The sequence below is a fragment of the Allochromatium vinosum DSM 180 genome (genome assembly GCF_000025485.1).
Taxonomy (GTDB): Bacteria; Pseudomonadota; Gammaproteobacteria; order Chromatiales; family Chromatiaceae; genus Thermochromatium; species Thermochromatium vinosum.
The window spans coordinates 1,541,034-1,598,704 of the sequence record NC_013851.1; the positions used below are offsets into that span (position 1 = coordinate 1,541,034).

The 57,671-nt window shown below is 64.7% G+C and carries 39 protein-coding genes (2 of these 39 cut by a window edge); 12 read left to right on the forward strand and 27 right to left on the reverse strand.

Annotation, left to right across the window (positions count from 1 at the left end; genetic code table 11):
• The 13 genes from ALVIN_RS06640 to ALVIN_RS06695 form a co-directional block, all read right to left on the reverse strand.
• On the reverse strand, positions 1-147 hold the 5' end (the start) of the coding sequence (locus tag ALVIN_RS06640; RefSeq protein ID WP_012970556.1) for a YkgJ family cysteine cluster protein. It extends 216 nt beyond the left edge of the window; the window shows 147 of its 363 coding nt (coding positions 1-147); the start codon lies at positions 145-147; the stop codon falls past the left edge of the window.
• Positions 147-1,526 carry a V-type ATP synthase subunit B gene (locus ALVIN_RS06645; RefSeq protein ID WP_012970557.1) on the reverse strand — a complete coding sequence of 460 codons (1,380 nt, stop codon included), beginning with the start codon at positions 1,524-1,526 and terminating at the stop codon, positions 147-149. Before ALVIN_RS06645 ends, ALVIN_RS06640 begins: the two co-directional genes overlap by 1 nt.
• A 499-nt stretch (positions 1,527-2,025) precedes the next feature.
• On the reverse strand, positions 2,026-2,292 hold the full coding sequence (locus ALVIN_RS06650; RefSeq protein ID WP_012970558.1) for a DUF4160 domain-containing protein: 267 nt from the start codon (positions 2,290-2,292) through the stop codon (positions 2,026-2,028).
• A gap of 459 nt (positions 2,293-2,751) precedes the next feature.
• Positions 2,752-3,465 (reverse strand): transglycosylase domain-containing protein, encoded by a 714-nt coding sequence (locus ALVIN_RS18290; protein WP_012970559.1) that lies wholly within the window; start codon positions 3,463-3,465, stop codon positions 2,752-2,754.
• Positions 3,444-3,938: a hypothetical protein gene (locus ALVIN_RS06655; RefSeq protein ID WP_043795551.1), complete on the reverse strand. Its 495-nt coding sequence runs from the start codon at positions 3,936-3,938 to the stop codon at positions 3,444-3,446. The genes ALVIN_RS18290 and ALVIN_RS06655 overlap by 22 nt, the downstream gene beginning before the upstream one ends.
• Before the next feature lie 124 nt (positions 3,939-4,062).
• Positions 4,063-5,859: a V-type ATP synthase subunit A gene (locus ALVIN_RS06660; protein ID WP_012970560.1), complete on the reverse strand. Its 1,797-nt coding sequence runs from the start codon at positions 5,857-5,859 to the stop codon at positions 4,063-4,065.
• An 8-nt stretch (positions 5,860-5,867) separates the two neighbouring features.
• Positions 5,868-6,515, reverse strand: coding sequence for a V-type ATP synthase subunit E (locus ALVIN_RS06665; RefSeq protein WP_012970561.1), 648 nt, complete (start codon positions 6,513-6,515; stop codon positions 5,868-5,870).
• Positions 6,512-6,895 (reverse strand): V-type ATP synthase subunit F, encoded by a 384-nt coding sequence (locus ALVIN_RS06670; protein WP_012970562.1) that lies wholly within the window; start codon positions 6,893-6,895, stop codon positions 6,512-6,514. Before ALVIN_RS06670 ends, ALVIN_RS06665 begins: the two co-directional genes overlap by 4 nt.
• A gap of 48 nt (positions 6,896-6,943) precedes the next feature.
• Entirely contained in the window at positions 6,944-7,396 is a 453-nt protein-coding gene (locus tag ALVIN_RS06675; RefSeq protein ID WP_012970563.1) for an ATP synthase subunit C, read from the reverse strand.
• Between the two features lie 65 nt (positions 7,397-7,461).
• Complete coding sequence (locus tag ALVIN_RS06680) at positions 7,462-9,354, reverse strand: V-type ATP synthase subunit I (protein ID WP_012970564.1); 1,893 nt, start codon at positions 9,352-9,354, stop codon at positions 7,462-7,464.
• A gap of 4 nt (positions 9,355-9,358) precedes the next feature.
• Positions 9,359-10,405 carry a V0D/AC39 family V-type ATPase subunit gene (locus ALVIN_RS06685; protein ID WP_012970565.1) on the reverse strand — a complete coding sequence of 349 codons (1,047 nt, stop codon included), beginning with the start codon at positions 10,403-10,405 and terminating at the stop codon, positions 9,359-9,361.
• Between the two features lie 29 nt (positions 10,406-10,434).
• Positions 10,435-10,752, reverse strand: a complete 318-nt coding sequence (locus ALVIN_RS06690; protein ID WP_012970566.1) for a hypothetical protein — start codon at positions 10,750-10,752, stop codon at positions 10,435-10,437.
• A gap of 131 nt (positions 10,753-10,883) precedes the next feature.
• Positions 10,884-12,020 carry a glycosyltransferase family 2 protein gene (locus ALVIN_RS06695; protein WP_043795552.1) on the reverse strand — a complete coding sequence of 379 codons (1,137 nt, stop codon included), beginning with the start codon at positions 12,018-12,020 and terminating at the stop codon, positions 10,884-10,886.
• 243 nt (positions 12,021-12,263) lie between these two features.
• Here ALVIN_RS06695 and clpB point away from each other — a divergent pair, with 243 nt between their 5' ends.
• The 4 genes from clpB to mgtE all read left to right on the forward strand — a co-directional run bounded on the left by clpB (position 12,264) and on the right by mgtE (position 18,873).
• The gene (clpB, locus tag ALVIN_RS06700; RefSeq protein WP_012970568.1) at positions 12,264-14,861 is read left to right on the forward strand and encodes an ATP-dependent chaperone ClpB; all 2,598 of its coding nucleotides are present in this window, start codon (positions 12,264-12,266) and stop codon (positions 14,859-14,861) included.
• Between the two features lie 190 nt (positions 14,862-15,051).
• Entirely contained in the window at positions 15,052-16,866 is a 1,815-nt protein-coding gene (locus ALVIN_RS06705) for an ExeA family protein (protein WP_012970569.1), read from the forward strand.
• Positions 16,863-17,426 carry a hypothetical protein gene (locus tag ALVIN_RS06710; RefSeq protein ID WP_012970570.1) on the forward strand — a complete coding sequence of 188 codons (564 nt, stop codon included), beginning with the start codon at positions 16,863-16,865 and terminating at the stop codon, positions 17,424-17,426. Before ALVIN_RS06705 ends, ALVIN_RS06710 begins: the two co-directional genes overlap by 4 nt.
• Before the next feature lie 4 nt (positions 17,427-17,430).
• Positions 17,431-18,873 carry a magnesium transporter gene (gene mgtE / locus ALVIN_RS06715; RefSeq protein WP_012970571.1) on the forward strand — a complete coding sequence of 481 codons (1,443 nt, stop codon included), beginning with the start codon at positions 17,431-17,433 and terminating at the stop codon, positions 18,871-18,873.
• Between the two features lie 207 nt (positions 18,874-19,080).
• Here mgtE and ALVIN_RS06720 read toward each other — a convergent pair whose 3' ends face one another.
• Together ALVIN_RS06720 and ALVIN_RS06725 are read right to left on the reverse strand one after the other, a co-directional pair.
• Positions 19,081-19,566 carry a peptidylprolyl isomerase gene (locus ALVIN_RS06720; protein ID WP_012970572.1) on the reverse strand — a complete coding sequence of 162 codons (486 nt, stop codon included), beginning with the start codon at positions 19,564-19,566 and terminating at the stop codon, positions 19,081-19,083.
• 111 nt (positions 19,567-19,677) lie between these two features.
• Positions 19,678-20,601 (reverse strand): LysR family transcriptional regulator, encoded by a 924-nt coding sequence (locus ALVIN_RS06725; RefSeq protein WP_012970573.1) that lies wholly within the window; start codon positions 20,599-20,601, stop codon positions 19,678-19,680.
• A gap of 227 nt (positions 20,602-20,828) precedes the next feature.
• On the opposite strand from ALVIN_RS06725, the gene ALVIN_RS06730 reads away from it, so the two are divergent.
• From ALVIN_RS06730 to ALVIN_RS06750, 5 genes are all read left to right on the forward strand, one after another.
• A complete protein-coding gene (locus tag ALVIN_RS06730; RefSeq protein ID WP_012970574.1) occupies positions 20,829-22,247 on the forward strand; it encodes a form I ribulose bisphosphate carboxylase large subunit in 1,419 nt (472 codons plus the stop codon).
• 177 nt (positions 22,248-22,424) lie between these two features.
• Positions 22,425-22,781 carry a ribulose bisphosphate carboxylase small subunit gene (locus tag ALVIN_RS06735; protein ID WP_012970575.1) on the forward strand — a complete coding sequence of 119 codons (357 nt, stop codon included), beginning with the start codon at positions 22,425-22,427 and terminating at the stop codon, positions 22,779-22,781.
• Positions 22,782-22,933: 152 nt separating this feature from the next.
• Positions 22,934-23,740 (forward strand): CbbQ/NirQ/NorQ/GpvN family protein, encoded by an 807-nt coding sequence (locus ALVIN_RS06740; RefSeq protein WP_012970576.1) that lies wholly within the window; start codon positions 22,934-22,936, stop codon positions 23,738-23,740.
• A 36-nt stretch (positions 23,741-23,776) separates the two neighbouring features.
• The gene (locus ALVIN_RS06745) at positions 23,777-26,152 is read left to right on the forward strand and encodes a nitric oxide reductase activation protein NorD (protein WP_012970577.1); all 2,376 of its coding nucleotides are present in this window, start codon (positions 23,777-23,779) and stop codon (positions 26,150-26,152) included.
• 109 nt (positions 26,153-26,261) lie between these two features.
• Positions 26,262-27,923, forward strand: a complete 1,662-nt coding sequence (locus ALVIN_RS06750) for a methyl-accepting chemotaxis protein (protein ID WP_012970578.1) — start codon at positions 26,262-26,264, stop codon at positions 27,921-27,923.
• Between the two features lie 71 nt (positions 27,924-27,994).
• On the opposite strand, the gene ALVIN_RS06755 is transcribed toward ALVIN_RS06750, so the two are convergent.
• The 7 genes from ALVIN_RS06755 to ALVIN_RS16575 all read right to left on the reverse strand — a co-directional run bounded on the left by ALVIN_RS06755 (position 27,995) and on the right by ALVIN_RS16575 (position 49,363).
• Entirely contained in the window at positions 27,995-29,203 is a 1,209-nt protein-coding gene (locus tag ALVIN_RS06755; RefSeq protein ID WP_012970579.1) for a response regulator, read from the reverse strand.
• A gap of 36 nt (positions 29,204-29,239) precedes the next feature.
• Positions 29,240-30,232: a response regulator gene (locus tag ALVIN_RS06760; protein ID WP_012970580.1), complete on the reverse strand. Its 993-nt coding sequence runs from the start codon at positions 30,230-30,232 to the stop codon at positions 29,240-29,242.
• 3 nt (positions 30,233-30,235) lie between these two features.
• The gene (locus tag ALVIN_RS06765) at positions 30,236-35,131 is read right to left on the reverse strand and encodes a PAS domain S-box protein (protein WP_148217469.1); all 4,896 of its coding nucleotides are present in this window, start codon (positions 35,129-35,131) and stop codon (positions 30,236-30,238) included.
• A gap of 43 nt (positions 35,132-35,174) precedes the next feature.
• Entirely contained in the window at positions 35,175-41,159 is a 5,985-nt protein-coding gene (locus ALVIN_RS16565; protein ID WP_012970582.1) for a PAS domain S-box protein, read from the reverse strand.
• A 200-nt stretch (positions 41,160-41,359) separates the two neighbouring features.
• Positions 41,360-44,197, reverse strand: coding sequence for a PAS domain-containing hybrid sensor histidine kinase/response regulator (locus tag ALVIN_RS16570; RefSeq protein WP_050750298.1), 2,838 nt, complete (start codon positions 44,195-44,197; stop codon positions 41,360-41,362).
• Positions 44,198-44,246: 49 nt separating this feature from the next.
• Positions 44,247-45,116, reverse strand: a complete 870-nt coding sequence (locus tag ALVIN_RS06780) for a transporter substrate-binding domain-containing protein (protein WP_012970584.1) — start codon at positions 45,114-45,116, stop codon at positions 44,247-44,249.
• A 134-nt stretch (positions 45,117-45,250) separates the two neighbouring features.
• Complete coding sequence (locus ALVIN_RS16575; protein ID WP_012970585.1) at positions 45,251-49,363, reverse strand: response regulator; 4,113 nt, start codon at positions 49,361-49,363, stop codon at positions 45,251-45,253.
• A gap of 182 nt (positions 49,364-49,545) precedes the next feature.
• Here ALVIN_RS16575 and ALVIN_RS06790 point away from each other — a divergent pair, with 182 nt between their 5' ends.
• Positions 49,546-49,848: a hypothetical protein gene (locus ALVIN_RS06790; RefSeq protein WP_043795555.1), complete on the forward strand. Its 303-nt coding sequence runs from the start codon at positions 49,546-49,548 to the stop codon at positions 49,846-49,848.
• 58 nt (positions 49,849-49,906) lie between these two features.
• On the opposite strand, the gene ALVIN_RS06795 is transcribed toward ALVIN_RS06790, so the two are convergent.
• Both ALVIN_RS06795 and ALVIN_RS06800 read right to left on the reverse strand, forming a co-directional pair.
• Complete coding sequence (locus tag ALVIN_RS06795) at positions 49,907-50,296, reverse strand: hypothetical protein (RefSeq protein ID WP_012970586.1); 390 nt, start codon at positions 50,294-50,296, stop codon at positions 49,907-49,909.
• A gap of 538 nt (positions 50,297-50,834) precedes the next feature.
• Positions 50,835-51,299 (reverse strand): Lrp/AsnC family transcriptional regulator, encoded by a 465-nt coding sequence (locus tag ALVIN_RS06800; RefSeq protein ID WP_012970587.1) that lies wholly within the window; start codon positions 51,297-51,299, stop codon positions 50,835-50,837.
• Positions 51,300-51,612: 313 nt separating this feature from the next.
• On the opposite strand from ALVIN_RS06800, the gene leuA reads away from it, so the two are divergent.
• Positions 51,613-53,256 (forward strand): 2-isopropylmalate synthase, encoded by a 1,644-nt coding sequence (leuA, locus tag ALVIN_RS06805; protein WP_012970588.1) that lies wholly within the window; start codon positions 51,613-51,615, stop codon positions 53,254-53,256.
• Between the two features lie 155 nt (positions 53,257-53,411).
• Positions 53,412-54,635: an HD-GYP domain-containing protein gene (locus ALVIN_RS06810; RefSeq protein ID WP_012970589.1), complete on the forward strand. Its 1,224-nt coding sequence runs from the start codon at positions 53,412-53,414 to the stop codon at positions 54,633-54,635.
• A gap of 61 nt (positions 54,636-54,696) precedes the next feature.
• Here the strand turns inward: ALVIN_RS06810 and ALVIN_RS06815 are convergent, their stop codons facing one another.
• The 3 genes from ALVIN_RS06815 to ALVIN_RS06825 all read right to left on the reverse strand — a co-directional run.
• Positions 54,697-55,032, reverse strand: a complete 336-nt coding sequence (locus tag ALVIN_RS06815; protein WP_012970590.1) for a hypothetical protein — start codon at positions 55,030-55,032, stop codon at positions 54,697-54,699.
• A 314-nt stretch (positions 55,033-55,346) separates the two neighbouring features.
• A complete protein-coding gene (gene recN, locus ALVIN_RS06820) occupies positions 55,347-57,014 on the reverse strand; it encodes a DNA repair protein RecN (RefSeq protein ID WP_012970591.1) in 1,668 nt (555 codons plus the stop codon).
• A protein-coding gene (locus ALVIN_RS06825) for an NAD(+) kinase (RefSeq protein WP_012970592.1) crosses the window boundary here: on the reverse strand, positions 57,008-57,671 show its 3' portion. Its footprint extends 236 nt past the window's final position; 664 of the gene's 900 nt are visible here — the last part of the coding sequence; its start codon lies beyond the right edge, outside the window — the gene reads right to left on this strand; the stop codon is at positions 57,008-57,010. Before ALVIN_RS06825 ends, recN begins: the two co-directional genes overlap by 7 nt.

Consider the following 57,671-nt stretch of genomic DNA (forward strand, 5'->3'; position numbering starts at 1 on the left):
CACGACTTCGAGCTTGCAGCAGGCCGCCGCGCAGTCGTCGCAGGTGATCCGGGAGTCCGGCACCAAGGTTGTCAGGACGCCGCCGACTTCGGGCGCGCGCTCCTGCACGGCGGTCTCGGGAACAGGCTCCAGCGCTGGCGTGGCCATCAGTCCGTCTCCCGGTAGTACTTGGCCAGATCGGTCTCCTTGAGGCGCGTGAGCATGTCGCGCGGGAAGGCGCTCATCAGCTCCCAGGCCAGATTGAGCGTGGCCTCGATCGAGCGGTCCTCGTTCTCGTCCTGGCCGACGAAGCGCTGGTCGAAGGCGTCGGCGAAGGTCAGATAGCGCCGGTCGCGCTCGGAGAGTTCGTCGGCGCCGATGATCGAGGCCAGATTGCGCGTCTCCTGGGCACGCGCATAGAGCGCATAGAGCTGGGCGGCCACGCGCGGATGGTCCTCGCGGGTGTCGTCCTTGCCGATGCCGTCCTTCATCAATCGGGACAGACTCGGTGAAATGTTGACTGGCGGATAGATGCCCTGGTTGTGCAGCTCGCGCGAGAGCACGATCTGGCCCTCGGTGATATAGCCGGTCAGGTCCGGGATCGGGTGAGTGATGTCGTCGGAGGGCATGGACACCACCGGCATCATGGTGATCGAGCCGTGGCGCTCGTGGATGCGTCCGCAGCGCTCGTAGAGTTCGGCCAGATCCGAATAGAGATAGCCCGGATAGCCCTTGCGCGCCGGCACGTCGCCCTTGGCCGTGGCCACCTCGCGCAGCGCCTCGGCATAGTTGGTCATGTCGGTGAGCACCACCAGCACATGGCGGTCGAGGTCGTAGGCCAGATATTCGGCGGCGGTGAGCGCGGTGCGCGGCAGCGTCAGGCGCTCGACCGGCGGGTCGTCGGCCAGATTGACGAACATCACCACGTTGCGCAGTACGCCCGAGTTGGCGAACTCGTCGCGGAAGAACTTGGCGTCGGCGTAGGAGACGCCCATGGCGGCGAAGACGATCGAGAAGCTGGAGGATTCGTCGACCAGCTTGGCCTGACGCACGATCTGGGCCGCGAGCCGGTTGTGCGGCAGACCCGAGCCGGAGAAGATCGGCAGTTTCTGGCCGCGCACCAGTGAGTTGAGTCCGTCGATAGTCGAGATGCCGGTCTGGATGAACTCGCGCGGATAGGTGCGCGCGGCCGGGTTGATGGCCGAGCCGCCGACCGCGCGGCGCAGACTGGAGAGGACAGGCGGGCGGCCGTCGCGCGGGACGCCGAGTCCGTCGAATTCGCGCCCGAGGATTTCGGGGGAGAGGGCGATTTCGATCGGTTCGTCGAGGAAGCGGACCCAGGTGTTTTCCAGGTCCAGATCCTCGGTGCCCTCGAAGACCAGGATCAGCACCTCGTCATCGGCGGCGCGGATGACCTGGCCGTTGCGGATGTGGCCGGCGTGGTCTTCGATACGAACCCGGTCGCCGAAGGCGACGTTGGGGGTGTGTCTGACCACCAGCAGGCCGCCTCGGGCCTCGACGGCGGTGCGGTATTCCTTGATGCTCATTGAAAGGCGCCTCGCACGATGGGCCGTTTCTTCATACAACCTTTAGATTTTTGGGGCATTGGCCTTGGCGTGTTCGTTTGATCAAGCGCGAATGTGTGTTGAAAATCTCGGAACAATGCTGGATTCCACGATTTCGCCTTCATGACAGAAAAATCTCACCAACCCTTCGCTATCGCAAATCCACACTTCCAGAGCGCCCTTGGCAAGATAGAGTTCGATTTTATATGGAACCTCAGTCTGCTCCCTGTTTTTTTCTTACGCCGCCTCTTTCATTTCGCAAAGCTCATAAAGGCGTGTCGGAGATAACTCCAATCCATTGGGCCATCCGAGAGCGCCCATGTCGATGAAGCAACGTTTGATATAGGTTTCTGATGCGAGTGGTTCGAGCAAGGGGCCGCTCCGACTAGAACAATAAGCCCATACGTTAAAAATCCCTCTCATGCCATCGGAAAAAATCAATTCCAGGCATCCGCCTCCTAAATAGTTTGCCTCAAGAATTTTAATCACGATCAGCCCCCTGGATACGTTCAAGCGTCTCGAATCGCTGGGCACGATTCCAATTTTCCAGCAGCTCACTTTGGTGGGTTTCGCACCATTCGCTGATGATCGATGCAACCTTTTTCGGGAGCTTGCCTTTTAGAATCCGCCCTGTATCGATTTGCACTAAAGCCTCGAACCCTTGATACTCAACATGAATGTGCGGCGGCGGATGATCGTCGTGCCACATGCGCACAATAATTCCAAAGAAAATTGACAAAATCGGCATTGTTTGCTCTCGAATTTTCTTCAGCAAGTGCTGATGTTGATTTTGTCAGCAAGCGACGCGAGTTCATTGCGTTGCGGTGTTGAAACAAATTTTTCAGTTTAGGGGCTTTCGTGTAAGGCGTCTCGAATCCAAATTTTTCGATGAACTGAGATGGCGCCCAGCATACATCTGCCACTTTGACGTTTTTTAATGTCTGGATGCTCGTCTCGACCAAGATGTCGCCGTCGTCGATCTTTTTTGCCAGTTCCATGACGAGTCGCGATTGCAAAGTCTTCCAAAATCTGGATCCATTCCATGCTGTCTTCCTAATTTCATGTTGACCAGCATTACAGGATGCGGCGATCTTGCGAATTGCATCTTTCGCGAAAAAACAATGGTCTCAACCCTATGTTTCCTTAGATCAATCAATCGAATCACAATAGTAGATCATTAAAGTGGTCTGTCTTTGTTTTTGCCCGGCTAAGGCCGCCCAAACCGCGTTGCGCCTACGCTAAGATCAGCTATTGAGTTCGAAAAGCGATTTGGGGTCGCTTTGAGCCGTTTGTTAGCTGCGCGAAGTTTAGGATAGGTTAAGGCTCTGACGCGACGGGAAATTTTAGCTTGCCATGCTGGCGAGGGCGCCAGAGGGCGCGGATACTTTAACTGCGACACAAATGCAAGCGCTTGTTCTGGCTTGACCTTAGCGAGATCGCTGCCGAATGTTCTGTTGATCCCGTTTATCCCGATGCACTTAGAACCGAAGAACGCGACGGACAAGTATGCAGATGCTATCGCCGCCTTGCTCCTACGACGTGATAATGACAACGCAAGAAGTTGCTCTCGAAATTTCCTCAACAATGTTCGTTCAACCTTGCCTGTTGCCACTCGAACGAACTGTTGCTCAATGGTGCTCGCTCCTTGGATCTGGCCCTTGTGCAAGAATACGATAACCGCTCTAATCATGCCGATAGGATCGATGCCTGGATGCAGAGGGTTCCGATGATCCTCTGCGGTGATTAGGGCGTCAAGGAACACTATGGGGATGCTGAATTGATGGTTGTCGATTATTTCTAGACAGCGATGGCGTTCTGCTTCCAATGACTCCAGCTTAAGTAACTCCGCCACCCTAGAAATAATTATGTGTGGCAGCGCTAGCGCATAGATTACGCACTTTAGAAACGGCTGCGCTGCCATTTTACTTGTCCGTCTTGGTCAGCAACCATTGAACTAAAAGTGCCTGACATAACATTGTTTGAATCAGCAACTAATTCGTAAAAATTCGTAGATTCACGCCCATGCCCCTCCTCAATAACATGCAGGAAAAGCTTGTCCTTGCCAAAATAGTTCTTCTCTATGTAGCCCTCAATCTCACCTCTAGTACGGTTCTTGCCGACATAGTCTCGCTCCCCAGTCGATGAATTTTCATATATCTTTTCAACTGTGCCCTCGATTCTATTTCCCTCTCTCCACAACATCGCCACATACCGCAATACCATATTTCTGTATGGATTATATACGGTGTTGACTGTACGCATCTCGAAATACCAGCGTCCGGTTATTTTTGGGAGCGGAGATAATTTTTCGCGAAACCAGAAAAATAGAAATGCAAGTACCAGACCGCCAACAATGGTTGCTAAAATATCCGATAAAAATGTTTCGAAGCTCAAGCTAATTCTCCTGCGTATCTTAGACGGCCAACTGTTTGTCTAGATTGCACTAATACGCTAAATTTTAGGCTGAACGCAACCCAGCTCAACAACAGACCACGAGAATTCGGCCAGGCAAGCGACGCTATACAGCCTCCCCCTGCTTCGCATACTCAATCCGTATCGCCTCCATCGCCTGATCGACCTCCTGCCGAAACGCCTGGATCTGCTCCAACTGCTCACTCGAATACATCGACTTGATCCGCCGCATTTTGGCCAGTAGCGGCAAACGCTGCAATTCAGTCACAGGCACACCAAGCTTGACCAACGCCTCCCCCCGCTTATAGAGCGTAATCGCCAGATCCAGTAGCGCATACTGCTTCGCCGGCGAGCAAAAGGTATCGATCTCATCCAACGCACTCTGCTGCAACACCCCCTCCTTGATCAACGACGCCCCCTCCAACTCCCACCGCTGCGCATCCGACAACGCCTCCGGCCCCACCAGATTCACGATCCGCGACAACTCCGCATCCCGCGCCAGCAACGCCAGCGCCGCCCCGCGCCGCCTCTCCCAATCCGGATCGATCTCCTTGTGCCACCACTCGGCCGCCGTCTTCACATGCCCCGAAAAGCTCGTCACCCAATCGATCGACGGATAATGCCGCGCATCCGCCAACTCCTTCGACAACGCCCAAAACGTCTCAATAATATCCTTGGTATGACTCGTCACCGGCTCCGAGAAGTCCCCTCCCGGCGGCGACACCGCCCCGATCAAGGTCACAGAACCCGATCCGGCCCCAAAGGTCTCCACCCGCCCCGCACGCTCATAGACCGCCGCCAACCGCGACGCCAGATACGCCGGATAGCCTTCCTCCACCGGCATCTGCCCCAGCCGCCCCGACACCTCGCGCAACGCCTCGGCCCAGCGACTGGTCGAATCCGCCAGCATCACCACGTCATAGCCCATGTCGCGGTAATACTCCGCCATCGTGATCCCGACATAGACCGACGCCTCGCGCGCCACCACCGGCATGTTCGACGTATTCGCCACCAGCAGCGTGCGCTCCATCAGCTTGCGCCCGGAGTAGGGATCATCGAGCTGCGGGAAGGTCTCCAGCACATCGACCAGCTCATTGCCGCGCTCGCCGCAGCCGACATAGATCACGATGTCCGCATTCGACCAGCGCGCAATCTGCTGCTGAACCACGGTCTTGCCCGCCCCGAACGGCCCCGGCACCGCGCCCTTGCCGCCCTTGAGCTGCGGAAAGAAGGTATCGATCACCCGCTGCCCCGTAATCAGCGGCGAAATACCATCATCGCGCCGCCGATAAGGGCGCGGCTTCCGCACCGGCCAGCGCTGATAAAGACTGAGCCGATGCGTCGCCCCCTTGTGATCGCGCACCCGCGCAATGGTCGACTCGATGTCGTACTCACCGGCCGGCGCGATTTCCTCCAGCTCGCCCTCGATACCGGGCGGCACCAGGATGCGATGCTCGATGGTCAGCGTCTCCTGGACCGTACCGAGCACGGTCCCCGGCCCGACCTTGGCGCCAGGTTCCAGCTCCGCATTCGGCTCGAACGCCCAGCGCTTGTCGCGGTCGAGCGCCGGCACGCTCAGACCGCGCCGGATGTAGTCGCCGGACTGGAGCGCGAGCTTCAACAGCGGACGCTGCACGCCGTCGAAGATGCCGCCCATCAGCCCTGGTCCCAGCTCGACCGACAGCGGCCAGCCCAAGCCCACCACCGGCTCCCCCGGCCGAACCCCATCGGTCGACTCATAGGTCTGGACCACCGCCCGCTCGCCGTTGAGCGAGAGGATCTCGCCATAGAGTCCGAGTTCGCCGATCTTGACCTGCTCGCCACTGCGCGCGCCCGGCAGCTCGATGGTGACGATGGGACCGTTGATGTCGCGGATGACGCCGATCTTGTTGGTTTCGCTCATGGTCTCGCTCATCCGTTGAAGAGGTTGCCGGTATCGAAGCCGCCGGGCAGCAGACGCTCCAGGATGGTCTGCTGGAGGCGCGGGCGCAGGCGGTCGAGCCGGCCCTCGAAGGTGTGGTCGACGCGGATGCGCCCATCGGCGCTCGTCACCAGCACGCCGCCGAGGGTGTCGATCGCCTCGGGCGCGGGCGCGAGCGTGGCGTCCTTGTCATGGGGCAGGGCGGCGACGACCGCATCCCAGTTCATGAACAGCCGGCGCTGATCGTGGGCATTGGCCGTGATCCGGATCGCGGGCGACTCGATGACCCCGGCCGCCTCGACGATCAGCGCCGACAGCCAGGCGTCATAGGTCGGCTCGTCCTCCATGAAGGCGCGCATCCGGTCGGCCAGCCGCCGCTCGACGTCGAGCACCAGATTCCAGCGCATGCGGTCGAGGTGGGTCTGCATCTTGAGTTCGCTCGCCTGCACCCGCTGGCGGAAACTGCGCTCAGCGAGTGCCTTGGCGACGGCCTCTTCGCGCGTCTCGCGCAGACGCAGACGCTCGGCGGCCTCGCGCAGAATGCTGTCACGGCTACGCGCGGCACGTTCGCGGTACTCGGACGCGAGGCGTTCGGCGCGCGCCAGGATGGCGCGTTCGAGTTCTTCGACCTGATTCACGATGACTCTCGCTCGCCGCTCGGGGCGGTCTCCAGTGTCGCGGCTCCGAAGAGCGTGGCCAGCCGCTGGGCGACCTCGCTGGTCAGCCGGGGTTGCGCACCGAGCGCGGGGACGGCGATCACCACGATCCGCCCGCCTTCCTGCCGCACCCGTTGCAGGTTCGGGATCTGTTGCGCCATGAGCGCGTCGTCGACGATGACCAGCGCCTTGGCCTGATCGCGGCGCAGATCGCGCAGCAGCCGGTCGGCATCCTCCGGGGTCGGGTTCGGGTAGGTCTCGAAACCGATCAGCCGGAAGCCGTCGGCGAGATTGTCCTCGCCGAGGAACAGCAGGCGGGTCGGTTGGCCCTGGTCCGGCGCGTGCTCGGTCATGGTCGGCATGGTCGGCATGGCTCCCCGTCGATTCGGCTCGACACGGCTGGGTGTCGGTCAGAGCTTGTTGAGCAGCAGGATCGAGATGACCAGACCATAGATGGCGATACCCTCGGCCAGCCCGAGATAGATGAGGGTGCGCCCGAGGTTCTCGGGTTTCTCGGTGATCGCGGCCAGCGAGGCCGCGCCGATCGGACCCACGGCGATGCCGGCGCCGATGGTCGAGAGTCCGGTCGGGATGCCGACGCCGATCATGGCCAGACCCAGGCCGACCGACATCTCCTTGAGTCCCTCGGCGGCGGCCCCGGTCTCGGGTGCGGCCAGGGCATCGCTGACACCGAGCGCCAGCAGCGCGATCTGGGCGCCGACGAAGACCACCAGTTGCGAACCGAGTAGCGGCCGGAACCAGGACCGGATGGCGCTCACGGCCTGCGGACGCTGGTCGAGCAGGAACCCGGCGACGATCAGGCCGAGGATGGCGAATGACATGAGTGCGACGAGCCAGAGCATGGACGAATCCCCTGATGATTGAAGTCTGGATTGACGGTGTTCAGTACGCCGGAAAACCGGCCGGATCAGGCCGGTCCGCGCCCGAACCGGATCGGTTTGAACGCATGACCCTCTCCCGAGAAATAACGTGAAAAGCCCTCGTAATACTGCAAGCGCATCACCTGGATCATGACGATGCCGCCCTCCAGCACCAGCACGAAGACATTGCCCAGGACGACCGTCATCACATGGCCGAAGGCGCCCATCATGTCGGCCAGGGTGAAGACAGCGATCGAGAGCGCGACATGGTTGAGACTGAAGGCCGCCACACGCAGGAACGACAGGGTGTTGGAGACATAGCCGATCAGGGTCTCCAGGGTCTCGATGACGACCACCAGGATCTTCTCGCCCACGGGCGCCTGCTGATGCTGCCAGCTGTGCCAGGCCAGGGCCGCCAGACTCGCCACCACCAGCACGGCGGGCAGGGTGCCGAACCCCGTGCCGTCGGCCAGTCCGGCGCCACCGGCGATCAGCGCCAGATAGAACACCAGATTGACCACACCGTGATGACCGAGCAGCGCCTCGCGCCACTGCCCGACCGCCCAGCGGTTGTAGATCGCCAGCAGACAGGCCAGGACGATGAAGAACACCCCCCAGATCAGCGCCAGACGCAGCATCAGCAACGGGTCGCTGAGCGGATTCATCCACAGCGCGGGCAGCACGTGCTCGTAGCCGAAGAGACTGCCGTAGAGAAAGCCGAACAGGATCGATGACCCGCCGGCCATGAGTCCGAACGGCCAGAAACGCCCGAGCTTGCCGCGCAGCGCCCAGGCTGAGAGCGCGATCACCGCGCCCTGGCCGACATCGCCGAACATGCTGCCGAACATCAGCAGGAAGGTCAGGGCGAACAGCGGCGTCGGATCGGCCTCGCCATAGGACGGAATGCCGTACTGATTGACCAGCAGCGCGAAGGGCGCGAGCAGCCGGCTCTTGACCGGCACCGTGGGCACCAGTGCGCGCTCCTCGGGCAAGGGGTCGCGCACGCTCAGATCATAGGTTCCGGCCAGGGCGGTATCGAGACGCTGACGCAAGGCCGCGACGGCGTGCGCCGGCACCCAGCCGGCCAGATGGGTCAGATACCCGCGACTGCGCAGTGATTCGTCCAGACTGACCAGCGGATCGGCCAGCCGCAGGGTGCGCTGGGCCTCGCGCAGAGGCTCGTGGTAGCACTCCGACCAGCGTTGCAGGGTCTCGGTGAGCTGGGCGCGTTCTTCGGCGATCGCGGCCAGCCGCGTCTCGAAGTCGCGTTGCAGTTCGGCCGGCGCGCGATCCAGCCCCTCCGGGATGGGGATGGCCTGGAAACCGGCGGCGGTGAGCACCGAATCGAGACTGGCGTCCTTGGCGTCGGTCGGCCCGACGATGACCACATGGGCATTGTCGCCGCGCTCCATGTAGACGTGCAGGATGTATCCGGCCAGTGCCACCGCGCCTTCGAGCTGGCGCAGGTTCTCGCGCGGCACCAGACCGACATGGATGTGCAGGAAGCGCGTCTTGGCGCGCAGCATCCCCAGATCGATGTTGAGATGGCTGAAGTTCTCCAGCGCCGCCTGCTGCTCGTGGATCAGGTGCGCCTGGTCGTCGAGCTGCCGGAAGTCTTCCTCATAGCTGGAGGTTTCGTCCCAGAGCCGGCCGAGCCAGTCGTTGAGCCGCGCCAGTTCGGCCTGATCGATCACCCGTGCCGGTTCGAGGCTCGCCGGCGGCTCGAAGGGGATGAGCCGGGCGATCTTGTCGAGCCGCGACTGGGCCTGGGTGTGGATCTCGTGGAAAGGACGGCCGGGCAGGGTGGCGAACCGCTCGCTCTCGGGTTCGCGCCGGTCGGGATGGAAGCACTGGGTCTCGGCGAGCGCCAGCGAGGCGCGCGGCAGGTCGTCGGTCAGGACCAGCAGACGGATGTGCTTCATCGGCGTGGGTTTCAACATGGCGTCAGCTCCCATGCACTCCAGGCTCGATCTGCGCGAGCGCGCGCTGGATGGTCTGGTCGTCGAATCCGAGCAGGCGTCCCTGGATCACGGCGAACAGACGCAGCAGATCCGTCTCGCGCAGCATCAGATAGGCCAGCGCGCGCGCCACGCCCGATGGACTGCGCGCCAGCACCAGACGGATCTCGTCGAGGCTATAGCGCGCCAGCCGTTGCTGGACCTCGGCGATCGAGCGGCAGTCGGCGGTGAGGCGGCCCAGCGGCTCGGGCAGCGCCTCCAGCACCTGTTCGAAGCCGTCGAGATCGACCAGATGCAGCAGGCGCTCGCGTGTGAGCAGTCGCATCGAGGGCACCAGCCAGTAGTAGGTCTCGGACGGCGAGAGCTGATAGGTGAAACGGAAGCGCAGCAGCCAGAGGAGTCCGATGCGATCGAGTTCGGCCGAGATCAGCCGCCGCAGCCACTCCTGATGCGGCGCGCCGAAGACCTGAATGCGGCGGACCAGTCCGATGAAATAGCGCTGGTCGATCGCCGCTTCGAGGGCGAAGGGTTCGCGCTGCTGCTCATAGACTTCGCGCGCCTGACGGGCGATGTGCCGTTGCGGTCCGGCTTCCAGCTGGCGCAGGAGTTCGAGCACGTTCTCGGCGCCGAACAGTTCCTTGTCGGGCAGCCGGATATGGGCCGGCAGCTCGAAGAGGTTGTCGTTGATCTCGCGGCGGTCGAGGTCGTGGAGCTTGCCCCGGATCAGCGTCTTGAGATTGTAGAGCGCGTATTTGCGGCCCCAGTCGAGCACCAGTCCGCGCTCGCCGGCGTTCATGGGATGGGTGAGTACCAGCAGTTCCGAGAGCAGGAGCTGGAAGAGGCTCTGTTCGACCGCGCGGCGACACGCCGCCGGTGCGGCCTGATCGTCGAGCAGGGCGACGAGACCGAATTCGTCGGCCAGCGCCGAGAGCGGCAGATGGGCCAGACGCTCGATCAGGTCCGGCGCGAAGAGCCGGGCGGCCATCACCGAGACGCGGGTGTTGAGATAGGCTTGATCGGCGACCTGGCTCATGGGATGGCTCCGCGCTGTCCAGGCCGGGTCTAGTGTTCCAGACCGATCAGGATCTGGAAGGCCGCTTCCAGGGCTTCGTGCTCGCGCTGCTCGGCCTGATCGCGCAACTGGATGTGGCGTTCGTCGTAGCGGCGGCGCAGCTCGGCGATGTTCTGCTCGGCGCGTTCCTCGGCTTTGGTGACGAAGGCGCGTTGCAGCTCCGGGATGCGTGCGCCGAAGCGCTCGTTCTCGGCCTTGGCATCGGCCATGGCCTGCTGGATGAGGCTGTCCTGCTCGGCCTCGGCCTGCTGGGCGAGCCGTTCGGCGCGCATCTCGGCGTCGAGCAAGCGTTTGAGTGTGTCGTCCATCGCCGTCACCCCAGGGTGTTTCGAGCGTGTCGGAACGTCCGCGACCCAAGCAGTCCCGGACCGGCCAATGGGGCCAAGCTTAACCCCTTCGGGTCTCGGCCGCTAGCGGCATCCGCCCCATCGATCCAGGCTCAGATCGGATTGGCCGGACGCTTCCAGGTATAGACAGCCGTGACGGCATAGTTCCACACCGCTCCGACCAGAATGCCGGCGAGCGCCGACAGCACCCAGCCCGAGTGCCCGGTCTGGAACAGATAATCGGCGATACCGACATTGGCCAGCGCCCCCAGGCCGCAGGCCAGCACGAAGCTGAACCAGCCCCAGAGGAGCTGGCGCCCGCGCAGACGCATGTCGCGATAGGTCAGGACGTTGTTGAGGAAGAAGTTGCTGGTCATGGCCACCAGGGTCGCCGTGGCCTGTCCGGCCAGGAAGGCGCGCTCGCCGAAGACGTGCAGGATCGGCCAGAGCACGCTCATGTGCACCAGTACCCCGAAGGCGCCGATCAGCGAGAAGGCGATGAAGCGCAGCGGTATCAGGGGGCCGATCAGCTTCTGGGTCAGCATCAGCAGATACTCCCAGAGCACGGCATTGTCGAGCTTGCTGTGACCGGCCTGACGCTGCCGGAAGCTGAAGGGCAGTTCGCGAAAACGCAGCGGCGTCTCGGCGGCCGAGAAGATGTCGAGCAGGATCTTGAACCCGACCCCGGTCAGACGCCTCACGCAGCCATGGACGACGCGCTCACGCACCATGAAGAAGCCGCTCATGGGGTCGCTGAGTTCGGCGCGGATCAGGATCTGTCCGAGACGGGTCGCCAAGCGGCTCATGCCCTGGCGTCGGGCGCTCCAGTCGCCGACGTCGCCGCCCTCGACATAGCGGCTGCCGACGACGATGTCCAGATCCTCGTCGCGGATGGCCCGGAGCATCCGGGGAAGCAGGGTCTCGTCGTGCTGGAGGTCGCCGTCCATCACGGCCAGATAGGGCGCAGTGGTCGAGAGCATGCCCTCGATGCAGGCCGAGGAGAGTCCGCGCCGGCCGATGCGCTGGATCACGCGGATACGTGGGTCGTGGCGCGCCAGTTCGCGCGCACGCTCGGCGGTGCCGTCGGGTGAGTCGTCATCGACGAAGATCAGCTCCCAATCGATGCCGTCGAGCACGGCCGCGACCCGGCGTGCCACCTCGGCGACCGAGTCGACCTCCTTGTAGGTCGGCACGATCACGGCCAGTTCGGGCGGACGGTGGTCAGTGGGCGGATTGGGGCGATCGGACATCGGGAGCAACCAGGAATGGAGTGTTTGGAGGGATGGGCGCTCGATGTGTGTCGCACCCATGGCTGAGCGGTCCATTCTAACGCGCCTGCCGACAGCCGTTCGACGGCCCGATCCGTACCGGGCATCGCTCGTCCCGGTGTGGGGGCACGCACGGATGATAGCGGAAATCGGCTTGATTCGCGGGTCGTCGCGCCCCAATTTCCCGGTCAATCGACCGGAAATTTTTCGCTGGAGTCAACGACCGTGAGACAGGACAAACTGACCGCCAAATTCCAACTGGCCCTGGCCGACGCCCAGAGTCTGGCTCTGGGGCGCGATCATCAATTCATCGAACCCGTCCATCTGATGGCCGCCCTGCTGGATCAGCAGGGCGGCACCATCCGCCATCTGCTCAACAAGGCCGATGTCAACACCAACAAACTGCGCTCGGCGCTCGGCGAGGCGCTCGAACGGCTACCGACCGTGCAGGGTGTGGGCGGCGACGTGCATGTGAGCAACGATCTCTCGCGTCTGCTCAACCTGACCGACAAGCTCGCCCAGCAGCGCAACGATCAGTACATCTCGTCCGAACTTTTCGTGCTCGCGGCACTGGAGGACAAGGGCACGCTCGGCAGTGCGCTGCGCGAGGCGGGCGCCAGCAAGAGCGCGATCGAGCAGGCGATCCAGACTGTGCGCGGCGGACAGTCTGTCAACGATCCCAACGCCGAGGAACAGCGTCAGGCGCTCGAAAAATACACCATCGATCTGACCGAGCGCGCCGAGCAGGGCAAGCTCGACCCGGTGATCGGACGCGACGACGAGATCCGCCGCACCATCCAGGTGTTGCAGCGGCGCACCAAGAACAATCCGGTGCTGATCGGCGAGCCGGGCGTGGGCAAGACCGCCATCGTCGAGGGCCTGGCCCAGCGTATCGTCAATGGCGAGGTGCCCGAGGGTCTGAAGTCCAAGCGGCTGCTGGCGCTCGACATGGCCGCGCTCATCGCCGGTTCCAAGTTCCGGGGCGAGTTCGAGGAACGGCTCAAGGCGGTCCTGAACGATATCGCCCGTCAGGAGGGCAACGTCATCCTGTTCATCGACGAGCTGCACACCATGGTCGGCGCCGGCAAGGCCGAAGGCTCGATGGACGCCGGCAACATGCTCAAGCCGGCGCTGGCGCGCGGCGAACTGCACTGCGTCGGCGCGACCACGCTCGACGAATATCGCAAGTACGTCGAGAAGGACGCCGCGCTCGAACGCCGCTTCCAGAAGGTGCTGGTCGACGAACCGAACGTCGAGGACACCATCGCCATCCTGCGCGGATTGAAGGAACGCTACGAGGTCCACCACGCCGTTGAGATCACCGACACCGCGATCGTCGCCGCCGCCACGCTCTCGCATCGCTACATCGCCGACCGACAGTTGCCCGACAAGGCGATCGACCTGATCGACGAGGCCGCCTCGCGCATCCGCATGGAGATCGATTCCATGCCCGAGGAGATGGACCGGCTCGACCGGCGCCTGATCCAGCTCAAGATCGAGCGCGAGGCGCTGAAGAAGGAATCCGACGAGGCGTCGCGCAAACGTCTGGCGGATCTGGAAGGTCAGATCGCGCGCCTGGAGCGCGAGTTCGCCGATCTCGACGAGATCTGGAAGTCCGAGAAGGCCGCCGTGCAGGGCACAGCGCACATCAAGGAAGCACTCGACCGGGTGCGGCTGGAGATGGAGACCGCGCGCCGCGCCGGCGACTGGACGCGCATGTCCGAACTGCAATACGGCCGAGTCCCCGAGCTGGAGAAGCAACTGGCCGCGGCCTCCCAGGCCGAGCAGGGCGAGAATCGGCTCCTGCGCAACAAGGTCACGGACGAAGAGGTCGCCGAGGTCGTCTCCAAATGGACCGGCATTCCGATCTCCAAGATGCTGGAGGGCGAGCGCGACAAGCTGTTGCGCATGGAGTCCGAGATCGAACAGCGCGTGGTGGGTCAGAACGAGGCGGTGCGCGCCGTGAGCGACGCCATCCGCCGCTCGCGCGCCGGGTTGTCCGATCCGGGACGGCCGATCGGCTCCTTCCTGTTCCTCGGGCCGACCGGCGTCGGCAAGACCGAGCTGTGCAAGGCGCTCGCCGCCTTCCTGTTCGACACCGAGGAGGCCATGGTCCGCATCGACATGTCCGAGTTCATGGAGAAGCACTCGGTCGCCCGGCTCATCGGCGCGCCGCCCGGCTATGTCGGCTACGAGGAAGGCGGCTATCTGACCGAAGCCATCCGCCGTCGGCCCTACAGCCTGATCCTGCTCGACGAGGTCGAAAAGGCGCATCCGGACGTCTTCAATGTCCTGCTCCAGGTGCTCGACGACGGACGCCTGACCGACGGCCAGGGACGCACGGTCGATTTCCGTAACTCGGTCATCGTCATGACCTCCAATCTCGGTTCCGACATCATCCAGCAGCGCGCAGGCGAAGCGCACTATGCCGAGATGAAGGAAGCGGTGATGGAGAGCGTGCGTCACGCCTTCCGCCCCGAGTTCATCAACCGTTTGGACGAAATCGTCGTCTTCCATCCGCTGCAACAGGCGCAGATCCGGGCGATCGCGCGCATCCAGCTCGGCTATCTGCAACAGCGGCTCGCCGAGCGCGACATGAAGCTCGAAGTCAGCGACGCCGCGCTCGATCATCTCGGCGCGGCCGGCTTCGATCCGGTCTATGGCGCGCGGCCGCTCAAGCGCGCCATCCGCGCCCAGTTGGAGAATCCGCTGGCGCAGCAGATCCTCTCGGGCAAATTCGGTCCGGGCGATCTGATCGAGGTCGGGTTGGCAGACGGCCAGCTCTCCTTCGAACGGGTGTTGCAGGGCGAGCTGGTCGACTGAGGAGGCCCGAAGGCGAGGGGGCTTCGGGTTCGCTTGACGCCCCCAAGCCCCCTGACTAACCTCTCGTCAATCCACCGGGCGCACCGTGACCGGTGCCCGGTTCCAGCCATCCACGCCCCGCGCCCGCGATCCTGAGCCGACCAGTCAAGCCGCTTCAGGCGCGGGCGCACACCTTATCGAGCAAGCCAGCGTGTACCCGAAATATTTCGGGCTCAAGGAGCCCAGCTTTTCGATCGCCCCGGACCCGCACTATCTGTTCCTGAGCGACCAGCATCGGGAGGCGCTCGCGCATCTGCTCTATGGCGCCAACGAGAGCGGCGGCTTCGTGCTCCTGACCGGCGAGGTCGGCACCGGCAAGACCACGGTCTGCCGCGCCTTTCTGGAGCAGTTGCCCGAGGGGGTCGACGTGGCGCTCGTCCTCAATCCGGTCCAGTCGCCCAACGAACTCCTGACCAACATCTGCGAGGAGTTTCGCATCGAGCTGCCGCACGGCCGGCGCTCCAACAAGGTTCTGATCGACGCGCTCAACGGCTTTCTGCTGCACGCCTATGCCAATGGCCGCCGGCCGCTGCTCATCATCGACGAGGCGCAGAACCTGCCGCGTCAGGCGCTCGAACAGATCCGCCTGCTGACCAATCTGGAGACCACCAAGCACAAGCTGCTCCAGATCTTTCTGATCGGCCAGCCCGAACTGCGCCGCCTGCTGGAGACCCAGTCACTGCGTCAGCTCGATCAGCGCATCACGGCGCGCTTCCATCTCACGCCGCTCGATCTGGAGGAGACCGGCGACTACATCCGCCATCGTCTGGCGGTGGCCGGTGTCGACCGTCCGCTGTTCACGGCGCGCGCCATCCGGCGTATCCACGAATATTCGGGCGGCATCCCGCGGGTGATCAACATCCTCTGCGACCGTGCGCTGCTCGGTGCCTGCGTGACCCGTGGCTCGCAGGTCGATCCGGACATCGTGGCCACGGCGGCGCGCGAGGTGCGGGGTGAGGCGCTGGAGGCGATGCCGCCGCGCTCGCCCGGACGACTGGTGCTGATTGCGGTGGCCTCGTTCCTGGTGGCGACCCTGGTCGGCTTGCTGGCGCAGACGCTACTGACGCCCGAGCGGCGTGCACTCCTGGCCGGCTGGTGGTCGGGCGAGACGGCGTTCATGTCCCTGGTCGGGGCCGTCGTTCCGAGCGCGACCAGTGTGGCCGAGCCGGTCCGGATCGAGGCCTCGCCAGAGCCGGGCACGCGTTTGACGGACGCGCCCGTTTCGGAATCGCCGGTCGTCGCGGCTCCCGAGGTGCCAGGGGTTGCAGACAGCGCGACGGCGCCGGAGACACCCGCCGTGCCGGAGCAATCCGCAGACGAGGCCCCGGTATCGATCACGTCGCTGGCACTGTCCGAGTCCGAGGCCATGCGCGTGCTGTTGCGCCGCTGGGGGCTGGATCTGAAGACGATCGGCGCCGGCGATCCCTGCGCACACATCCGTCCGTTCGGTCTGGGGTGCGAGTCCGAGCAGGGGCGCCTGAGTCATGTACGCTTTTTCAATCTGCCGGCCCTGCTGCGTCTGGCCGACCGGGACGGCACAGCGCGCTATCTGGTGCTGAGCGAGCTGGACGTCACCGAGGCCACGCTCGATCGGCCCGATGGCCGGACGCGCGTGCCCGTGTCCGAACTGGAATCGGTCTGGAGCGGCGACTATCGTCTGGTCTGGCAGCTGCCGCCGGGCGGTTCGACCCTGATCCGTCCGGGCGCGGTCGGCGAGGAGGTGCGCTGGCTGCGCGATCTGGTGTCGCGGGTACCGGGGCTGGCCAGTCTGCCCGGACCGGCCGACCGCTATGATGTGACGCTGGAGAGCGCGCTGCGCGCCTTCCAGGCGTCCAAGGGGCTGACGGCCGATGGGGTCGCCGGCCCGCGGACCTTCATCGCGCTCTATCAGGCGATCGGTCTGGATGGGATTCCCCGGCTCGATGAAACCCTGGCGACCACGGCGTCCATGGAGGTCTTGCCATGAGCTATATCCTGGAAGCGCTCAAGAAATCCCAGCAGGAGCGCGGACTCGGTCAGGTGCCGACCCTGGACGCCAGCGGTCTGTTCGTCGAGGATCGCGAACCCAGGGTGACGCATCATTGGGCGCTGCTCGCCGTCGGGCTGGCCGCCCTGGCGGTGGTGATCGCGCTCTATGCGGCGTTCCGGGGAACCCGGCCCGTACCCATGACGACGCTGGAGGTACCCAGGGTCGACCCGGCGCCCATGATTCAGCCGTTGACCGCCCAGCCGCCGCCGGCTGTTACCGAGGCGCCTGTGGCCGAACCCATCGCCAGACCCCTGGTCGAACCGCCACCGCCCAAACCGGCGCCGTCACGGCCGAACGCGCCGACGAGTCAGACCGCCGCCCCGGACGCCGATCCCGACTGGGAGCACAACCTGCTGCGTCAACTGGAGGCCGAGCAGGCCGCGATGAACGCCGCGCGTGAGGTCCTGGAGGAAGCGCCGCGCGTACTGCCCGTGCCCGAGGATCTGGTCGAGGACATCAGGGCGTTCAAGCAGCAGTTGCAACGCGAGCGGGAGTGATGAGATGACCGAGCCAATGCCCCGCGATTCAGACGTTCTGCAACGCCATCTGCGCGATATCCGTGAGCTGCTCTCGCGTCAGCGTCTGGTCGAGGATCTGATGCATCGCCAGCACAGCTCGCATCAGGATCTGGTCGATTCCATCACCCACCGTCAGACCATCGGCTGGCTCAGGCGCAAGCTCGACCGGCTGCATCCGGCCGACATCGCGCACATCCTGGAGGCGCTGCCGCGCGATCAGCGTCAGCTGGTGTGGGATCTGGTGCGCTCGGACAAGGACGGCGAGATCCTGCTGGAGGTCTCGGACGCGGTGCGTCCGTCGCTGATCGAGACCATGGACAGCAACGAGATCCGCGCGGCGGCCGAGTCGCTCGATGCCGACGAGCTGGCGGATCTGGCGCCCGATCTGCCGCCCGAGGTGGTGGAGGATGTGCTCGAAGCGCTCGATCAGGAGGAGCGCGAGCATGTGCGCGCGGCCATGTCCTATCCGGAGGACACGGTCGGGGCGCTGATGGACTTCGACATGGTCACGGTGCGCGAGGACGTGACGCTGGAGGTGGTGCTGCGCTATCTGCGCCGGTTCGAGGAGCTGCCGGATCACACCGACAAGCTGTTCGTCGTCGATCGCGAGGAGCGTCTGCGCGGCATCCTGACGCTGGAGTCGTTGCTGATCAACGACCCGGAGCGGCTCGTCTCGGAGGTCATGAAATCCAAGTCGCTGGTCACGTTCGCGCCCGAGGACGATGCCGATGAAGCGGCGGCGGCCTTCGAGCGTTACGACCTGATCTCGGTGCCTGTGGTCGATGGCGAGCGGCGGGTCATCGCGCGGGTCACGGTGGCGGATATGGTCGACCGGATTCGCGAGGAGTCGGAGGCCGAGATTCTGAGTCAGGCCGGTCTGCGCGAGGAGGAGGACATCTTCGCGCCCATCGCGCGTTCGCTGCGCAATCGCTGGGCCTGGCTGGCGATCAATCTGGTGACGGCCTTCGTCGCCTCGCGGGTGATCGATCTGTTCGAGGATTCGATCGCGCAGTTGGTGGCGCTGGCGGCGTTGATGCCGATCGTGGCAGGGATCGGGGGGAATGCGGGCAATCAGACGATTACGATGATCGTGCGCGCCATTGCGATGGGGCAGGTCGAGCCGTCGGCGGTGTGGCGTCTGTTGGGCAAGGAGGTCGGTGTGGCGCTGATCAATGGCTTGGTGTGGGGCGGGGTGGTCGGCGGGATCGTCTGGGCGCTCTATGGGAGTTGGAAGCTGGGGGTGGTCATGACGGGGGCGATGACGCTCAATCTGCTGCTGGCGGCTACGGCTGGGGTCGTGATACCGCTCGTTCGTCAGCGGTTCGGGCGCGATCCGGCGCTCGGTGGCTCGGTGATGATCACGGCGCTGACCGATTCGGGGGGGTTCTTCATCTTTCTGGGGTTGGCGACGCTGTTTCTGCTCTGAGTCGGGAGTTTGGCTGTCGACTCGGGGGGCGCACGGCGGGTTGTCTGCTGGGGGAGCGGGTCGGGTAACGGCTGTCGGGGGACGCCGTGAATCCATCCCTGGAGGCTTGACGACCGCATCCATGCGGTCGACACCCCCGTCAGCCGCCACCCGACCCGCTCGGCGGGCGTCGTGGCGGCTGTTGGGGGAGGACGCTGTGCGGCTTGGTCAGACGATCTCGGCCTTTTCGATGACCACGTCTTCCATGGGGACGTCCTGGTGCCCGGCGCGGCTGCCGGTGCGCACGCCCTTGATGGCCTCGACCGTTTCCATGCCCTCGACCACGCGCCCGAAGACGCAGTAGCCCCAGCCGTCCTGACCGGGGTAGTCGAGGAAGTCGTTGTTGGAGACGTTGATGAAGAACTGGGAGGTCGCCGAGTGCGGCTGCATGGTGCGCGCCATGGCGATGGTGCCGGTCTGGTTCTTGAGTCCGTTCTTGGCCTCGTTCTCGATCGGGGCGCGCGTGGGCTTCTGGCTGAAGTCCGGGTTCATGCCGCCGCCCTGGATCATGAAGCCGTCGATGACGCGGTGGAAGAGGGTGCCGTCATAGTGACCGTCACGGACGTACTGCTCGAAGTTGGCGCAGGTCTTGGGCGCCTTCTCGGCGTCGAGTTCGATCAGGATGTCGCCGTGGTTGGTGGTCAGTTTGATCATTCGGGTGTTGCTCCGAGTGGGGGTTGATGACGGCTCGGGTCGAGCGCGCCCTGGTTCATTGAATGTCGGTGCATGGTAAGGAGTTTGGCGCGAGCCGGAAAGGTGCGAAGGCTAAACCGCCTGGATCACCCGAGTCGGCAGTGCGATCCGCGCCGCTTCGCTCAGCACGAATTCGCGAAAGGCGCCGGCCGCCGGCGAGAGCCGCTTGCCGCGCCGGTAGACCAGATACCACTGACGCCGGTCCGGAAACCCCTCGACGTCCAGCGTCACCAGCCGCCGCGTCTCCAGTTCCAGTTCGATGGTGTGCAGCGAGACCACGCTCAGCCCCAGCCCCGAGCGCACCGCCTGCTTGACCGCCTCGTTGCGTGTCATCTGCATCCCGTGGCGGATCGTCTGGCCGCGTTCGCTGAAGAAGCGCTCCATCGCCTGCCGGGTGCCTGAGCCTTCCTCGCGCATCACAAAGGTCTCTTCGGCCAGGCGTGCCAGCGAAATGGCCCGCTCGCCGGCCAGCGGATGATCCGGCGGGGCGATCACCACCAGCGGATTGTCCATGAAGGCTTCGGCCTCGACCTCGACATTGCGCGGCGGCACGCCCATGAGCACCAGGTCGACCGAGTTGCTGTCGAGCATCTGCACCAGGCTCTCGCGATTGGTCACATCGAGCCGCAGCCCGATCCCCGAATGGCGTTGCTGGAAGATGGCCATCAGACGCGGTGCGAAGTAGTTGACCGTGCTGGCCACGGCGATGCGCAGACTGCCCCGGCTGACACCCTTGAGCGACTCCAGCACCTCTTCCATCTCGCGCAGTGACTGGCCGATGGCGCGACTGTAGTGGAACACCTCGCGTCCGGCCTCGGTGAGGACGACCTGTTTGCCCAAGCGCTCGAACAGCGACAACCCGATCTCGTCCTCCAGTTGACGCACCTGCATCGACACCGCCGGCTGGCTCAGATGCAGCTCCTCGGCCGCGCGCGTGTAGCTGTTGTGGCGCGCGACGGCTTCGAAGACCCGCAGTTGGCGCAGTGAGACATGCATGGTGGTGGAAGGCTCGTCAGACGATCGGGATAGACAAACGCAATGGAATCGATTGAGGCATAGATCATAAGCTATGCGTTATATCTAGCATAAGCAATATTTAGTAGTAATTATGTGGTTTCTTGCTAATAATCGCACTCAGGTTTCGACCAGAGCAGATAGTCGGGCGCCAAGGCGCCGGTCGATCCGGACCTCACCACAGAAACTAATCCAGAGGACGATCCAGAATGGCTAAGACGTACAGCGCGGGCGTGAAAGAGTACCGCGAGACCTATTGGATGCCCAACTACACTCCGAAGGACACGGACATCCTGGCCTGCTTCAAGATCACCCCGCAGGCGGGCGTTCCGCGCGAAGAGGCCGCTGCGGCCGTCGCCGCCGAATCCTCGACCGGCACCTGGACCACGGTCTGGACCGACCTGCTGACCGACCTGGATTACTACAAGGGCCGCGCCTACGCCATCGAGGACGTGCCGGGCGACGACACCTGCTTCTATGCCTTCATCGCCTATCCGATCGATCTGTTCGAGGAAGGCTCGGTCGTCAACGTCTTCACCTCGCTCGTCGGCAACGTGTTCGGCTTCAAGGCCGTGCGCGCCCTGCGTCTGGAGGACGTCCGCTTCCCGATCGCCTATGTCATGACCTGCAACGGCCCGCCGCACGGCATCCAGGTCGAGCGCGACATCATGAACAAGTACGGTCGTCCGATGCTCGGCTGCACCATCAAGCCCAAGCTGGGTCTGTCGGCCAAGAACTATGGTCGTGCGGTCTACGAGTGTCTGCGCGGCGGTCTGGACTTCACCAAGGACGACGAGAACGTCAACTCGCAGCCCTTCATGCGCTGGCGCCAGCGGTTCGACTTCGTCATGGACGCCATCGACAAGGCCGAGCGCGAGACCGGCGAGCGCAAGGGTCACTATCTGAACGTGACCGCGCCGACCCCGGAAGAGATGTACAAGCGTGCCGAGTACGCCAAGGAGATCGGCGCCCCGATCATCATGCACGACTACATCACAGGCGGTTTCTGCGCCAACACGGGTCTGGCCCAGTGGTGCCGTGACAACGGCGTGCTGCTGCACATCCACCGCGCCATGCACGCCGTGCTCGACCGCAATCCGCACCACGGCATCCACTTCCGCGTCCTGACCAAGATCCTGCGTCTGTCGGGCGGCGACCACCTGCACACCGGCACCGTGGTCGGCAAGCTGGAAGGCGACCGCGCCTCCACCCTGGGCTGGATCGACCTGCTGCGTGAGTCCTACATCAAGGAAGACCGTTCGCGCGGTCTCTTCTTCGATCAGGATTGGGGTTCGATGCCCGGCGCCTTCGCCGTCGCCTCCGGTGGTATCCACGTCTGGCACATGCCGGCGCTCGTGACCATCTTCGGTGACGACTCGGTGCTCCAGTTCGGCGGCGGCACCCTGGGTCATCCCTGGGGCAACGCGGCCGGCGCCTGCGCCAACCGTGTCGCGCTCGAAGCCTGCGTCGAAGCGCGCAACCAGGGCGTCGCGATCGAGAAGGAAGGCAAGGACGTGCTCACCAAGGCGGCGGCTTCCAGCCCCGAGCTCAAGATCGCCATGGAGACCTGGAAAGAGATCAAGTTTGAGTTTGACACCGTGGACAAGTTGGATATCGCCCATAAATGATTGATTTCATAGGCGCGGATTGAAACGATACCGTCGATAAGCTGGACGTGGCCCACAAGTAAGACCAGGGTGACGCCGGAACCGCATCGACCATCATCGATGCGGTTCCCCTCCACGCCAATCCGACACCATCCAACCATCGAACCACGAACAAACCAGATTTCGGAGCATCACACCATGAGCGAAATGCAGGATTACAGTTCCAGCCTCGAAGACGTCAACAGCCGCAAGTTCGAGACCTTCTCCTACCTGCCGGCGATGGATGCCGACCGCATCCGCAAGCAGGTCGAGTACATCGTCTCCAAGGGCTGGAACCCGGCCATCGAGCACACCGAGCCGGAAAACGCCTTCGATCACTACTGGTACATGTGGAAGCTGCCGATGTTCGGCGAGACCGACATCGACACCATCCTCAAGGAGGCCGAAGCCTGCCACAAGGCGCACCCCAACAATCACGTGCGTCTGATCGGCTTCGACAACTATGCCCAGTCCAAGGGCGCCGAGATGGTGGTCTATCGCGGCAAGCCGGTCTGAGCGACCACGTAGGCAGGGTTCACCCGACACGGCGGACCCTGCCACCCGCCAGCGGCTTTACACACGAGCCCCTGCTTCCTCATCGAAGGGGCAGGGGCTTCGTTTTGTCCGGGCTTCGAGCCTCGCCATCGACCCTCAAGGGGATCGCTTCCATGTCAGACATCGACCGCAACCAATTCCTGATCGACCACGAGCCTTACTACCGCCCCGTGAGCAACGAGGTGGCGCTCTACGAAGCGGCCTATGCCGCGCGCATGCCGGTCATGCTCAAGGGACCGACCGGCTGCGGCAAGACGCGCTTCGTCGAGTACATGGCCTGGAAACTCGGCAAGCCGCTGATCACCGTGGCCTGTAACGAAGACATGACCGCCTCGGATCTGGTCGGACGCTTCCTGCTCGACATCAACGGCACCAAATGGCAGGACGGCCCGCTGACGGTGGCCGCGCGCATCGGCGCCATCTGCTATCTCGACGAAGTGGTCGAGGCGCGCCAGGACACCACGGTCGTCATCCATCCGCTCACCGACCATCGGCGCAACCTGCCGCTGGAGAAGAAAGGCGAGCTGGTGACGGCCCATCCCGATTTCCAGATCGTCATCTCCTACAACCCCAACTATCAGAGCCTGATGAAGGATCTGAAGCAGTCGACCAAGCAGCGGTTCGGCGCGCTCGACTTCGACTATCCGACCGCCGAGATCGAGACCGAGATCGTCGCCCACGAGGGCCATGTCGACAAGGCGACGGCTGAGAAGCTGGTCCAGATCGCGCATCGCAGCCGCAACCTCAAGGGCCACGGTCTCGACGAAGGCATGTCGACCCGTCTGCTGGTCTATGCCGCGCAACTGATCGGCAAGGGCGTCGAGCCGCAGGCGGCGGCGCAGATGGCGCTGGTGCGTCCGCTCACCGACGATCCCGACATGCGCGACACCCTGGACGCGGCGGTCAACACCTATTTCTGACGGCGGCTGGACGTTGCCGGCTGGGGGCTCTTACAGATGACGATCGATTTCAGCGAATACCTCGCCTGCCTCAAGGCCGATCCAGCGCACGAGCACGCCCAGGCGCTGGAATCGAGCTATCAGGAGGCCGCGCGGGTGATGTCCCCACGGGGACTCGAACACTATCTGACCGGCATCCGCGCCATGTGCGGCCTCAACAAGGGGCCGGATCTGGTGATGACCTATGTCCAGGAGATGCCGGGCGTGGCCAAGGAGGTCGGCGAGGACATCATCCCGGATGTCGTCAGCTCGCTGATGAAGCTCGCCTCGCACACCTCGGGCACCGTCATCACGCTGATGATGGCGACCATGCCGCTGGCGGCCAGCCGGCTCGGCGACCTGGAGGTGATGCGCGGCTATCTCAATCTGCTCCATCAGCTCGCTGGCAAGGCGCCACGGGGCTTGAGACCCATGATGGAGAACATGGACGAACTCCTCGCCAAGCTCACGCTCGGCGGCTTGCGGCGCTGGGCGCTGTGGGGGGCGCAGGCTCATGCGCGCGACCTGGATGGTCAACTGGCCTATTTCGGGCTCCAGACCGAATCCTCGCGCGCCGTGCTCCAGAAAGAGCGGCGCGGCACGCTCTTCGTCGACAACCAGCGCAAGCTCAATTTCTATCTGCGCGCACTCTGGGCGCGGGCCTTCTTCATGCGTCCGACCTCGGGCGACTATGAGTCGCGCACCGGACTCAAGCCCTTCATCGAGGACTTCCAGATCCATCTGCCGGACGCCTTCGACGCCTGGCGCGGGATCTCGGGGGTGGAACTCTATCGCGCCGCCGCCGCGCATTGCGCCGCGCACATGGTCTACACCACGGCGCCCATCAGCGCCGAGCAGCTCAATCCGGCGCAGCGCGTGCTCATCGGGCTGTTCGAGGACGCGCGCATCGAGTCGCTGGCGATCCGCGACTTCCCCGGACTGAAAAAGCTCTGGCTCCAGTTCTTCACCGCGCCCGCCGAGGCCGATGAGCCGGGCGCGCGCCATCCGTTGCTGGACCTGATGATGCGGCTGGCGCGGGCGCTGCTGGATACCGACTATCGCGATCCCGAGGCGCTCGTCAACGAGTCCGCCGATGCCTTCCGTGCCGCCTTCGCCGAATCGCCTGAAGACAACCGCATCAGTTGGATCGCCGGGGTCGAGTTCTACAACCGCGCGGTTCAGATTTGCGCCGTCCCGAGTCTGCGCATCCTGGAAGACTGGCCGATCCCCTATCGCGACGACAACGATTACGTCTGGGACTTCGACGAAAACCTGTTCATGACGCGCGGTGTGGACTATCTGCCGGCCAGCCAACAGCAGGTGCGGCGCAACGTCACGGTCATGGAGATGGTCAACGAGCTCGACTGCGAGCTGGCCGGCGACGATGCGCAGGAGATCTGGACCCTGTCGACGCCGTTCTGGCTCGATCAGGAGGGCTGCACCATCAACGAACTGGAGGGCAAGGAGCCGGTCTCCGAACCCTATCACTATCAGGAATGGGACTATCAGGTGCAGCTCCATCGCCCGGACTGGGCGACCGTGATCGAGCGCCGACAGGGTCGGGGCGATCCCGAGACCATGGATGAGATCCTGATCAAGCACAAGCCGGTCGCCAGCCGCATCCGCCATCTGATCGACGCGCTCCAGCCGCAGGGCATCGTGCGCCGGCGCGGCTACGAGGAAGGCGAGGAGCTGGATCTCAATGCCGCCGTGCGCGCCATGATCGACATCCGGCGCGGGGTCATGCCCGATCCGCGCATCAACATCCGCATCACCCGCCATGTGCGCGATCTGGCCATCCTGGTGCTGATGGATCTCTCACAGTCGACCAACGAGAAGGTCGGGGTCAAGGAGGGTGAGCCGGGCTATGACGAGGCGCCGAGCATCCTGGATCTGACACGCGAGTCGACGGGACTCCTGGCCTGGGCGATCGATTCCATTGGGGACCGCTTCGCGGTACATGGCTTTGCGTCCGACGGGCGGCACGACGTGCAGTACTACCGTTTCAAGGACTTCGATCAGCCCTATGGCGACGAGGCCAAGTCGCGGCTTGCGGGCATGAAAGGCGGTTTGTCGACCCGCATGGGCGCGGCCCTGCGTCATGCCGGCTGGCATCTGAGTCAGCAGCCGGCCCAGAAACGGCTGGTGCTGCTCATCACCGACGGCGAACCGGCCGACATCGACGAGCGCGATCCGCAGTATCTGCGTCACGATGCCAAGAAAGCCGTCGAGGATCTGCGCATGAAGGGCATCCACACCTACTGTCTGACCCTCGACCCCGAGGCCGACCGCTATGTGGCGCGCATCTTCGGCGAGAACGCCTATTCGGTCGTCGATCAGGTCGAGCGGCTGCCCGAACGGTTGCCGGCGGTGTTCGCGGCCCTGACGGGCTGACGGCGCGCCGGTTGCTCCTTGTCCTTGCATCCCGTCGGCTTTTGCGGTTCCAATTGAGAATCCTCAATTGATAGGCAGCAGGCTGGTGGAGCGCATGGGATTCGGATGGATGAGTATCGCTATTGGTGCCGTTTCAGCGTTGAGCGGACTGGTGTTCGTGGCGGTTGTCGACGAGCTGACGATACACGCACTGGTTGGTGGCGGCCTTCTGTGGCTCGGTGTCGGGGGCGGGAGCTGGCTCATCCTGCGCGCCATGGTCGGTCGACCCATGGGCATCCTGGATGAGACCCTGCAGGTCATGTACAGGGATGGCGATCTATCCCGGCGTGTGCCTGTGCGCACCGGACCGACCCGGAGCTGTATCGAGCACTTCAATGCCCTGATCGAAAGCTTTCAGGGCATCATCGGCAAAGTCATCTTCGACGCCGAGCGCCTCGCCAATACCGCCGATGTCCTCGCCGGACACGCCCGAGACGTGGCCGACGGCTCCAGCGCCCAGCGTCAGGCCTCGCTCAGTCTGGTCCAGATCATCGAACAGATGACCGCCGGCGTGGGGGCGGTCGCGGATCATGCCAATCTGACCGCCGGGAACGCCCAGGATGCCCGCCAGCTCTCGCAACAGGGAACGCGCGCCGTCGCGGACGCCTCCAGCGAGATCGAGCGTATCGCGCTGTCGGTGGAGGAGTCGTCGCGGGTGATCGCGGCGCTCGGTGATCGCTCGCAGGCGATCGGCGGCATCGTGCAGGTCATCCGCGAGATCGCCGATCAGACCAATCTGCTGGCGCTCAACGCGGCCATCGAGGCCGCGCGCGCCGGCGAGCAGGGGCGGGGCTTCGCGGTGGTGGCCGACGAAGTGCGCAACCTCGCCGTGCGCACCGCGCGCGCGACCAGCGAGATCGGCGCCATGATCGCGGCCATCCAGGAGGAGACGCGCGCGGCCATCGGCTCCATCGGACGGGGCGCCGATCAGGCTCATGCCGGCGCCGAGCTCGCACGCCAGGCGGCCGACTCACTCGACCGCATCAATCAGGGCGCCCAGCAGACCATGGAGCGCATCGACGAGATCGCTGCGGCGATCGCCGATCAGAGCCGGGAGGCCGATCGCGTGGTGGATCACGTCCGCGACATCATGTCCATGGTCGATCGCAACACCGCCGGCGCCGCCCAGACGCTCCAGGAGGCCCAGGAGCTGGAGAGTCTGGCCGTCAATCTGCATGAGATCAGCACAGTCTTCCAGCTCGGCGAGACCGGCCGGCGCGCCATCGAGTGCCACCAGCGCATGCCGGCGGTCGTCCAGCGCGCCGCCGCCGAGATCGGGCGTCAGCTGGAGCAGGCGCTGGCGGCCGGTGAGATCGGCGAGGAGGCGCTCTTCACGTCGAGCTACAGGCCCATCCCCAACACCAACCCCAAGAAATACAACACGGGCTTCGATGAGCTGACCGACCGGCTCTTCCCGCGCATCCAGGAGCCCATCCTGGCCGATCACCCGGAGATCGTCTATGCCATCGGCTGTGACCGCAACGGCTATGTGCCCACGCACAATCAGCGCTTCTCGCAACCCCTGACCGGCGACGAGGCCGTGGATCTGGCCCACAACCGGACCAAACGCCTGTTCGATGATCCGGTCGGCAAGCAATGCGGAGCGCATGAGCTGCCGTTCCTGATCCAAACCTACAGACGCGACACCGGCGAGATCATGCACGACATCTCGGCGCCCGTGCGGGTGCGCGGGCGTCATTGGGGTGGTTTCCGGATCGGTTATCGGGCGTGATCGACATCACAGGGGAGCGGCGAGGCGCTCGGAGCGTACCCAGCCGATCCGGAGAAGGTTCGCGACCCGGCCTACCAGAGTTCGATGTCATCGGACGATCCGGCCGCCGGCAGGGGGGCGGGATTCGTTCGGCTCGATGCGACATAGACCTGGTCGTCGGTCGCCAGGCCGCGCCGCAGTTGCGCCAGTTTGTCGCCGAAATCCAGTCCGCGCGCGAAGAGTTCCAGCGTCTCTTCGATCGATGAGTCGAGCAGTTGCATCAGGCGATCCTCCTGCGTCTCGGTCAGACCCAGGAACATCAGGTCATGCGCGAACTTGTCGTGCATCTGGTGGAGGATGATCCGGGTATCGGCCTGCTGCGCCTGATACTGCGCATGCAGCGAGGTGATCGCCGCCTGGACGGCGGCGCTCGTCTGCTGGAGCTGGCGGGTGCGCGTTTCGATCTCGGCGGTGCGGATCAGGGCCAGCATACTGGATTCACAGCCCTCGGCGATGATGGCCAGCAGATCACGCAGTCGCCCGCAGCGATCCGTGTCTGCGATGGGCAGATTCTTGATCAGCACCGAGACGTGCGGATAGTTGACGATCAGCCGCTGACGGAACTGAAAGATCCGGTCCAGATCCCGCATCATGGCAAACACCGACTCTTCGAGCGGGGTGGCGCGCCCCGATTCGATGAACGTCAGGGTCTCGCCCGGCGGGCGCAGTTGGACATTGGCCTCCAGGCCGTATTCGCGCAGGGTCGCGATGGTCAGTTGTGCCAGCTCGGCCGGCTCGCGACAGGACTGACTGTTGCGCAGGAATTGCAGCGCCGTCCCCGTTTCGCCCAGATTGGTGAGAAATCCCATCGCCATCTGTCGGGCCGAATCCGCGCTGGCCTTGAGCTGCTTGCGCTCGGCGACCAGACTCACCATGACCCGGACCTTACGCACCAGCTCCGGCGGCAGGATCGGTTTGACGATGAAGTCGTCGCCGCCGGATTCGTAGGCTTGCAGGCGGCTTTCCAGTGAATCCTTGGCCGAGACGAAGATGACCGCCGGTTGCTCTTCGGCGGGCAGACGCTTGCGCAGACGGCGGCAGGTTTCGTAGCCATCGAGGCCCGGCATGGCGATGTCCAGCAGGATCACATCGGGCCGGCTGTCCTCCAGGGCCGTCAGGGCCGCGTCGCCCGAATCGAACAGGCACGTTTCGAACGTGGTCCGCAGTGCGAGATCGAGAGAGGCGGCGGTGATCTCGTCGTCGTCGACGATCATCACCCGATTGTTGATCGAATCGTGCATGATTGTATCCACTGTGTTGATCGGTTCGAGCAGCGTTCAGGTCGATGGCTCACGCTCGTCCCAGCTCGCCTTGATCTCCAGGATCTGCGGCATGATGGCCATGAAGCGTTCGATCAAGCGTGGTTCGAACTGCTGGCCGCTTGCGGTCTGCATGGTCTCCAGGGTGCGCTCGATCGGCCAGGCTTCCTTGTAGGGACGCTTCATGGTGAGCGCATCGAAGACGTCGGCGATGGCGACGATTCGCGCCGATTCGGGGATGTCCTCGCCGGCCAGACCGCGCGGATAACCGCCGCCGTCCCAGTGTTCATGATGACAATGGGCGATCTCGGCGGCGAGCTGGAAGATAGGGGCCTCGCTGGCGGAGAGGATCTCATGGCCGATCTGGCTGTGAGTGCGCATGATGGCCCATTCTTCGGCGTCCAGCTTGCCGGGCTTGCGCAGGAGGGCATCCGGGATGCCGATCTTGCCGGTATCGTGCATGGGCGCGGCCAGTTCGAGCAGCTCGCAGCGCTCCGGCAACCAGCCGGCCGCCTCGGCCAGCCGGCGCGCGTAGGCGGCCATGCGCCACATATGCACGCCGGTGTCGCTGTCGTTGTAGTGGCCGGCCTTGGCGAGCATGGCCAGGGCATCGCGATAGCTCCTGTCGAGCTGCTTGGCCTGCACCAGCGACAGATGGGCCCGCACCCGTGCCCGCACGATGCCGGCCGTGACCGGCTTGACCAGATAGTCCACGCAGCCGACGTCGAATCCCCGTTCCTCGTCGCCCAACTGCGAGAGCGTGGTGACGAAGATCACCGGGATGGCCTCGGTGCTGGGATCGGCCTTCAGGGCGCTGCACGCACTGTAGCCGTCCATGCCGGGCATCTGGATGTCGAGCAGAATCAGGCTGGGGTGATGGCGTTTGGCCAGCTCGACGGCATCGAGTCCGTTGCGCGCGAACAGCAGCGAATAATCCGGCTCCAGGATCTGGCGCAGGACGGCCAGATTGGCCGGCTCGTCATCCACGACAAGCAAACGGGCGGGTAACATGGTTTACTCCGGGGGTGTAAAACCCAACTCATGGTTCAGGGTGCGTGCCAGTGACTCGGCGCGCCGGAAATCGAAGTCGCCAAGAGATCGCTGGAGCGCGTCGAGCGTCGTCAGGGCTTCGCCGTCGAGCGCCGCGCGCAGATGTTCCAGCCCCGCCTCGGCGGCGGTCAGATGCTGGGCCTCGATGTCCGTGATGAGCGTAGCGCACAATCGCTCCAGCGCCTCGCGATCGAGCGGGGCCGGGTGTCGCGTGGTGTGCGGTCGATCGTCGTTCCAGGTGCGCACAGCCTGACAGACAGTGGTAAGGGCCTGTTGCAAGGCATACAGTTCCTCCTCTGCGGGAGGATGACCGGCGCGTTGGGTCTGTTCGATCTGTCCGGCGAAGCCGGCCACGCGCGGCAGGGCGAGGTTGGCGGCCACACCGCTGAGCGTATGGGCGAGGGCGGCGGCCTCGTCGAGCGCGCCCATCCGGCAGGCGTGCGCGATGGCCGTGCCGGTTTCAGCGTGCGCGTGGGCGAATTTGTGGAGGAAGTCGCGATAGGTGCTCAGGCATTCCCAGCGTTCGAGCGCGGTTCGCAGGTCGATGCCCTGGGCGATCAGCGCGTCCGGGTCCGTGCCCTGGAGCGCCGGATCGCTCGGGTCGATGTCGCCCGGTGCTGGGGTCATGACGACCGGCTCGGACTGGCGACCTGTCCATTGCCGGATACAGGCGATCAACTCGGCGACATCGAACGGTTTGGCGATGAAGTCGTTCATGCCCGCTTCGCGCGCCGCCTCCTGCATCGACTGGAAGGCCCCGGCCGTGAGGGCGATGACCGGCAGGTCGCGCTGGCGCGGATCCTGACGTAACCGCCGAGTGGCGGCATAGCCGTCGAGACGGGGCATCTGCACGTCCATCAGCACGATGTCGACGGCCTCGGGGTGAGCATCGAGCCAGACGAGCGCGTCCTCGCCGTCGCTGGCGACCGATACCTGAGCACCGTGCTTGGCGAGGATGCCGGAAGCGACCTCCTGATTGATCTCGCTGTCGTCGACCACCAGTACCCGCAGACCGCGCAGCGGCTGTTCGGATGCCGTTGGCGAAGCGGCGTGCGCACCGATGCCCGGAGGTCGTGGTGGCGGCACCCGGTCGACGACGTCCGGATCACGCTGCAGACACAGGCTGAAGTGGAAGGTGCTGCCCTGTCCGGGTTGGCTTTCGATCTCCAGGGTTCCGCCCATCAGGCGCACCAGTTGCCGGCTGATGCTCAAGCCCAGGCCGGTGCCGCCGAAGCGGCGCGTGGTGGAGACATCCGCCTGGGTGAAAGGCTGGAACAGCCGTTCCTGGCTCTCCGGGTCGATGCCGATGCCGGTGTCACGCACCGCGAAACGCAGTTCCACTGCGTCGTCATGTTCGGCCAGACACTCGATGCGCAATTCCACCTCACCGCGCGCGGTGAACTTGATGGCATTGCCGAGCAGGTTGATCAGCACCTGACGCAGGCGTCCGGCGTCGCCGATCAGTCCCTCGATATCGGCCTCGGGTGGAGTGAGGATGAGTTCCAGCGGCTTGTCGCCGGCCGCTGCCGTCATGATCCCGGCCAGGGTGTCGAGCAGCTCTGAAAGCCGGAAAGGAGCCGCTTCGAGTTCCAGACGCCCGGCCTCGATCTTGGAGAAATCGAGGATGTCGTTGATCAGATCGAGCAGCGCCTGACCGGCATTATGGATCTTGCGGACCAGATCGGCGCTGGCCGGGTCCAGGGCGTGCTGTTCGAGCAGATAGCAGAAGCCCAGCACCGCGTTCATCGGGGTGCGGATCTCGTGGCTCATGTTGGCCAGGAAAGCGCTCTTGGCCTGATTGGCCGCCTCGGCACGGGCACGGGCCTCGGTCAATTGCGCGGTACGCTCGTCCACCAGGGCTTCCAGGTGCCGGCGATGGCGATCCAGTTCCTGTTCCAGACGCCGGCGTTCGGTGATGTCGTTGCCGACGGCGAGCACGCCGATGAGCCGCCCCCGGTCATCGTACAGAGCCTTGTTGGTCCAGGCCATCCAGACTCGTCGGCCATCATGACAGAGGTTTTCGTTGATGTGGTGGACGTAACGTTCCGAGTTCGCCAGGATCTCCTGGACCATGGCGCTCAGATTCTGCCCCGTGGAATCCACGGTAGGGACAAGGACCGTAACCGGTCGACCGATCAACTCCTCGGCCGCATAGCCGAAGAAGCGCAGGGCATACTCGTTGGCGAAGGCGATGAGTCCGTCGGGCGCCAAACGCAGAATGACACTGTTGACGTTTTCGACCAGATCGCGGTAGCGGGACTCACTGTCCTTCAACGCCTGTTCCATGCGTTTTTGGTCAGTGATGTCGAAGCTCAGTCCCAGCAGATGGGACAGCCCGTCGGCGTCTGTCACCAGGCGTCCCCAGGAAGCCATCCAGCGCTCGCCGTGCTGCGGGTGCCGGATGCGGAACTCGCATTGAAGATCCCGGCCGTCCTGGATCGCCCGCTCGACGTTGGCCCGTAGAGACGCTCGATCCTGATCGGCGACGAGTGACAGCGAATTGTCCAGCACCATCTTCGTTTCTGGCTCGACCCCCCAGAGGGCATACATTTCGGGCGACCACCAGGCCACGTCCGTGCTCAGATCCCAGTCCCAGGCGCCGCCATGGGCGGCCTGCAAGGCCCAGTGCAATCGCTGGTTGTCCGCTTGATGAGCAATCTCGGCCTGCTTGCGCTCGGTGATGTCGCGGACATAGCCGGCCAGTCCGACGAGTGTTCCATTGGCATCGCGCCAGGGCTCGTACGTGGCATCGAACACGCGACGCTGCCCATCGAGCGTCAGCGGCAACTCGATCGTGGTTCGCCGGCCAGTGTCCAGCACGTCCTGTTTGATCCGCATCAGCCTGGCCCCCTCCTCGGGCAGAAGCAGATCCCGGTCGGTGTGTCCGAGGCAGTCCTCGGGCCTCAAGGGCGCCGAAGGATGGCTAAGCCAGATATAACGCTGCTCCAGATCCTGGATGAAGATCAAGTCGGGAGAGTTGGCGATGATGAACTGCAGCCGGCTCTCGCGCTCCTCGAGCGCGCGTTCGATCTTGCGCCGCTCGGTGATGTCGAGCGCGATTCCGCCGACGAAGGTCTGGCCGGTCTGATCGTCGAAAGTGAACTTGGTCGTGAGCCAGAAGTGAGGCTGGCCATCGGGATCGACACTCTCTTCGATCGTCTCCAGTGCCTGGCCGGTCGCCAAAACCTGTTGGTCGTTGCGCCGAAAGACCTCGGCGATCTCGATCGGCCACAGCTCGAAATCGGTCTTGCCCTGCCAGTCCTCCCAGTTCAGTCGAAAATGCTGCTCGAAGCCGCGATTGGCATAGACATGCCGGCCCTGATCGTCCTTGAGCCAGGCGAGGACGGGTGTGTGGTCCATGAAAGAGCGGAAGCGGTTCTCGGTCTCGCGTTGGGCCGCCTGCGCCTGTTCCGCCTGTTTGCGCGGACTGACATCATCGGTGAAGAGCACGATGCCGCCGAGTGTCCCGTCGAACTCATACCAGGGGCGCAACTCCCAGCAGCGCCGGAGGACGGTCCCATCCTGCCGGACGAAGACATCGTCGTCGCACCCGAGCACCTCGCCGGCGAGCGCGCGACGGTGTGCCTCGCGCCAGCGTTCGGGGATGTCGGGAAAGGTCTCGTAATGGCCGCGCCCAATGAGATCACTGTCCTCGAGCCCGAAATCTGCTAGCCAGCGACGGCTGATGGCCAGATAACGCATCTGACGATCGAACATGGCCAGCGCCACCGGGGCGTGGTCGAAGAAGAGACGCAGCCGCGCCTCCTGCCGACGCAGACGACTGGTGGCGCGTCGTCGCTCGCGCAGCAGCACGAACACGAGTACGGCGACACCGAGTCCGAGCAGCGCGACCAGGACCGGCCAAGGACCGACCGGAACCGATCCGACGGCCGGTTGTATCCTCAACCGCAGTGAAAGCCCGGCGACGTTCAGGGTGGCTTCTTCACAGGGGTCGAGGCATGCCAATGGCCAGACGGCATCCGTCAAGGGTGACGGGTTCGGCGTATAGCGATACAGCAGGCCGGCCTCTTCGTCGACGCCCGGATCGAGCAATGTCACTTCTATGTCATCGAGTGCCAGCTTCGACATGACGGTGTCGACCAGCGTCCCGAGACGCATGACGCCCGTCGCAAAACCACGGATGGGAGCGCGAGCGTCCGGCGTGCTGCCGGCGAATGTTGCCGGCCGGCTCGCCGGCACGAAGATCACGATGCCTTTCTGTCGGTCCGGTTCCTGGAGCAGGGTCAAGGGGCGCGAAGCCACGGGCTGACCGCGCGCCCACGCCCGTTCGAGGACCGCCAGGCGTTCGGGACTGGACCCGACATCGAATCCCAGTACCGGCTCGTTACCGGCGAGCGGTTCGATCTGGGCGACGGGGAAATACTCCGCGCGCGTCCCGGCCGGACGCAGACCGGCATCGGAGAGTTCGCGGATGATGAAGTCCGCATGGCCGGCCGCCCGCTGCCGGGCCTCGAACGTGGTGCGCTCGGTAGCCGACACCCAGGCGACCCATTCCAGGGCCTGGATGCTCGGTTCGCGCCTGATGAAGGGGCGGGTGAACGTGATGAAATCATCCGTGCCGATGTCTTCCGAAGCACTGTAGAACTGTGCGAGTGACTGGACGCTGGCGACCAGCGACTGGAACTTTTGATCGAGCGCTTGGGTGGCCGACTCCACATGGGCGTGGAAATGATCGGCATGACGATGGGTCTCGGTGTGCTGAATGTCCCAGGCGATGGCCAGGGCGAGGAGCAGCATCAGCACTGGAACCAGTCGCTCCGGCAGTCGCTCGGCGTGAATCAGGCGGCCGACCCAACGTCTCCAGAGTTCGGCGTGCAGCGGCGGAATCGGCGTTCTCAAGACTATTCTCCAGGGAGCGATCGCGACATCGGGGATCTCGCGCTCATTCAGACGCACCGCTCACATCCGCTGCTGGCGGTTCGATCACCGGCGCCAGCTCAGCGCTCAGGGTGCGTGTCAAGGACTCGGCAGCCCGGAAATCGAAATCGTCCAGGCAGCGCTGGATCGCGTCGAGCCGCTCCTCGTCCAGCGCGGCGCGCAGAGGCTTCAGGCAAGACTCGGCGCCGTTCAGATCCTGCGTGGCGATCGCCCGGAGCAAGTCGCCGAAATGCCGGCCCAGGGTCTCGTGGTCGAGCGCGGTTCGCTCAACGGGGACCGCTTGGGGCACGCACGTCGCCTCGGCCCAGTCGTGCAGTCCGCTCAGGACATCGGCGAGCGCCGTCTGGAGTTCCGTCACCAGCGAGGCTTCCGGTGTCCGGCCCTCGTGCAGGGTCTGCTCCAGGGTCCGGGCCAGGGCGGCCACGCGCGGCAGGGCGAGTGTGGCCGCCACGCCGGTGAGTTTGTGTGCCAGGGCACCGCCCTCGGCGAGCGCCTCGGTCTGGATGGCGGCGGCGATCGTGCGGGCGTCGTCGGCATGACCGTCGCGGAACTTCAGCAGATAGGTGCGGTAGATCTGGGGATCGCCCCAGCGCTCGAGCGCTGTCGGCAGGTCGATACCATGAGCGGCGAGGGCTTCGACATCTGGAGCACGCACGGATTCTGACGGCGGGTCGGCCGCAGTCGTGGCCGCTGGTTCCGGGTCGGTCACGCCGTCATCGGCTGGAGCCGTGCCGGACCAGCGCTGAATGCAGGCGATCAACTGTGCCACATTGAACGGCTTGGCCACGAAGTCGTTCATGCCCGCCGCGCGCGCCGCCTCCTGCATCGACTGGAAGGCCCCGGCCGTGAGCGCGATGACCGGAAGATTGCGCCAGCGCCGATCCAGACGCAGGCGCCGGGTGGCCGCATAGCCGTCGAGACGGGGCATCTGTACGTCCATCAGCACGATGTCGACGGCGTCAGGGTGGGCGTCGAGCCAGGCCAGCGCCGCTTCGCCGTCGTCGGCCACCGACACCTGGGCGCCATGCCCGACGAGGATGCCCGAGGCGACCTCCTGATTGATCTCGCTGTCGTCGACCATCAGCACCCGCAATCCCGCGAGCTGCCGGCTCCGGCGGCCGACGGAGAGGAGGCGGTTGGTGTTGGCGTAGCGCCGCCGCGCGCCGCGCAGACTGGCCAGAGCGTTGTAGAGCGATGAGGGGGTGACGGGTTTGTCGAGGATCGCATCGATCATGGCGATCTCTGGCTGCGCCTCCAGGGCCGGGCGGGACTGGGCACTGGTCATGAGCATCAGGGCCGGCGATCCGGCCAGACCCTTCTTGGCGACAGCCGCCCGGAGCGCGCGCGCGCAGCTCAGTCCATCCTCGCCGGGCATCCGCCAGTCGATCAGCACGGCGTCATAGGGTGTCGGCAAGGCCAGGCGTGCCGCCAGATGTTCCTGGGCCGCCGCGCTCGAATCCGCCAGGTCGACCCGCCAGCCGAGCGCGCGTGCCGTCTGCACCAGGGCGGCTCCGGCCGTGGCACAGTCCTCGACCACCAGCAATCGCAGCCGTCCCAGTTCGGCGGCCGGGTCCGGGGCGTTCGGGTCGCGTTGCAGCGCCAGGGTGAAGTAAAAGGCGCTGCCCTGTCCCAGCGTGCTCTCCAGCTCCAGCCGCCCTCCCATCATGTGAACGAGACGCTGACTGATGGCCAGCCCCAGCCCGGTGCCGCCAAAGCGGCGCCCGATGCTGTTGTCGGCCTGACTGAAGGCATTGAAGATGTTGGTTTGGTGCTCCGGGGCGATGCCGATGCCGGTGTCGCGTACCGTGAAGCGCAGATCCAGCCGATCCCCGTGCTCGGCCACCTGTTCCACGCGCAGCTCCACCTCGCCGCGCGCGGTGAACTTGATGGCATTGCCGAGCAGGTTGATCAGCACCTGTTGCAAGCGACCCGCGTCGCCGATCAGTCCCTCGATGCCTTCGCCCGGCGGGGTGAGGACGAGTTCCAGCGGTTTGTCGCCGGCCGCCGCCGTCATGATCCCGGCCAGGGTGTCGAGCAGCTCCGAGAGTTGGAAGGGCGTGGACTCGATCTCCAGATGTCCGGCCTCGATCTTGGAGAAGTCCAGGATGTCGTTGATCAGCCCCAGCAGCGCCTGGCCGGCGCCGTGGATCTTGCGCACCAGATCGGCGCTGGTCGGGTCCAGGGCACGCTGTTCGAGCAGATAGCAGAAACCCAGCACCGCGTTCATCGGGGTGCGGATCTCGTGGCTCATGTTGGCCAGAAAAGCGCTCTTGGCCAGATTCGAGGCGTTGGCCTGGTCTCGCGCTTCGCTCAGCGCCTGCTCGACCTGCTTGAGGGCCGTGATGTCGATGTGATAGCCGATCAGGCGCCGTGGCTCGCCGTCCGGCGTCCAGTCCACCACCAGTCCGGCGCAGATGACCCAGATCGTGCGCCCATCCTTGTGACGGTAGCGCACTTCGTTGTGGTAGGGCACGGAGCCGTGGCTGCGCACATGGCGCTCGTAGACTTCGAACACGCCTGGAAGATCCTCTGGGAAGATCAGCCGCTGCCAGCTTTCCGGCGTGTTGGGCAGCTCGTCGTCGGCATAGCCGAACATGCGCTTGAACGTCGGACTCAGATACTCGGTGCCCTCGGCGATGTTCCAGTCGAAGTACCCGGCGAAACTGGTGTCGAGCAGGGTTTGCAGGATCTTGAGCTCGCCGGCGAGCGCCGCGCGTTGCACGGCTTCCTTTTGATCCGTGATGTCGATCACGGCGCCGATGTAGCGGCGCGGCTGGTCCGAATCCGAGGCGATCGGCTGAGCGCGCGACAGCAGCCAGCGCGTCGGTTCGCCCGGTGGCCGCTTCACCCGCCATTCGACCTCGAATCCCGTTTCCTGCTCGACGGCCTCGCGGATGATCCGCTCGACGCGCTCGAGATCCTCCGGATGGACCGAGCCGCGCCAAGCCTGATAGGACGGCTCGCACTCGTCCTGTTTCAGACCATAGAGCTCCCAGTTGCGACCGGACCAGTAATTTCGGTCGCTGTCCAGATTCCATTCCCAGGTGCCGGCCTGAGCAGCGTCCAGGGCCAGCCGCAGACGCTGCTCGCTCTCGCGCAGGGCGCGCTCGGCGCGCTTGCGCTCCGTGATGTCCTCGACCGAGGCGAGCGTGAAACGTCCGCCGTCCATCGCGATGTTGCTCAGACCGATGGCGACATCGAACAGTGTGCCTTCCTTGCATCGTCCCTGGAGGTCGCGGGCATGATCCATGGCGCGTCCGCGCTCGGAGCCGGCCGCGAAGGCGGCGCGATCGATACGGTGTCGAATACGGCGTGACTCGGGCACCAGGATCTCCACCGGCTGACCGACGAGCTCACCTGGGCCGTAGCCGAACATGCGTTCGAGCGCCGGGTTGACCAGCACCATGCATCCGCTCTCGTCGGTCAGCAGCATCCCCTCGTTGGCCGACTCCCACACCTGACGGAAGCGCTGCTCACTGCCGGCATGGGCGCTCTCGGCGCGGTGCAGTTCGGAGATGTCGGAAAAGTTCAGGACGGCGCCGACCACCTGGCCGAATTCGTCGCGATAGGGGTCGATCTGCATCAGATAGTGGAAATCGCCCTGATGCACCCGCTCGATCACCGACTCGCCCTGGCTGACGACGCGCTCCAGACAGTCAGGCAGATAGGGGAGCGTGAGATGGCAGGGAATCCCGACGAGATGATTGCCGATGTCGTCGTCGACGATGCCGAAGATGCGCACCGCGAGCGCGTTGAAGCGCGTGATGCGTCCCTCCCGGTCGACCACGATCAGAGCGGTGCGGATGGAGTTCTGGATGTTGGCGAGCGTGGTGCTGAGTTCGGTCGATTCGTTGGTCTTCAGACGCAGCTCGTCGTTGAGTGTCGTCAGCTCCTCGTTGGAGGATTGCAGTTCCTCGTTGGCGGTCTGCAATTCCTCGGTGGAGACCTGAATCTCTTCCTGCAGCGACTGAAGTTCCTCGTGGGCGAGCTCCCGTTGGTCGAGGACGGATTGCAGATATTCGCGCGTCTCGGCCAGTTCCTGGCGCAGGCGCGTGATCTCGTCGTCTTCGCGCTCCGCGTCCAGGCTTGCCGCCTCGGTCTCCACGCCCCAGTGGTCTGGAGGCAATTCCTCGAAGACGATCAGGAACGCCTGGGTCAGTTGCTCGTTGGAGAGTCTGATACGGCGCGCCACCGGACGTATCCGCACCCGTTGATCGGCGATCCTGAGCCGCATGCCGATGCCGGGTAGGACATCGATCTGTTCTTGGAGCAGGCGATAGCCCAGCGACTTGAGTTCAGTGCGCAATTCGGGCAGACAGAGCGAGAAGATCGAGAAGTCGCTGGTATCGTCCGGCAGCGCGAAATAGCGTTTCGCGTGGCCGAAGAACTGCAATGGCTCGAAGTTGGTGTTGACCAGCACCGCCGAGAGGTCATAGGCCCGTACCAGTTCGTCCAGGGCCGCGTCGCGCAGCGGGTTCGGCGCCATCTGCGAGCGGCTCCTGGCCGACAGCCGATAGCCGAGCGGCATCGGCGGCTGGTAGCGGGCCAGTCGCGGTGGACGCGAGACGACGCTGTCGCGGCGCCGATAGAGCTTGTGCGGGGTGTCGATGGATTCGAAGAGGTTCGAGCTGGCGCCGACGGATTCGGACTGTCCGAGCAGCAGCAGTCCGGAGGGTCGCAGGGCGTAATGGAAGGTGGCGAAGAGTTCGGCCTGCTGTTCGGGACGGACATAGATCAGCAGGTTGCGACAACTGATCAGGTCCATGTTCAGGAACGGCGGGTGGGTGAGCAGATCATGGATGCAGAAGACGCACCGCTCGCGCAGGCTCTTGTCCAGGCGCCACAGACTGCCCTGCTGACTGAACCAGCGTTCGCGGCGCATGGCGGGGAGATGGCTCAGGGACTCGGCCGGGTAGAGTCCGGCACGCGCGGCGTCGAGCGCCTCCTGATCGAGATCGGTGGCGAAGACCCGCACCTCGAAGTCCTCCAGACGCTCGCCGAGGATCTCATGGAGCAGGATCAGGATCGAATAGGCTTCCTCGCCGCTGGCGCAGGCCGGAATCCAGACCCGGATCGTATCGCCCGCCGTTTTGTGCGCGAGCAGATGACGCAGGGCCTGTTCCAGGGCGCCGAAGGCTTCGGGGTCGCGAAAGAAACGCGAGACCGAGATCAGGAAACGGCGCTGGAGCTGACGCAACTGCTCGGGGTCGTCCTTGACATGCTCGAAATAGGCCTCCAGCGAATCGAAGCCCAGCGTCTGATAGTGCCGGGCCGTCTGGCGGCGCAGGGTGCCGTCCTTGTAGCGTCCGAGACTCAGGCCCGTGACCTGGGCGACGCGCGCGATGAGTTCGTCGAAGATCCGGTCAGTGGGTGTGCGCTCGCGCGGCTGCTCGCACAAAGTCTCGATCCGGTTGAGCCAGCGGACGATCTCCTGGGAGTCGCCGCACAGCGCCTCACCGCAGGCGGCGAGCGCGGCGTTCGGCATGGCCGGTGCGCTCGCCTCGGCGGGCGACTGGACGATCAGTTGACCGCCGGCGGCGAGGACGAGCGCGCCGCCCTCGCGTCCGTCCTGTCCTGTACCCGACAGGATCAGCCCGATGGCTCGTTCCCCACAGGTCTGTGCCACCGAACGAAACAGCCGGTCGATCGAGGGGGCGATCGGCGCGCTGGACTCCGGGTCGATCAACAACAGCCGACCGTCGCGGACCTCCAGATCCTGTCCGGCCGGACAGACGTAGAGATGGTCCGGCCGCAGGGGTTCGCCGGTAGCGGCGATCTCGATGGTGAGGTGGGTATGGGGGGCGAGGATCTCAGGGAGCCGCGTCTCCTCGTCGGGCGACAGGTGCTGAGCGAGCACATAGGCGCTCAGACCACGGCACTCGAGGTCTCCGATGATGGAGCGCAAGGCCAGCAGCCCACCCGACGAGCAGCCGATGGCGACCAGATAGTCAGGATCTGGTGTGCGGGGTGAAAAGCGAGAGCCGGACATGCCTGTCTCCTCACTGGACGACTGTCGATGTCAGCAAAGCGATCCGTGACCGCCTCCCTGTTTCAGGTCAAACTATAGACGGTCTCGATTGCAGGTGAGAGGCGTCGAGCCGGATGGCAATGCGTTTCGACGCTTCTTTTTGATTCAGGTCAGGACGCGCCTCAATGTTTGGCGATCGACGTTATTTTCATTGACCAATGTCATTGCTGTCGACCTGAATTCAATTCTTGACAAAATGCCCGAGTCAAAGCCGCCGCGCCATTCAGGTCGAAATCTGTGACGGCGTTCTCGATATCGAGCAAGGAATCCTGCAACGGCTCGCGCAGTTGTCGCAACAGATCTTCCGCCCGCCCGAGATCATGCTGTTCCAGCGCGTCGAGCAGCGCCTTCAGCCGCTCCAGCACGTCATCGGCGTGCATGGTCGAGGCGAATCGCTGTCGCGGTGTCTCCGAGCGTTGGGGCGCTGAGTCGGCGATCGCGTCGCGCGTCGCGTCGAAGCCGGCGTGCAGATCGGGCAGGATGTCCAGGGCCGCCGCCGTTTCGCCGGCGATCAGGTGCGACTCCAGTCGCCGGGCCAGCGCGGCCAGACGCGGCAGCGCCAGATTGCCGGCGGCACCGGCCAGCTTGTGGGCCAGTGCCGCCGCCGCCTTGAAGTCGCCTTGCCGACACAGGGTCGCCAGGGTGTCACCCGTGTCCGCGTACTGGACCCCGAACTTCTCCAGGTAGGTCTGGTAGACCTCGGTACGGCCCCATTGCTTGATGCCCGCCGCTCGATCGAGGATGGGAGGCGCGGGATCGGCTGGATCGGACGCCGGTTCCGAAGACGCCGGCACCTGGATGTCTCCCGATGAGACGACCCCACCGGACGGGCGAATGTGACGCTCGATCAGACTCTGGAGCTGCTCGGTCTCGAAGGGCTTGGCGATGAAATCGTCCATGCCGGCCTCGCGGGCTTTTTTGCAAAACGCCTGAAAGTCGCCGGCGGTCGAGGCGATGATCGGAAGCCCTTGACCATACGGCCGGGTGCGGATCAGGCGTGTCGCCGTGTAACCGTCCATGTTGGGCATCTGTACGTCCATCAGCACCAGATCCACATCGCGATGGTGGGCGTCCAGCCAGTCCAGTGCTTCCTGACCGTCAACGGCGAGAACGACGCTCGCGCCCATGCCTTCCAGCACATACTGCATCAGATCACGGTTGATCTCGGTGTCGTCGACCACCAGCACCCGCACGCCGCGCAGTCGCGGTGCCGCGTCCTCCGACGGTTGTGCCGCCGTCACCCCGGACAGCGCGCGCGGATCGCGCCGGAACGGCAGCTCGAACCAGAATTCGCTACCCCGGCCCAGCTCGCTCGTCACCTGGAGCCGGCCGCCCATCGCGTGCACCAGTTGCTGGCTGATGGCCAACCCCAGGCCGGTGCCGCCGAAACGACGGCTGATGGAGCCGTCGGCCTGATTGAAGGCCGAAAAGATCGCGGCCTGCTGCGCGGGGGCGATGCCGATTCCGCTGTCACGCACCGAGAAACGCAGGCGCACTTCCCGCATGTCTTCGGATTCCAGATCGACCCGGATCTCCACCCGGCCCTGTTCGGTGAACTTGACGGCATTGGCCAGCAGTTTGAGCAACACCTGCTTGAGGCGTCGCTCGTCGCCGATCAGGTCGTTCACCTCGGGCAGTGGCGCGATCTCCAGCTCCAGGCCCTTGCGTCCGGCCTCCGTCTCCATGATGGCGGCGAGATCCTCCAGGACGCGTCGCAGATCGAAGGGGGAGGCGGCGATTTCGAGCCGGTTGGCCTCGATCCTGGAGAAATCGAGGATATCCTCGATCAAGTTCAGCAGCAGGGCTCCGGACACCTGGATCTTGCGCACCAGATCATGGCTCTCAGCGTCCAGCCGACGCCGGTAGAGCAGATTGCAGAATCCCAGCACGGCATTCATGGGCGTGCGGATCTCGTGACTCATGGTGGCCAGAAAGACGCTCTTGGCCTGGTTGGCGGCCTCGGCCTGCTCGCGGGCGGCCATGAGTTCGGCGGTGCGCTCCGCCACCAGATCCTCCAGATGGTCGCGATGATTTTGCAACTCCTGCTCGGTGAGCTTGAGTGCGGTGATGTCGCGGCCGATGCCCAGCACGCCGATCAATGTCCCGGCCGAATCGCGGATGGGTGTCTTGACGACCTGGATCAGCTCGCGATGACCGTCGCTCGCAAACGCCAGGACTTCCTCGTTGACATGCGGACCACCGGCCGCGATCGCATTCTGATCGTTGGCGCGGAAGAGATCGGCTTGCGCCCGATCGACGAAGTCGTAATCGGTCTTGCCGACGATCTCGGCTTCCGGGAGGCCGAGTAACGATTCGAAACGCGGGTTGCAGCCCAGGAACACACCGTTGGGGTCTTTCAACCACACCAGATCGGGGATGGCGCGAAACAGCGTCTGGAGTAGCGTCTGGCTCTCGCGCAGGGCGTTTTCCGCCTCAGTGCGCGCGGCGAGCATCAGATGCTGCTGACGGATCGCCACGGCCAGGATGGCGATGATCAGGAGCAGGGAGAGGGCCGAGCCGCCCAGGGTCAGCGCGAAGTTGTGATCGCTCTGGCGGTCCAGTCGGGTCAGCGTGTTGCGTACCGCTATGTCCAACTGCTCGGCCTGACGCTCCAGCTCAGCGTAGAGGATGCGCAGTTGCACCAGGGTGCGCGGCTTGGCGGGGTCGTCAGGATTCCAGTCGATGAGTCGCCGCTCGAACTCCAGAACGTTGCGCCGGAACGGCTCTGCGGCGGCCATATCGAGCCACCCTGGTACATCGAGCGCCTGTTCGAAGGACTGGATCGCCTGCCTCAACAGGCCCAGGGCGCTGTCGCGACTGAAGGGCGCGTCAGGTGTGTCGGCGAGATTCCAGTGGAGAAAGCCCTCGGCCAGATCAAGCCGCGCCTGACGGATCTCGTCGAGAGAGTCGGTCGTGGCTTCCAGCACGGCGCGCTGCTGAAAATGCTGCCAGAACAGCAGGGAACAGACCCCGGCCGCCAGCACAATGGCCAGGCTCAACCCGAATCTCAGCCTGAACGCGAAGGGTGGCTGGCTGGAGTGCGTGTGTTCAGTCATGCGTAGACCCATGAGCAACCGGCCGTGGAACCTCGGCAGGACTGAAGCCGAAGCGCCTCAGCAGTGCCTGATGTTCGGCACCGCCGATATAGTCGCGCGCCGCTTCATCCCAGGCTTGGGCGAGCCGTTGATCGATCAAGCGAAAGGCAAAGGCGCCGATGCCATAGTCCGCGCCGGCGAATGTCGACTGTTTATCCGGCACCTGGACCAGTTCCGCACCGGCGAGTGGGGCCTGTTCCAGGCGCCAGCGTAGCGTGGGCGACGACAGCGCCAGGGCGTCGGCCAGTCCGGATTCGACGGCCCTGTAGCCGGTGAGGGCGTCGGGAACCTGTACCAGCCGCTCGTCCGCCAGCCCCACCCGGTGCAGCAGGGCTTGCTCCACCGAGCCGGCGATGACCGCAGCACGCAACTCGGGCTGACCGAGCAGATCCTCGCAGGCACGCAGTCCGTATGGATTGCCCTTGGCCACCAGCAGGGCCGGACGCACCCGGAAGGTCGGTCGGGAGAAGCGAACCTGCCGCGCGCGTTCGGCGTTGACGAAGAGTCCGGCGGCGATGACGTCGATCCGTCCCGTTTGCAGCGCGGGGATCAGTTCGCTGAAGGCCATCTGCGACCAGACGATGTGCTCGATGCCGAGTCGGGCGACGAGGATCTTGGCGACCTCGGGCGACTCGCCCGTCACCTCGCCACCGGGTGTGACGAAGGCATAGGGCGGCTCGACCGCATAGCCGATACGGATCACGCCCTCGGCACGGACGCGGGCCAGGGTGTCATCCGGCTCCGGGCCAAGGCTGAACGATAGGATCGCCGCACCGGCCAGCGCGAGTGGAGCGAGAATCAGGGTCCATGGACGGATGTTCATCAGTTTTGGCGAAAAGCCCCACTCAGCCGACGATGGCCATGGCGGATTTTAGCAGCCGGGATCGCCTACAGCGCATTGGCCCAGCGATATGATGCGTTCGATCGACCAGGCGTTTGTGTCGCAGCGCTGTATGCTCAACGCGCCAGATGAATGGACAATGTCGCCGCGAGCGCGTGCACGGCCTCCATGCCGGCTTTGGCATCGAACGCCTCGGCCGCTTCGCGTAGCGGGGCGAGGCGTTCGCTGGACAGGTGAGCCGCGAGCGCCTCCAGGGCCGGTCCGGCCGCCGGGGGATCGAATCGTTCGAAGGCGCTCAGGGCCTCGCGCAGCCGGATTTCGATCTGTGCGTGAGGCGGTTCCATGGACGTTTCAGGTCGAACCTCGGGCGGAATGGTCATGGCGGCGGTGGTGTCCGGCGCATAGCGGGCGATGGACTCCAAGGCTGTCGTAATGGCGTCGCGTAGCGCCTCTACCGAGATGGTCAGCCCCGCCGCCAGTCGGTGTTCCAGGACATCGGCCTGATTGGCGACTTCAGTCAGGCCCATATTGCCCGCCGCGCCCTTGAGCTTGTGGGCGAGTCGTTGCGCCGCCTCGGGTTCGGCGTCGGCGATGGCCTGGGCGCTGTCGGCATAGTCGCGCCCGAAGCGGCGCAGGTACTGGCGATAGAGGTCCGGCTCCCGCCAGATGGCCAGTCCCCGGTCGATGGCGATACCGGGCAGGTCCGGGTGCGGTGCGACTGACGGGGCGGGCCGTGTTTCATGTGCGCTGTCTGCCGGCTTGTCCGCCGCGTGGTGCGCATCAGTCGGCGGTGTCACCAGCGACAGGATCAGTGCCACGGTCTCGGCGACGTCGAACGGCTTGGACAAAAAGGCATCCATGCCCGCTTCCAGCGCCGCGCTCTGCTGATCGCCCACCGTATCCGCCGTCAGCGCGACGATGGGGAGTCGCGGCAGGCTGGGCGTCTCGCGGATCAGGCGTGTGGCGGCGCGCCCATCCATGACCGGCATCTGCACATCCATCAGCACCAGATCCACCGCGTCCGGATGGGCGATCAGCCAGTCCACGGCCTCGCGTCCATCGTTGGCCAGGTACACCTCGGCGCCCTCGTCGCTGAAGATGCGCTGGGCCACGTCGCGATTGATGTCGCTGTCATCGACCACCAGCAGGCGCAGACCCGCCAGTCGGGGCGCGTTGTTTGGCTTCGGATCGGTGAGCGGCTGGACGCCCAAACGCTGTCGGCGCGCCTGGATCACGGCGTCATGGAGTGACGAGGGCGTCAGCGGCTTCGACAGAACCATGTCGAACCCTGCTGCGCCCGGCGTTTCCGGCTCCGGCTCCGGTTCGCGCGGCGCACAGGTCAGCCGGAACAGCAGGGGCTGGGCCGCGTTCGGAAGGGCCTGACGGATCGCGGAGGCGATAGCCGGCCCATCCAGTTCGGGCGGGCGATGATCCAGCAGCACGAGTGCACCCGGTCCCTGCCAGGTGCTGTCGCGCTGCACGAGGTTGAGTGCCTGATGCCCGGATGCCACCTGGGTCGCGGACCATTTCAACGCCGTGACCGTGGCCGCGAGCGCCTCGCTCACGAGCGGATCGTCCTCGACGATCAGCACCCGCATCCTGGCCGTCCCAGTCAGATGGCTGGAGGCGGTGTCCAGTACCTCGAAGCGCAGCTCGAACCTGAAGGTGCTGCCCTCGCCGGGACGGCTGTCGAGTTCCAGGCGCCCGCCCATGAGTTCCACCAGACGCCGCGAGATGACCAGTCCGAGACCGGAACCGCCGAAGCGGCGCGTGGTGGACGCATCGGCCTGAGCGAAGGGCTGGAACAACCGTGACTGCGTGGCCTCGTCGATGCCGATGCCCGTGTCCCGAACCGAGAAGCGGACCCGGATCTCGGAGGCGGTGCGTTCGAGCAGGTCGACCCCGACCTCGACGCTTCCGGAGGCGGTGAACTTGACGGCATTGCTGGTGAGGTTGATCAGCACCTGGCTGAGACGCAGCGCATCGCCGAGCAGGGTGCAGTCGAGGCAGTCCGGCGGTCGGATGACGAGTTCGAGCGGTTTGTCGCCAGCGGTGACGGTCATGATGGTGGCCAGGCCGTCGAGCACCTCGTCGAGCTGGAAGGGCGCGCGCTCGATCTCGATATGGCCCGACTCGATCTTGGAGAAGTCGAGGATGTCGTTGAGGATGCCCAGCAGATTGCGTCCGGCCAGATGGATCTTGCGCGTCAGTTCGTGCGCCGCATCCGGCAAATCCATGCGCTCCAACAGGTAGGCCAGTCCGAGCACCGCATTCATCGGCGTGCGGATCTCGTGGCTCATGTTGGCCAGGAACTCGCTCTTGGCGCGTGCCAGCCGCTCGGCTTCGGCGCGTGCCGCCGTGAGTTCGGCGGTACGCTCCGCGACCAGCTCCTCCAGATGCCGACGGTGCAGCGCCAGCTCCGCTTCCGCACGCTTGAGTTGGGTGATGTCGCGCCCGATGCCGAGCACCCCGATCAGGGTGCCGCGCGTGTCATAGACGGGCGCCTTGATCACCTGCACCAGCTCGCGATGACCATCGCCGGCAAAGGTCAGCTCCTCCTCGTTGCTCCGAGGACCGCCGGCGGCGATGGCGGCGAGATCATTGGTGCGGAAGAAGTCTGCCAGCGTGCGCGGTACGAAATCGTAGTCGGTCTTGCCAATGATCTGTGACTCGGAGGCGCCATATAGTCTTTCGAAGCGGGCGTTGCAGGTCAGGTAGACACCTTGGGTATCCTTCAGCCACACCAGGTCGGGAATACTGCGGATCAGGGTGCGCAGTAGCTCCCGATTGTCCTGCAAGCGCTGTTGACTCGCGCGCAAGGCCAGCTCGGTCTCCTTGAGCTCCGTGACGTCTTCGGTCAGGAGCGTGATCCCGCCAACCTGATCATCGGCCATCCGCCAGGGATGCACTTCCAAACGCTTCCAGCGCAGGCGGCCGTCGGCGCATTCGACGTGCTCTGCCTCAAATTTGACCACCTCGCCGGCGAGTCCGCGCGCATGGGCCGCTTTCCAGTGCTCAGGGAGATTGGGACAGACGCTGTCATACCGTTGGCCAATGAGGTTGTGTTCGAGCATCCCGATATCTTGCAGCCACTGCCGGCTGACGATCAGATAGCGCATCTCACGATCGAGCATGGCCAGCGAGGCCGGCGTGCAGTCGATGAGGATTTGCAGCAGCTCCTCGTTTTCACGCAGCTGTTCGAGCGCGTTGAGCCGTTCGGTCTGGGCTTCCTGGGTTGCGGCGACCAAGGCGAGCTGGTGGCGCTGTCGCAACACGCGCGCCCCGGATATGACGCTGATGCTCATCAGCACCCCAACCAGTGCAATGAGCACGATCTCAAGCGCCACGGACGCCCAGATTTCGGCCAGATCCAGTTTGGCGACCACGAACCAGTCGGTTCCGGCGACGGCTTGCGCCACGCCCAGACCGAGAACCCCCCGATAGTCGTATCCCACCGTCAACTCGCCCAATGGGAATTCGCCGCGCACCTGTCGCGCCGCCTGCAAGCGGTCGCTGGTCAGCGGCAGACGAAACCGCAGTGCCGCGTCCGGCTGATGACGCAAGGGACAGAGATACAGCACCTGATCGCCATCGCGCCGGAAGAGAAAGCTCTCGCCGCTCTGGCTGAAGTCGTGCTGGCCATTGACGGTCGGACACAGCCGATCCTCGAAGTTGGCGTTCAGAACCACCAGTGGCGTGTGTTCTTCATCCGTCTCAAGCGGTACCACATAATCCAGATGCGTTTGGCCGCTATCATCGAGATAGGGGCCGATTCGCTGAACGTGGCGACTCTGGTTGGCATCCCGCAAACCTTGCAGCAGCTCGGGCGAGGTGTGTGTGTGGCTGTCCGGTGTATTCCAGACAAGCCGATCATTGTGATCGTAGAGATAGATCGCCTGAAAACCGCGCGCGATGAGCAAGGGGCCCAGCCGTGCCCACATGCGCTCTGCCGCGTCGCGGTCGCCCTGAAGCCAGTGCTGATAATGATTGCGCAGGCTGGGGCTGAAACGTATCACCTCGGCGTCGCTCTGGCGTTCGAGCAGCCAATCGGCGATCTGTCGCGCATGTAAATCGGCCATCGCCTCAAGGCGAATACCCTCGCGCGTCTGCCGTTCTTCCAGGACATAGAGGATGCCGAACACGCAGAGCGCGATGATGGCGAGGACGACCAGGAACTCGGTTGCTCGGGCGTACCGGCCAGGACGTGGAAGCGTGATCGAGGCGTTCATGCGGTTTGCCTCATGGCATTGAGTCCTGGGGCGAGGTGGACGCGGCGGATCGAATTCCGACCTTCCGATGTGAAAATCCGAAGCACAGAAATCGGGTAGCGCCCTATTTTTGTCAAGGACTCCGGATTCCACTTGGCAGTCTAACTCTCGTCTGGCTGTGTTGCCGGCATCGGCCATCGTTTTTGAACGCGTCGACGCTGACCAGAACGGATTGGGGTGCCGAACTCGGCGAGACGCGGATCTATTACGGCCGTGCCGATGAGGAGTGCGCGAAGAAGAACGGGAAGCCCGCCGCCATCAAGGCGACTCAGGCCGCCGCCGTGCTGGCGCGGCGTGCCGGCTGCGTGGCTTCTGAGAGCGGCGAGGCGAGTCTGAAGGGCGGAAACGAGCTGATCGAGGATGCGGTGAGCGGCCGGGTCGGTCTGGACGCGCGACCGGAGGCGGCCCGGCCCCTGTGCGCGAACAGGCCGCCGAGAAGCGGCTGAGCTACGATGAGGCGGCGTCCGGCTATCGAAGTCGAGCGGGCCATGGATGACGTCCCATTCAATGGTTTGCCGCTCGGGCCGCCTCTTCGCGTGTGTAGAAGCGATCCTCGTGCACGAAGCCCGAGACGACCTCGGCGACGACCGCCACCACATGGCCGGCGTTGTCACGTGCCCGCACCCAGGACTCGGGCAGTCCGTCGAGCACATGGATCGGCGCCGGCGTTCCGTCACTGAAGCGCGACAGCACGCACTCGCCACTGCGCCGATTCAGATAACCGGGGCGGAAGCCGAGACCGGCATTGTTCCGGCTGACACCAGAGGTATTGGCATAGAGCCGGTTTTCGTGACGCAGCGTCATGTCGTTCAGGACACCGCGCATCCGCCGTTCGCGCTCCTGGCGTTCTTGGCCGGCGACCTGTTGTTGGAGACGTTCATCGTGGTCGTTCATCAGTTCCTCCGCGAGAAACCCCGTCTTTCAGGGCGGGGAGGGATAGCGGCTGCGACAGTGCCGCCGCCGAAATGGGTGCAGGCTTTCCACCTGCCGGGCCGCGAGGCTCTGCCCGTAAGGGCCTGGTGACGGGGCCACGTCTCACGACGTGGCCCGCTCCCCTCGACCATGTTATCCGTGGGTTTTCGCACCCTTTCGGGTCCATCCCTGGAGGCGGCACTGGCTTCGTACCCCGTAGACCTGTTTAACCGCCTGCCGCAGTGTCCGGGACTGAGGAAGCATCCCGGAGTGCCTATTACACCGACTCGCGTCGGATTCCACGGTAACGCTGCCCCTCTCGGGGCGTGGTCTGGTCAACGTCGGAGCTTGCTTTCACAAGCTCCCGCCTTCAGGCGGGGGTCGTTGACGGCTCACCTCGATTGGCGAGTGCGTTCTCTGTGCAAATCAGAAGGCATCGCGCGTGCCAGCCTGTCGGTTTCGTTCGGCGTCGGCTCCAGGCTCGGGGCCGGAAGAGGCTCCTGCGCCGCGCGATCTCGTATCAGGTTATCGGCAGATCCCGGCGTTCCAAGACCCGTCGGAGGACGAAACTGGAATGCACGCCCGCCACACCTTCCAACCGTGTGATCTTGTTCAACAAAAAATCCTGATAGGCCTCCATGTCGCGCACCACGACCTTGAGCTGATAGTCAGCGTCCCGTCCCGTGATGAGCAGGCATTCGAGCACTTCCGGCATATCCTTGACGGCGGCGTCGAAGCGCTCGAAGCGCTCGGGCGTGTGGCGGTCCATGGAGATGCTCAGGATCACCATGAGACTCAGGTCGAGTTTCTTCGCATCGAGTTCGGCGTGATAGCCGGTGATGAATCCGGCTTCTTCCAGCGCGCGAACGCGCCGCAGACAGGGCGAGGGCGAGAGTCCGATGCGTTCGGCCAGATCTTGGTTGCTGAGGCGTCCGTCGCGTTGCAGTTCGACGAGGATCTGACGGTCGTAGCGGTCGAGTTTCATGTGCATGTCTCGATGACGGCGTTCGGGCTGTCAGGGTTTGACAGAAGGGTGTCAGGATTTATCAGGGCAAAGCATTTTGGCAGGATATTGCGCAAAAAGCCTATTTCGCTGCCATCTTCGCAATCGAATGCCGGTTGGTTTGGGATAGTCTAATCACCGTCGACTCACCGGTCGACCTCCCGGTAAAGGCCCACAAGGCCCGCACCACCCCGGCTCGGTCCAACCCGGACCAGGAGCCAAGCGCCCGATCCGCGACCCGGAGACCGGCCAAGACCCTATATCGATACGACACCGACCGCACAGGAGACATCCCATGAGCCGCTTCGACCACCGACGTTACCGCCCTGGCCCGGTGGTGAACCTGCCCAACCGCCAGTGGCCCAATCGAACCATCCGCGAGGCTCCGATCTGGGCCAGCGTCGATCTGCGCGACGGCAATCAGGCGCTGCACGAGCCGATGAACGTCGAGCAGAAGCGGCGTCTCTGGGATCTGCTGGTGCGGCTCGGATTCAAGGAGATCGAGGTCGGTTTTCCCGCTGCCAGCCAGCCCGATTACGACTTCGTGCGCTGGTTGATCGAAGAGGATCGCATCCCCGAGGACGTGACCATCCAGGTCTTGGTCCAGGCGCGCGAGGATCTGATTCGCCGCACCTATGAGGCGCTCGCCGGCGTGCGTCAGGCGATCGTCCATGTCTACAACTCCACCTCGCCCGTGCAGCGCGACTGGGTGTTCGGCCAGGACCGCGAGGGCGTGAAGGCGATCGCGCGTCAGGGCGCAGAGTGGGTGGCGCAGGGCGCGCGCGATTATCCCGAGACGCGCTGGACCTTCCAGTACTCGCCCGAGAGCTACACCGCGACCGAGCCGGACTATGCCATCGAGGTCTGCGAGGCGGTGCTCGACGTCTGGCAGCCGACGCCTGAGCGGCCCTGCATCATCAATCTGCCGGCCACGGTCGAGGTGTCGAGTCCGAACGTCTTCGCCGATCAGGTCGAACATTTCGCCAACCACATCAGCCGGCGCGACGCGATCGTGCTCTCGGTGCACACCCACAACGATCGGGGCGGGGCGGTGGCGGCGGCCGAGCTGGCCTTGCTGGCCGGTGCCGACCGGGTCGAGGGCACCCTGCTCGGCAATGGCGAGCGCACCGGCAACGCCGATCTCCTGACCCTGGCGATGAATCTCTACAGCCAGGGCATCGATCCGAAGCTCGACCTCAGCCGCCCGGACGAGATCGTCGCCGTCTGCACCGAATGCACCGGCCTGCCGGTCCATCCGCGTCATCCCTGGGTCGGCGAGCTGGTCTACATGGCTTATTCGGGCAGCCATCAGGACGCCATCCGCAAGTGTCTGTCACGCCAGACGCCGGATGCGCCCTGGAACGTGGCCTATCTGCCGATCGACCCGGCCGATCTGGGACGCAACTATCAGGCGGTGATCCGCGTCAACAGCCAGTCGGGCAAGGGCGGCGTGGCCTTCGTGCTGGAGCAGGAGTTCGGTCTGAGTCTGCCGCGCTGGTTGCAGGTCGAGCTGGCGGCGCTGGTCCAGCGCGAGAGCGAGACGCGCGGCGGGGTGTTGGACGCGGCGCAGATTCGCGCCATCTTCGAGCGGCACTTCATCGTCGATCAGGCGCCGCATCGGTTGCTCGGCTATCGGCTCGACCGCAATGGGCACGACGTCATCGAGGCGCGGATCGGCACCCCGGACGGTGAACGGATGCTGCACGGCCAAGGGCAGGGCGCGATGGCGGCCTTCGTGGATGCCTGGACGCGCTGGAGCGGCCGGAGCCTCTCGGTGCTGGACTACCAGGAGCACGCCATCGGCGAGGGCACGGATGCCGAAGCGGCGGCCTATGTCCGGGTCGAGATCGACGGGCAGGCCATCACCGGCGCGGCGATCGACCGCGATACCGTGGCCGCCTCATTGAGAGCCTTGCTCTCAGCGCTGAATCGTCGTTAGAGTGTGATCCTACAACCCGTCCGCGCCACGGAATCCGTGATCGGCGGTTCCGTGGCGCCGGTGTCATCCCGCTGGAGTGCGCCGGATACGCACCCCCATGGCTTGACGGCACGGTTTGACGGATTTCCACCCTCTCGCTTCGGATGCGCTGTTGCATGATCAAGAAGATCGACGTCGCCGACCTGCGTGTCGGCATGTATGTCCACGACCTCAACTGCGGTTGGCTGGATCACAGCTTTTTGCGCAGTCGGTTCCAGATCAAGTCCGAATCCAACATCGACCGCATCCGGCGTCTGGGTGTCCAGGAACTCTATATCGACACCGACAGGGGCGACGATCTGTCCGAGGCGCCGACCGAGGGCGAGGTCGTCGAACGGCTCGAACAGGAACTGGTCGAGGTCGGCGAGCAGGAGCACGTCCTGCCGCAACCGGTCTCGCTGGCCGAGGAGCGGGTGCAGGCCCGGCGCATCCACAACGAAGCGCTCCAGGTCATCAACGGACTCATGCGCGATGCCCGGCTCGGACTCCCGATCACGCTGGAACAGGTGCGCAACACCATCGGCGAGATGGTCGGCTCGATCTTCCGCAATCAGAACGCGCTCATGGCACTGGCGCGTATCCGCCATACCGACCGCTATACCTTCGAGCACTCGGTCAATGTCTCGGTACTCATGGTCTCGTTCGCGCGCGAACTGAACCTGGAGCCAGGCGTGATCGAGGAGATCGGGATCGGTGCCCTGCTGCACGACATCGGCAAGACCCAGGTGCCGGACGCGATCCTGAACAAACCCGGACGGCTCTCGGACGAGGAATTCGCGATCATGCGCAGCCATGCCGCCCACAGCCGCGACATACTCGCCGCCATTCCGGGGTTTTCGCCGACGGCGCTCGCGGTCGCCGCCGAGCATCACGAGCGTTTCGACGCCACCGGCTATCCCGACGGCAAGGGCGGCGAGTCGATCTCGCTCTATGGCCGGATGGCGGCCATCGTCGACGTCTATGACGCCATCACCTCGGATCGCGTCTATCACAAGGGCATGGAGCCGCATCAGGCGTTGCGCAAACTGCTCGAATGGGGCCGCTTTCATTTCGATCCGCAACTGGTGCGTCAATTCATCCGCTGTGTCGGTATCTATCCGGTCGGCAGTCTGGTGCGGCTGGAGAGCAACCGGCTCGGCGTGGTGCTGGAAAACGGTCGCGAAGGACTCATGGAACCCATCGTGCGCGTGGTGATGGATGCGCGCTGGCGGCGCTTTCTGCCGGTCGAGGACGTGGATCTGTCGCGCAGGGTCCGAGGTCGGCCGGATCAGATTCTCGGCGCCGAGGCGCCCGAACAGTGGGGGATCGATTGCGAGGAGGTGCTGCGCCTGCCCTGCTGACGCGCCGAGGCCCGCGTGCAGCGGGCCTCGGTGTCTGCTCGATCGTCGTGATCGCTGTTCTTCAGCCCGTCCTCGCGGTGAGGGCCGAGTCCTGGGGCACGACGCTCAGGACGTTACTCATGATGCGCGGGATGCGGCGGAGGATCTCGGGATGATCGCTCAGGACCACGACCCGCGCGCCGATGTGCTGGAGTCGTTCGTTGAGCATCCAAAGCAGCGCCAGACCGGAGTCGAAGACCCGATCCAGGGAGGTCAGATCCATGATGCAGGTCTGAAGGTTGGCGGGGATCGCGGCGAACACGCGGCAGACTTCGTCGGTGATCGTCAGATCCAGGTTGCCATGGAAGGAGAGGTCGAGCCTGTCCTCGCTTGGGATGAACGATGTTGTCAACGGCATAGTAACCATCCTCCAGTGATGTGCCGCAAGCCGGTCAGGGTTTACGGCAACGGGTTGGGTCTCTTATGAGCACTCGGGACGCCCTGACGACCGGCCGGCGCTGATTATGGACCCATTGATCAGTGTTTGGCCAGTGTCCCGTCAGGTGATCCCGCGGCTCTCGAGGGCCGAGCAGGAGGGTCTTTGCGTGCAAGCCCACCATTAACATGGGTTTCGGGTCTGCGAGGAATCCGTATGACTACTCAAGTGCAGTCGTTTCCACGACAGGACCCGGAGCGACGACCTGCGGTTCGACCGCGAATCGGGCGCGGCGTTCAGCGTGTCCAATCGAGCATCTCGCTGGCATGGTCGCGGGTACGCGCGGTGATCTCGGTGCCGCCGAGCATTCGGGCGATCTCGTCGACGCGCGCGCGGTCGTCGAGCGGTTCGATGCGGGTGAAGGTCTGGCCGTCGATGGTCTCCTTGCGCACGCGCAACTGATGGTGGGCCTGGGCGGCGACTTGGGGCAGGTGGGTGACGCACAGCACCTGACGCGACTCGCCGAGCCGGCGCAGCAGCCGCCCGACGATCTCGGCCACGCCGCCGCCGATCCCGACATCCACCTCGTCGAAGACCAGCGTCGGCACCCGCCCGCATTCGGCGGTGGCGACCTGGATGGCGAGACTGATGCGCGAGAGTTCGCCGCCGGAGGCGACCCTGGTCAGCGGCTGTAGCGGCTGACCGGGATTGGCGCTGACCAACATCTCGACGCGCTCCAGTCCATTGGCGCTCGCGCGCTCCTCGGGCAGCGGGTCGAGCTGAAGGCTGAACTGACCGCCGTTCATGCCGAGCTGCTGCATCGAGCGCGTGACCGTGGTCGAGAGACGCTCGGCGGCGACTTGGCGTGTGCGTGTGAGTTTGGCGGCGGCGGAGAGGAAGTCGCGCCAGACCCGTTCGCGGCGTTCGCGCAGATCGCCGAGCGTGACATCGGACTGTTCGAGCGCTTCCAGCTCGGCGCGGCGCTGGTCGAGCAGCTCGGGCAGTTCGGTCGGCTTGACGCGGTACTTGCGCGACAGGTCGTGGAGCTGGCTGAGACGGATTTCGACCTCCTGGAGCGCGGCCGGGTCCAGATCCAGCCCGTCGAGGTAGCGGCGCAGTCCGGCCGCCGCTTCGCCGGCATGGATGGCGGCCGTCTCCAGCAGGTCGCGGCTCTCGGCCAGTGCCGGATCGATGCCGGCCAGTTCCTCGATCTCGCGCGTGGCACCGCGCAACTGATCGTCGATCGCCGGCTCTCCATCCGCGAGCAGGATTAGCAGGCGCCCAACCGTCTCCTGAAGCCGTCCGATGTGACTCAGACGACGCTGTTCCTGATCCAGCGACTCGATCGCTTCGACCGTCAGCCCGAGCGCCGAGAGTTCATCGACCTGGAAGCGCAGCAGATCCAGCCGCGCGGCGCGATCGGCACTGGCCGCTTCGAGCGCCTGGAGCCGCTGATCGAGGTCGCGGAAGGTGCGAAAAGTCGTCGCGACCGCCGCGACCTGATCGCCATGCCCGCCATAGGCGTCGAGCAGCTCGCGCTGGGCATTGGCGCGCAGCAGCGATTGATGCGCGTGCTGGCCGTGAATATCCACCAGCCGTTCGCCCAGATCACGCAACTGGGCGCCCGTGGCCGCGCGCCCGTTGATGAAAGCGCGCGAGCGCCCTTCGCGCACGATCAGCCGCCGCACCACGCAGGCGTTGTCATCGTCCAGGCCCTGCTCGACCAGCCAGTCGCGCGCATCCGGGGCGTGATCGAGATCGATCTCGGCCAGGATCTCGGCGCGTTCGCGTCCGGCGCGGATCAGGCTCGCGTCGGCCTTGTCGCCGAGCACCAGACCGAGCGCCTCGATCAGGATCGACTTGCCGGCGCCCGTCTCGCCGGTGAGCGCGGTCATGCCGGCATGGCATTCGAGTTCGAGATGACTGACGATGGCCAGATCCCGGACCTGGAGATAAGTCAGCATGGCGGAGTCCGTGTGATGTGATGCCCGCCCCAGTGGAGCTTGGCGCGGAGGATCTGATAGTGATCGTGTCCCTTGGGATGGATCAGATGCGCCGCGTGCGGATGGCGCGCGATACGCACCCGCGCTTCAGGCGGCAGCCGCAGATCGGTCTGGCCGTCGCAGGTGACCTGCACATGACCCTGCTCCGAGCCGCGCACCCGAACCTCGATCGAACGCCCGCCCGGCACCACCAGCGGGCGGTTGCTGAGATCGTGCGGACAGATGGGCACCAGGAGGATCGCGTCCAGCGCTGGATCGACCAGCGGTCCGCCGCCCGAGAGCGCATAGGCGGTCGAGCCGGTCGGGGTCGAGACGATGAGTCCGTCGGAGCGCTGGGCGCTGACGAAGACGCCGTCGATCCAGATCTCCAGCTCGATCATGCGCGCCGTGCCCCACTTGTGGATGGTCACGTCGTTGAGTGCGGCCTCGGGTTCGCCGGTGTCCTGGTCGGTGACGATCCGGGCATCGAGCATGGAGCGCCGATCCGAGTCGAACTCGCCGGCCAGGACGCGGTCCAGTGCCGATTCGATGTGATCGGGCGAGACGTCGACCAGGAAGCCCAGCCGCCCGAGATTGATGCCGAGCAGCGGCACGTCGTGCGGCGCCATGACGCGCGCG

Coding starts and splice junctions, on each gene's coding strand:
- ALVIN_RS06720 (WP_012970572.1), bottom strand. CDS start 19,566: ATGATCAAACTGACCACCAACCACGGCGACATCCTGATCGAACTCGAC.
- ALVIN_RS06695 (WP_043795552.1), bottom strand. CDS start 12,020: ATGTCCGATCGCCCCAATCCGCCCACTGACCACCGTCCGCCCGAACTG.
- ALVIN_RS06730 (WP_012970574.1), top strand. CDS start 20,829: ATGGCTAAGACGTACAGCGCGGGCGTGAAAGAGTACCGCGAGACCTAT.
- leuA (WP_012970588.1), top strand. CDS start 51,613: ATGAGCCGCTTCGACCACCGACGTTACCGCCCTGGCCCGGTGGTGAAC.
- ALVIN_RS06745 (WP_012970577.1), top strand. CDS start 23,777: ATGACGATCGATTTCAGCGAATACCTCGCCTGCCTCAAGGCCGATCCA.
- ALVIN_RS06710 (WP_012970570.1), top strand. CDS start 16,863: ATGAGCTATATCCTGGAAGCGCTCAAGAAATCCCAGCAGGAGCGCGGA.
- ALVIN_RS18290 (WP_012970559.1), bottom strand. CDS start 3,465: ATGGCAGCGCAGCCGTTTCTAAAGTGCGTAATCTATGCGCTAGCGCTG.
- ALVIN_RS06755 (WP_012970579.1), bottom strand. CDS start 29,203: ATGCACGATTCGATCAACAATCGGGTGATGATCGTCGACGACGACGAG.
- recN (WP_012970591.1), bottom strand. CDS start 57,014: ATGCTGACTTATCTCCAGGTCCGGGATCTGGCCATCGTCAGTCATCTC.
- ALVIN_RS06760 (WP_012970580.1), bottom strand. CDS start 30,232: ATGTTACCCGCCCGTTTGCTTGTCGTGGATGACGAGCCGGCCAATCTG.
- ALVIN_RS06680 (WP_012970564.1), bottom strand. CDS start 9,354: ATGTTGAAACCCACGCCGATGAAGCACATCCGTCTGCTGGTCCTGACC.
- ALVIN_RS06660 (WP_012970560.1), bottom strand. CDS start 5,859: ATGAGCGAAACCAACAAGATCGGCGTCATCCGCGACATCAACGGTCCC.
- ALVIN_RS06810 (WP_012970589.1), top strand. CDS start 53,412: ATGATCAAGAAGATCGACGTCGCCGACCTGCGTGTCGGCATGTATGTC.
- mgtE (WP_012970571.1), top strand. CDS start 17,431: ATGACCGAGCCAATGCCCCGCGATTCAGACGTTCTGCAACGCCATCTG.
- ALVIN_RS06750 (WP_012970578.1), top strand. CDS start 26,262: ATGAGTATCGCTATTGGTGCCGTTTCAGCGTTGAGCGGACTGGTGTTC.
- ALVIN_RS16575 (WP_012970585.1), bottom strand. CDS start 49,363: ATGAACGCCTCGATCACGCTTCCACGTCCTGGCCGGTACGCCCGAGCA.
- ALVIN_RS06645 (WP_012970557.1), bottom strand. CDS start 1,526: ATGAGCATCAAGGAATACCGCACCGCCGTCGAGGCCCGAGGCGGCCTG.
- ALVIN_RS06690 (WP_012970566.1), bottom strand. CDS start 10,752: ATGGACGACACACTCAAACGCTTGCTCGACGCCGAGATGCGCGCCGAA.
- ALVIN_RS06735 (WP_012970575.1), top strand. CDS start 22,425: ATGAGCGAAATGCAGGATTACAGTTCCAGCCTCGAAGACGTCAACAGC.
- ALVIN_RS06725 (WP_012970573.1), bottom strand. CDS start 20,601: ATGCATGTCTCACTGCGCCAACTGCGGGTCTTCGAAGCCGTCGCGCGC.
- ALVIN_RS06675 (WP_012970563.1), bottom strand. CDS start 7,396: ATGCTCTGGCTCGTCGCACTCATGTCATTCGCCATCCTCGGCCTGATC.
- ALVIN_RS06685 (WP_012970565.1), bottom strand. CDS start 10,405: ATGAGCCAGGTCGCCGATCAAGCCTATCTCAACACCCGCGTCTCGGTG.
- ALVIN_RS06740 (WP_012970576.1), top strand. CDS start 22,934: ATGTCAGACATCGACCGCAACCAATTCCTGATCGACCACGAGCCTTAC.
- ALVIN_RS06815 (WP_012970590.1), bottom strand. CDS start 55,032: ATGCCGTTGACAACATCGTTCATCCCAAGCGAGGACAGGCTCGACCTC.
- ALVIN_RS06795 (WP_012970586.1), bottom strand. CDS start 50,296: ATGAACGACCACGATGAACGTCTCCAACAACAGGTCGCCGGCCAAGAA.
- ALVIN_RS06650 (WP_012970558.1), bottom strand. CDS start 2,292: ATGCCGATTTTGTCAATTTTCTTTGGAATTATTGTGCGCATGTGGCAC.
- ALVIN_RS06670 (WP_012970562.1), bottom strand. CDS start 6,895: ATGCCGACCATGACCGAGCACGCGCCGGACCAGGGCCAACCGACCCGC.
- ALVIN_RS06800 (WP_012970587.1), bottom strand. CDS start 51,299: ATGAAACTCGACCGCTACGACCGTCAGATCCTCGTCGAACTGCAACGC.
- ALVIN_RS16565 (WP_012970582.1), bottom strand. CDS start 41,159: ATGTCCGGCTCTCGCTTTTCACCCCGCACACCAGATCCTGACTATCTG.
- ALVIN_RS06780 (WP_012970584.1), bottom strand. CDS start 45,116: ATGAACATCCGTCCATGGACCCTGATTCTCGCTCCACTCGCGCTGGCC.